Annotated in this window: 55 protein-coding genes (2 of these 55 cut by a window edge); 23 read left to right on the forward strand and 32 right to left on the reverse strand. The window is 70.9% G+C overall.

Translation table 11 applies throughout. From position 1 onward, the window contains the following. Positions 1-907 carry the 5' portion of a response regulator transcription factor gene (locus tag ACFYWS_RS06085; protein WP_389270058.1) on the reverse strand. Its footprint begins 191 nt before the window's first position, so the window shows 907 of its 1,098 coding nt (coding positions 1-907); its start codon is at positions 905-907; its stop codon lies off the left edge, out of view. Positions 908-957: 50 nt separating this feature from the next. Here ACFYWS_RS06085 and ACFYWS_RS06090 point away from each other — a divergent pair, with 50 nt between their 5' ends. Continuing rightward, complete coding sequence (locus ACFYWS_RS06090; protein WP_389270060.1) at positions 958-1,536, forward strand: TetR/AcrR family transcriptional regulator; 579 nt, start codon at positions 958-960, stop codon at positions 1,534-1,536. A 127-nt stretch (positions 1,537-1,663) separates the two neighbouring features. Here ACFYWS_RS06090 and ACFYWS_RS06095 read toward each other — a convergent pair whose 3' ends face one another. Then, a complete protein-coding gene (locus ACFYWS_RS06095; protein ID WP_389270062.1) occupies positions 1,664-2,623 on the reverse strand; it encodes a DeoR/GlpR family DNA-binding transcription regulator in 960 nt (319 codons plus the stop codon). 174 nt (positions 2,624-2,797) lie between these two features. Then, a complete protein-coding gene (locus ACFYWS_RS06100; RefSeq protein WP_389270064.1) occupies positions 2,798-4,246 on the reverse strand; it encodes an NAD(P)H-quinone dehydrogenase in 1,449 nt (482 codons plus the stop codon). A gap of 130 nt (positions 4,247-4,376) precedes the next feature. On the opposite strand from ACFYWS_RS06100, the gene ACFYWS_RS06105 reads away from it, so the two are divergent. From ACFYWS_RS06105 to ACFYWS_RS06115, 3 genes are all read left to right on the forward strand, one after another. Then, entirely contained in the window at positions 4,377-4,814 is a 438-nt protein-coding gene (locus tag ACFYWS_RS06105) for a gamma-glutamylcyclotransferase (protein ID WP_389270066.1), read from the forward strand. A gap of 115 nt (positions 4,815-4,929) precedes the next feature. Beyond that, a complete protein-coding gene (locus ACFYWS_RS06110) occupies positions 4,930-5,754 on the forward strand; it encodes a purine-nucleoside phosphorylase (RefSeq protein WP_389270068.1) in 825 nt (274 codons plus the stop codon). Between the two features lie 89 nt (positions 5,755-5,843). Then, complete coding sequence (locus ACFYWS_RS06115; protein ID WP_389270070.1) at positions 5,844-7,502, forward strand: phospho-sugar mutase; 1,659 nt, start codon at positions 5,844-5,846, stop codon at positions 7,500-7,502. Positions 7,503-7,576: 74 nt separating this feature from the next. Here ACFYWS_RS06115 and ACFYWS_RS06120 read toward each other — a convergent pair whose 3' ends face one another. Beyond that, on the reverse strand, positions 7,577-8,197 hold the full coding sequence (locus tag ACFYWS_RS06120; RefSeq protein ID WP_389270072.1) for a PH domain-containing protein: 621 nt from the start codon (positions 8,195-8,197) through the stop codon (positions 7,577-7,579). Between the two features lie 180 nt (positions 8,198-8,377). Between ACFYWS_RS06120 and deoC the strand changes: the two genes are divergently transcribed. The 3 genes from deoC to ACFYWS_RS06135 are packed head-to-tail and all read left to right on the forward strand — an operon-like array spanning position 8,378 to position 11,694. Then, entirely contained in the window at positions 8,378-9,334 is a 957-nt protein-coding gene (gene deoC / locus ACFYWS_RS06125; protein ID WP_389270074.1) for a deoxyribose-phosphate aldolase, read from the forward strand. Positions 9,335-9,341: 7 nt separating this feature from the next. Next, complete coding sequence (locus ACFYWS_RS06130) at positions 9,342-10,793, forward strand: aldehyde dehydrogenase family protein (RefSeq protein WP_389270076.1); 1,452 nt, start codon at positions 9,342-9,344, stop codon at positions 10,791-10,793. After that, complete coding sequence (locus ACFYWS_RS06135; protein WP_389270078.1) at positions 10,786-11,694, forward strand: aldehyde dehydrogenase family protein; 909 nt, start codon at positions 10,786-10,788, stop codon at positions 11,692-11,694. Before ACFYWS_RS06130 ends, ACFYWS_RS06135 begins: the two co-directional genes overlap by 8 nt. 122 nt (positions 11,695-11,816) lie before the next feature. Here ACFYWS_RS06135 and ACFYWS_RS06140 read toward each other — a convergent pair whose 3' ends face one another. Next, on the reverse strand, positions 11,817-12,230 hold the full coding sequence (locus ACFYWS_RS06140; RefSeq protein WP_389270080.1) for a hypothetical protein: 414 nt from the start codon (positions 12,228-12,230) through the stop codon (positions 11,817-11,819). Positions 12,231-12,355: 125 nt separating this feature from the next. Between ACFYWS_RS06140 and ACFYWS_RS06145 the strand changes: the two genes are divergently transcribed. Continuing rightward, positions 12,356-12,988, forward strand: a complete 633-nt coding sequence (locus ACFYWS_RS06145) for a uridine kinase (protein WP_389270082.1) — start codon at positions 12,356-12,358, stop codon at positions 12,986-12,988. 193 nt (positions 12,989-13,181) lie between these two features. Here ACFYWS_RS06145 and ACFYWS_RS06150 read toward each other — a convergent pair whose 3' ends face one another. Continuing rightward, positions 13,182-13,949 carry a SigE family RNA polymerase sigma factor gene (locus tag ACFYWS_RS06150; protein ID WP_389270084.1) on the reverse strand — a complete coding sequence of 256 codons (768 nt, stop codon included), beginning with the start codon at positions 13,947-13,949 and terminating at the stop codon, positions 13,182-13,184. Positions 13,950-14,224: 275 nt separating this feature from the next. On the opposite strand from ACFYWS_RS06150, the gene afsQ1 reads away from it, so the two are divergent. From afsQ1 to ACFYWS_RS06175, 5 genes are all read left to right on the forward strand, one after another. Beyond that, positions 14,225-14,902, forward strand: coding sequence for a two-component system response regulator AfsQ1 (gene afsQ1, locus ACFYWS_RS06155; protein ID WP_389270086.1), 678 nt, complete (start codon positions 14,225-14,227; stop codon positions 14,900-14,902). Next, the gene (locus tag ACFYWS_RS06160; RefSeq protein ID WP_389270088.1) at positions 14,899-16,488 is read left to right on the forward strand and encodes an ATP-binding protein; all 1,590 of its coding nucleotides are present in this window, start codon (positions 14,899-14,901) and stop codon (positions 16,486-16,488) included. Before afsQ1 ends, ACFYWS_RS06160 begins: the two co-directional genes overlap by 4 nt. After that, entirely contained in the window at positions 16,485-17,087 is a 603-nt protein-coding gene (locus ACFYWS_RS06165; RefSeq protein WP_389270090.1) for a hypothetical protein, read from the forward strand. The genes ACFYWS_RS06160 and ACFYWS_RS06165 overlap by 4 nt, the downstream gene beginning before the upstream one ends. Before the next feature lie 54 nt (positions 17,088-17,141). Next, on the forward strand, positions 17,142-17,684 hold the full coding sequence (locus ACFYWS_RS06170) for a VanZ family protein (protein ID WP_389270092.1): 543 nt from the start codon (positions 17,142-17,144) through the stop codon (positions 17,682-17,684). A gap of 87 nt (positions 17,685-17,771) precedes the next feature. Further along, on the forward strand, positions 17,772-17,972 hold the full coding sequence (locus ACFYWS_RS06175; protein ID WP_389270094.1) for a PspC domain-containing protein: 201 nt from the start codon (positions 17,772-17,774) through the stop codon (positions 17,970-17,972). Positions 17,973-18,049: 77 nt separating this feature from the next. Here ACFYWS_RS06175 and ACFYWS_RS06180 read toward each other — a convergent pair whose 3' ends face one another. Beyond that, positions 18,050-18,382: an ATP-binding protein gene (locus tag ACFYWS_RS06180; RefSeq protein ID WP_389270096.1), complete on the reverse strand. Its 333-nt coding sequence runs from the start codon at positions 18,380-18,382 to the stop codon at positions 18,050-18,052. A 148-nt stretch (positions 18,383-18,530) separates the two neighbouring features. Continuing rightward, complete coding sequence (locus ACFYWS_RS06185; protein WP_389270098.1) at positions 18,531-19,697, reverse strand: adenosine deaminase; 1,167 nt, start codon at positions 19,695-19,697, stop codon at positions 18,531-18,533. A gap of 152 nt (positions 19,698-19,849) precedes the next feature. Here ACFYWS_RS06185 and ACFYWS_RS06190 point away from each other — a divergent pair, with 152 nt between their 5' ends. After that, positions 19,850-20,602 carry an alpha/beta hydrolase gene (locus ACFYWS_RS06190; RefSeq protein ID WP_389270100.1) on the forward strand — a complete coding sequence of 251 codons (753 nt, stop codon included), beginning with the start codon at positions 19,850-19,852 and terminating at the stop codon, positions 20,600-20,602. A gap of 52 nt (positions 20,603-20,654) precedes the next feature. On the opposite strand, the gene ACFYWS_RS06195 is transcribed toward ACFYWS_RS06190, so the two are convergent. Beyond that, the gene (locus tag ACFYWS_RS06195) at positions 20,655-21,632 is read right to left on the reverse strand and encodes a LysR family transcriptional regulator (RefSeq protein ID WP_389270102.1); all 978 of its coding nucleotides are present in this window, start codon (positions 21,630-21,632) and stop codon (positions 20,655-20,657) included. A 63-nt stretch (positions 21,633-21,695) separates the two neighbouring features. On the opposite strand from ACFYWS_RS06195, the gene ACFYWS_RS06200 reads away from it, so the two are divergent. Continuing rightward, positions 21,696-22,955, forward strand: a complete 1,260-nt coding sequence (locus ACFYWS_RS06200) for an MFS transporter (protein WP_389270104.1) — start codon at positions 21,696-21,698, stop codon at positions 22,953-22,955. 92 nt (positions 22,956-23,047) lie between these two features. Beyond that, a complete protein-coding gene (locus tag ACFYWS_RS06205; RefSeq protein WP_389270106.1) occupies positions 23,048-24,025 on the forward strand; it encodes a sigma-70 family RNA polymerase sigma factor in 978 nt (325 codons plus the stop codon). On the opposite strand, the gene ACFYWS_RS06210 is transcribed toward ACFYWS_RS06205, so the two are convergent. Then, positions 23,936-24,367: an STAS domain-containing protein gene (locus ACFYWS_RS06210; protein WP_389270108.1), complete on the reverse strand. Its 432-nt coding sequence runs from the start codon at positions 24,365-24,367 to the stop codon at positions 23,936-23,938. The genes ACFYWS_RS06205 and ACFYWS_RS06210 overlap by 90 nt on opposite strands. Positions 24,368-24,464: 97 nt before the next feature. On the opposite strand from ACFYWS_RS06210, the gene ACFYWS_RS06215 reads away from it, so the two are divergent. Next, on the forward strand, positions 24,465-25,397 hold the full coding sequence (locus ACFYWS_RS06215) for an AEC family transporter (protein ID WP_389270110.1): 933 nt from the start codon (positions 24,465-24,467) through the stop codon (positions 25,395-25,397). A 39-nt stretch (positions 25,398-25,436) separates the two neighbouring features. Here ACFYWS_RS06215 and ACFYWS_RS06220 read toward each other — a convergent pair whose 3' ends face one another. Then, positions 25,437-26,714 carry a thymidine phosphorylase gene (locus ACFYWS_RS06220; RefSeq protein WP_389270112.1) on the reverse strand — a complete coding sequence of 426 codons (1,278 nt, stop codon included), beginning with the start codon at positions 26,712-26,714 and terminating at the stop codon, positions 25,437-25,439. A 152-nt stretch (positions 26,715-26,866) separates the two neighbouring features. On the opposite strand from ACFYWS_RS06220, the gene ACFYWS_RS06225 reads away from it, so the two are divergent. Beyond that, entirely contained in the window at positions 26,867-27,556 is a 690-nt protein-coding gene (locus ACFYWS_RS06225) for a DNA alkylation repair protein (RefSeq protein WP_389270114.1), read from the forward strand. 378 nt (positions 27,557-27,934) lie between these two features. Here ACFYWS_RS06225 and ACFYWS_RS06230 read toward each other — a convergent pair whose 3' ends face one another. From ACFYWS_RS06230 to ACFYWS_RS06290, 13 genes are all read right to left on the reverse strand, one after another. After that, on the reverse strand, positions 27,935-28,321 hold the full coding sequence (locus ACFYWS_RS06230) for a cytidine deaminase (RefSeq protein WP_389270116.1): 387 nt from the start codon (positions 28,319-28,321) through the stop codon (positions 27,935-27,937). After that, entirely contained in the window at positions 28,318-29,574 is a 1,257-nt protein-coding gene (locus ACFYWS_RS06235; RefSeq protein WP_389270117.1) for an ABC transporter permease, read from the reverse strand. The genes ACFYWS_RS06230 and ACFYWS_RS06235 overlap by 4 nt, the downstream gene beginning before the upstream one ends. Continuing rightward, positions 29,571-30,713 carry an ABC transporter permease gene (locus ACFYWS_RS06240; RefSeq protein WP_389270119.1) on the reverse strand — a complete coding sequence of 381 codons (1,143 nt, stop codon included), beginning with the start codon at positions 30,711-30,713 and terminating at the stop codon, positions 29,571-29,573. Before ACFYWS_RS06240 ends, ACFYWS_RS06235 begins: the two co-directional genes overlap by 4 nt. A gap of 3 nt (positions 30,714-30,716) precedes the next feature. Then, the gene (locus ACFYWS_RS06245; protein WP_389271725.1) at positions 30,717-32,285 is read right to left on the reverse strand and encodes an ABC transporter ATP-binding protein; all 1,569 of its coding nucleotides are present in this window, start codon (positions 32,283-32,285) and stop codon (positions 30,717-30,719) included. A 156-nt stretch (positions 32,286-32,441) separates the two neighbouring features. Next, positions 32,442-33,500, reverse strand: a complete 1,059-nt coding sequence (locus tag ACFYWS_RS06250) for a BMP family protein (protein WP_389270121.1) — start codon at positions 33,498-33,500, stop codon at positions 32,442-32,444. 204 nt (positions 33,501-33,704) lie between these two features. Continuing rightward, on the reverse strand, positions 33,705-34,766 hold the full coding sequence (locus ACFYWS_RS06255; RefSeq protein WP_389270123.1) for a BMP family protein: 1,062 nt from the start codon (positions 34,764-34,766) through the stop codon (positions 33,705-33,707). Between the two features lie 120 nt (positions 34,767-34,886). Then, positions 34,887-36,128, reverse strand: coding sequence for an amidohydrolase (locus ACFYWS_RS06260; RefSeq protein ID WP_389270125.1), 1,242 nt, complete (start codon positions 36,126-36,128; stop codon positions 34,887-34,889). 154 nt (positions 36,129-36,282) lie between these two features. Then, positions 36,283-36,897 carry a Uma2 family endonuclease gene (locus ACFYWS_RS06265; protein ID WP_389270127.1) on the reverse strand — a complete coding sequence of 205 codons (615 nt, stop codon included), beginning with the start codon at positions 36,895-36,897 and terminating at the stop codon, positions 36,283-36,285. A gap of 67 nt (positions 36,898-36,964) precedes the next feature. Continuing rightward, positions 36,965-38,137 carry a Cmx/CmrA family chloramphenicol efflux MFS transporter gene (locus ACFYWS_RS06270; RefSeq protein ID WP_389270130.1) on the reverse strand — a complete coding sequence of 391 codons (1,173 nt, stop codon included), beginning with the start codon at positions 38,135-38,137 and terminating at the stop codon, positions 36,965-36,967. 227 nt (positions 38,138-38,364) lie between these two features. After that, a complete protein-coding gene (locus tag ACFYWS_RS06275; RefSeq protein WP_389270133.1) occupies positions 38,365-39,393 on the reverse strand; it encodes a hypothetical protein in 1,029 nt (342 codons plus the stop codon). Positions 39,394-39,464: 71 nt separating this feature from the next. Further along, positions 39,465-40,409, reverse strand: coding sequence for an N-acetylneuraminate synthase family protein (locus tag ACFYWS_RS06280; protein WP_389270136.1), 945 nt, complete (start codon positions 40,407-40,409; stop codon positions 39,465-39,467). Positions 40,410-40,421: 12 nt separating this feature from the next. Next, entirely contained in the window at positions 40,422-41,711 is a 1,290-nt protein-coding gene (locus tag ACFYWS_RS06285) for a cytidylyltransferase domain-containing protein (RefSeq protein WP_389270139.1), read from the reverse strand. 37 nt (positions 41,712-41,748) lie between these two features. Next, the gene (locus ACFYWS_RS06290) at positions 41,749-43,050 is read right to left on the reverse strand and encodes a DUF6716 putative glycosyltransferase (protein WP_389270142.1); all 1,302 of its coding nucleotides are present in this window, start codon (positions 43,048-43,050) and stop codon (positions 41,749-41,751) included. Between the two features lie 198 nt (positions 43,051-43,248). On the opposite strand from ACFYWS_RS06290, the gene ACFYWS_RS06295 reads away from it, so the two are divergent. From ACFYWS_RS06295 to ACFYWS_RS06305, 3 genes are read left to right on the forward strand one after another with little or no spacing between them, the layout of a single operon-like run. Next, the gene (locus ACFYWS_RS06295) at positions 43,249-44,226 is read left to right on the forward strand and encodes a glycosyltransferase family 2 protein (protein ID WP_389270145.1); all 978 of its coding nucleotides are present in this window, start codon (positions 43,249-43,251) and stop codon (positions 44,224-44,226) included. Beyond that, complete coding sequence (locus tag ACFYWS_RS06300) at positions 44,223-45,560, forward strand: polysialyltransferase family glycosyltransferase (protein ID WP_389270148.1); 1,338 nt, start codon at positions 44,223-44,225, stop codon at positions 45,558-45,560. The genes ACFYWS_RS06295 and ACFYWS_RS06300 overlap by 4 nt, the downstream gene beginning before the upstream one ends. Further along, positions 45,557-46,714, forward strand: a complete 1,158-nt coding sequence (locus ACFYWS_RS06305; protein WP_389270151.1) for an acyltransferase family protein — start codon at positions 45,557-45,559, stop codon at positions 46,712-46,714. The genes ACFYWS_RS06300 and ACFYWS_RS06305 overlap by 4 nt, the downstream gene beginning before the upstream one ends. Here ACFYWS_RS06305 and leuE read toward each other — a convergent pair. Together leuE and ACFYWS_RS06315 are read right to left on the reverse strand one after the other, a co-directional pair. Further along, on the reverse strand, positions 46,689-47,342 hold the full coding sequence (leuE, locus tag ACFYWS_RS06310; protein ID WP_389270154.1) for a leucine efflux protein LeuE: 654 nt from the start codon (positions 47,340-47,342) through the stop codon (positions 46,689-46,691). The genes ACFYWS_RS06305 and leuE overlap by 26 nt on opposite strands. Positions 47,343-47,529: 187 nt before the next feature. Next, a complete protein-coding gene (locus ACFYWS_RS06315) occupies positions 47,530-49,110 on the reverse strand; it encodes a methylmalonyl-CoA mutase (RefSeq protein WP_389270157.1) in 1,581 nt (526 codons plus the stop codon). A 284-nt stretch (positions 49,111-49,394) separates the two neighbouring features. On the opposite strand from ACFYWS_RS06315, the gene ACFYWS_RS06320 reads away from it, so the two are divergent. Further along, positions 49,395-50,216: a L,D-transpeptidase family protein gene (locus ACFYWS_RS06320; protein WP_389271728.1), complete on the forward strand. Its 822-nt coding sequence runs from the start codon at positions 49,395-49,397 to the stop codon at positions 50,214-50,216. Between the two features lie 190 nt (positions 50,217-50,406). On the opposite strand, the gene ACFYWS_RS06325 is transcribed toward ACFYWS_RS06320, so the two are convergent. From ACFYWS_RS06325 to ACFYWS_RS06350, 6 genes are all read right to left on the reverse strand, one after another. Then, the gene (locus tag ACFYWS_RS06325; protein WP_389270160.1) at positions 50,407-51,480 is read right to left on the reverse strand and encodes a hypothetical protein; all 1,074 of its coding nucleotides are present in this window, start codon (positions 51,478-51,480) and stop codon (positions 50,407-50,409) included. Then, positions 51,480-52,157: an RNA polymerase sigma factor gene (locus tag ACFYWS_RS06330; RefSeq protein ID WP_389270163.1), complete on the reverse strand. Its 678-nt coding sequence runs from the start codon at positions 52,155-52,157 to the stop codon at positions 51,480-51,482. Before ACFYWS_RS06330 ends, ACFYWS_RS06325 begins: the two co-directional genes overlap by 1 nt. A 306-nt stretch (positions 52,158-52,463) precedes the next feature. Then, on the reverse strand, positions 52,464-53,048 hold the full coding sequence (locus tag ACFYWS_RS06335; RefSeq protein WP_389270166.1) for an RNA polymerase sigma factor: 585 nt from the start codon (positions 53,046-53,048) through the stop codon (positions 52,464-52,466). Positions 53,049-53,168: 120 nt separating this feature from the next. Next, a complete protein-coding gene (locus ACFYWS_RS06340) occupies positions 53,169-54,041 on the reverse strand; it encodes a hypothetical protein (RefSeq protein WP_389270169.1) in 873 nt (290 codons plus the stop codon). 194 nt (positions 54,042-54,235) lie between these two features. Further along, positions 54,236-55,066: a hypothetical protein gene (locus ACFYWS_RS06345; RefSeq protein WP_389270172.1), complete on the reverse strand. Its 831-nt coding sequence runs from the start codon at positions 55,064-55,066 to the stop codon at positions 54,236-54,238. Positions 55,067-55,188: 122 nt separating this feature from the next. Next, positions 55,189-55,416, reverse strand: a complete 228-nt coding sequence (locus ACFYWS_RS06350; protein WP_389270175.1) for a hypothetical protein — start codon at positions 55,414-55,416, stop codon at positions 55,189-55,191. Between the two features lie 114 nt (positions 55,417-55,530). Between ACFYWS_RS06350 and ACFYWS_RS06355 the strand changes: the two genes are divergently transcribed. Next, positions 55,531-55,816: the 5' end (the start) of a Scr1 family TA system antitoxin-like transcriptional regulator gene (locus ACFYWS_RS06355; RefSeq protein ID WP_389270178.1), read on the forward strand. The gene runs 542 nt beyond the window's last position; only the first 286 of its 828 coding nucleotides appear in the window; it begins with the start codon at positions 55,531-55,533; its stop codon lies beyond the right edge, outside the window.

Consider the following 55,816-nt stretch of genomic DNA (forward strand, 5'->3'; position numbering starts at 1 on the left):
GGCCTAGCCTGCGGGCGGCGGCGCGGCCAGGGGCGAGGTCGCGCAGCAGCAGGAGCCGCGGCACGTCGGGCACGGCGCACTCCACCGCCCGTACGTCGATGTCGCGTGCCCGCGAGGCGCGGCCGGTGCCGGGCGGCGCCCCGGGGCCGATCCGCGGGTCTCCGTCCAGGCGCGGCAGCAGCTCAGCCGCGACGGCGTCGAGCGCCCGCACCGTCCCGTCCCCGGCCACGGCGGCGACGCCCTGCCCCGGCCGCCCGGCGGAGGCGAGCGCGGCGGCGAGGAGCGCGGACATCCGCTGCCGCTCGGCCACCAGGCGTTCGGCGGCCGCGAGGTGGGGTTGCGCGTAGCCGAGCAGGTCCCGCTGCTCCTCGGTGAAGTCGGTGCCGCCGCGCAGCAGCGCGTAGCCCGCGACGCCCGTCTCGTCCCGGCGACTGGCGACGAGGTGGTGGTGCATCCCGAAGGGTCGGAAATCGAGGTTGTAGCAGTGGGTGCGCCGCCAGTCGCGGTCTGCGGCGACGTCGCTCACGCGCCACGCGCCGCCCGTCCCCGAGTCGATCATGGCCTCGGTCAGCGGATGGTCCACGGGGTGCTCGTAGATGACGGCGGGGTCGGCGTGGAAGGACCCGGCGGGCAGCGCGAGCGCTCGTACGGCGCCGTCGTGGGCGGCGAAGTGGTACCACTGGGCGCCGTCGGCCGGGACGAGCCGGGCGAGTCCGCGGACCGCGTGGGAGCGCAACTCGTCCACGTCCACGGCCTCTTCGAGTTCCCGGACGAGCTGCCGCACTCCTCGCCGGCCCGCGTCACTGATGTCCATGCCGCGCTCCAGGGCTCCTGCGTATGCGCCCTCGCGGTCGACGGTACTGCGGTAGCGCTCCCTCCGCTCCGCCCCGGTCCCGCGATCGGGCATCCTTGAAGTCCTGCGCACCAGGCCCGCGCACGCCCAGGGAGGCCAGCCCGATGACGACAGCCGAGCACGACCGCTCGCGCCGCATGCGCGCGGACGCGCGCCGCAATTACGAGCGGCTGCTCGCGCAGGCCCGGATCGCGTTCGCCGAGCACGGCACGGGTGCGTCCCTGGAAGAGGTGGCCCGCGGGGCCGGGGTGGGCATCGGCACGCTGTACCGGCACTTCCCCAACCGGCACGCGCTGATGAGCGCCGTCTTCGAGGAGGCGGTGAACGAGCTGCTCGCCCGCTCCCGGGCGCTGCTCGATGCTCCGCAGCCCTGTACGGCGCTCGTGACCTGGCTGCGCGAGATCATCACGCACGCGAGCGAGTACCGGGGCCTGTCCCGCGCCCTCATGTCGGCTTCACAGGACGCGAGTTCGGCGCTGGCCCGGTGCAGCGATCCGATGCGGGAGGCGGGCCAGGCGTTGCTCTCGCGAGCGCAGCGGGTGGGGGCGGTGCGCCAGGACGTCTCCATGGCGGACCTGTTGCAGCTCACGAACGCGATCGCCCTCGCGGCGGAGGAGACTCCGTCGGACCCGGCGCTGGCGGATCGCTTGTTGCGGTTGACGTTGCGCGGGATCGCCTGTTGACCGGCGACGGCGTTGCGCTCCTGGGGCGCTGCCCCAGACCCCGCTGCTCAATCGCCGCAGGGGCTTGATCGTTTAAGCCCCGCCGGCGATTGAGCCCCGAGGCCGCAACGCCGGACGGGCGAAACCTTTAGCGGCGCCGCAAATCAGCCACTCGCGCCGTCCGCTCCTGCGGAGCGTCCAAGGCGGCTGAGCGCAATGGGTGACTGCCACCCGGAAGCTGACCGCGCCGCTGCCCCGGCAAAGGCACATCCCGGCGCGACTGCCGCGCCGGGGCGGGGTCACCGCCCCCGGTAGGGCCCTCCGCCCCGGCCCCCGCGACAGCGACCTGCACGCCCTGGTCGGCCAGCGCCTGAAGCTCCGTGGCGGCCCGGTCGTCGTGCGCGGGCGGCTCGTCGGTCACGAGACGCGTGATCACATCGGTCGGCACGGTCTGGAACATGGTGTCCGCACCGAGCTTGGAGTGATCCGCGAGCACGACGACCTCGGACGCGGCCTGCACGAGCGCCCGGTCCACGGACGCCGACAGCATGTTGGACGTGGAGAGGCCGCGCTCTGCGGTCAGACCACTGCCGGACAGGAAGGCGCGCGACACTCTCAGGCCCTGCAGGGACTGCTCCGCCCCGCTGCCCACCAGCGCATAGTTGGAACCCCGCAGCGTGCCACCCGTCATGACGACCTCGACCCGGTTGGCGTGCGCGAGCGCCTGCGCCACGAGGAGCGAGTTGGTGACGACGGTCAGGCCCGGCACACGCGCGAGCCGGCGGGCCAGCTCCTGCGTGGTCGTCCCCGCGCCCACCACGATGGCTTCGCCCTCTTCGACGAGGCTCGCGGCGAGATCGGCGATGGCCGTCTTCTCTGCGGTTGCGAGATGTGATTTCTGCGGAAAGCCGGACTCCCGCGTGAATCCGCCCGGCAATACCGCACCGCCGTGCCGGCGGTCGAGGAGTCCTTCTGCCTCCAGTGCGCGCACGTCCCGCCGTACGGTCACTTCAGAGGTCTGGACGACGCGGGCGAGCTCACGGAGCGAAACCGCTCCGTTGGCTCGCACCATTTCGAGGATCAATTGGCGACGTTCTGCAGCGAACACGAAACTGACAGTAACCCCAACGACCGTCTGGTTTCAGCAGTTTGCGCCGATTTACAGATTCTGTTCGCACCGGAACCATGGAAGTGGTATAGGCGGGACGGTTCGCCTACCCAACGCGCCTATGCCCTCCGCATGGGCCGCAACTCACCGTGACCTGCGGCCCGTTGCCCCGCGTCAGCCCTCTTCGGCGATCTTCCGCGTGTGCAACTGGCGCGCCACTTCGGCGATCGATCCCGACAGCGAGGGGTACACGGTGAACGTGTTCGCGATCTGCTCGACCGTCAGATTGTTGTCGACCGCGATCGAGATGGGGTGGATCAGTTCCGAAGCGCGCGGCGCGACGACCACGCCGCCGACCACGATGCCCGTACCCGGACGACAGAAGATCTTGACGAAGCCGTCCCGGATGCCCTGCATCTTCGCGCGGGGGTTGCGCAGCAGCGGCAGCTTGACGGCGCGGGCGTCGATCTTGCCCGAGTCGACGTCGGCCTGCGTATAGCCGACGGTCGCGATCTCCGGGTCGGTGAAGACGTTCGACGAGACCGTCTTGAGGTTCAGCGGCGTGACCGCGTCACCCAGGAAGTGGTACATCGCGATGCGGCCCTGCATCGCGGCGACGGACGCGAGGGCGAAGACACCGGTCACGTCACCGGCCGCGTACACGCCGGGAGCGGTGGTGCGGCTGACCTTGTCGGTCCAGATGTGGCCCGACTCCTTGACCCTGACGCCCGCTTCCTCCAGGCCGAGGCCCTCGCTGTTGGGGACGGCGCCGACCGCCATCAGGCAGTGCGTGCCGGAGATCACCCGGCCGTCGGAGAGGGTGACCTCGACGCGGTCGCCGACGCGCTTGGCGGAGGCGGCGCGGGAGCGGGCCATGACGTTCATGCCGCGGCGCCGGAACACGTCCTCCAGGACGGCGGCGGCGTCCGGGTCCTCGCCGGGCAGCACGCGGTCGCGGGAGGAGACGAGGGTGACCTTGGAGCCGAGCGCCTTGTAGGCACCCGCGAACTCGGCACCGGTGACACCGGAGCCGACCACGATGAGCTCCTCGGGGAGCTCGTCCAGGTCGTACACCTGCGTCCAGTTGAGGATCCGCTCGCCGTCGGGCTGCGCGTCGACCAGCTCGCGCGGGTGGCCGCCGGTGCACAGGAGCACGGCGTCGGCGACGAGGGTCTCCTCGGTGCCGTCGGCCGCGGTGACGATCACCTTGCGGGAGCCGTCGAGCGCCTGCTGGCCGTCCAGACGGCCCCTGCCGCGCAGCACGCGCGCGCCCGCACGGGTGACGGAAGCGGTGATGTCGTGGGACTGGGCGAGCGCGAGGCGCTTCACACGGCGGTTGACCTTGCCGAGGTCCACGCCGACGACGCGGGCCGGGCTGTCCGGGTCGGGGGTGTCGTCCTCGACGATGATCCCGAGCTCTTCATAAGAAGAGTCGAAGGTGGTCATCACCTCGGCCGTGGCGATCAAGGTCTTCGACGGCACGCAGTCGGTCAGCACCGACGCCCCGCCGAGTCCGTCGCAGTCGACGACGGTCACCTCCGCGCCAAGGGACGCGGCCACCAACGCCGCCTCGTAGCCGCCAGGTCCGCCACCGATGATCACGATCCGAGTCACATGCCCCATTGTCCCGCACGGTTCAAGGCCGCACCGAGCCGGGGCCCCCGTCCGGCCCTGAAGAACGCGTATCCGCTCTTAAGAGGGGTGCTTCGGTTACTCACGAGACACGTGGTCCGTCTGACGTACTCTCGGTCCCATGTCGCTCTACGCCGCGTACGCCGGCAATCTCGACGCGCGGCTCATGACGCGCCGCGCCCCGCACTCGCCGCTGCGCGCGACCGGCTGGCTGACGGGCTGGCGGCTCACGTTCGGGGGCGAGCACATGGGCTGGGAGGGCGCACTCGCCACCATCGTCGAGGCGCCGCGTTCACAGGTCTTCGTCGCGCTGTACGACATCGCCCCGATGGACGAGGAGTCGATGGACCGCTGGGAGGGTGTCGGCCTCGACATCTACCGGCGGATGCGGGTCCGCGTGGACACCCTGGAGGGCGAGGAGCCCGCGTGGCTCTATGTACTGAACGGATACGAGGGCGGCCTCCCCTCGGCGCGGTACCTGGGCGAGATCGCCGACGCGGCCGAGTCCGCGGGCGCGCCGCACGACTACGCGATGGAGCTGCGCAAGCGGCCCTGCTGAGGCCTTCCCGCGTCCCCTGCTGTCGGAGAGTTGTCGGAAACGACGAAGCAACGATCACAAGGACGTGACCTCAGACATCTACGCGCGTAGGCAACGACAGGCTACCCTCGTCGGCGTGAACGCTTCCCTTACTCCGGACAACCTCAAGGGCGATCCCTACGCCGCCGCCGACGCCGCCGCCGCGCGCCTGCGCGAGCTGACGGGCGCCGAGACCCACGACGTAGCCCTCGTGATGGGCTCCGGCTGGGCGCCCGCCTCCGAGGCGCTGGGCGAGCCCGCCGCCGAGTTCCCCTTCACCGAGCTGCCTGGCTTCACCGGCGCCGCGGTGGCGGGCCACGGCGGCACGGTCCGCTCCTACCAGGTCGGCGAGAAGCGCGCCCTGGTCTACCTGGGCCGTACGCACTACTACGAGGGCCGCGGCGTCGCCGCCGTCGCGCACGGCGTGCGCACGGCCGCCGCCGCGGGCTGCAAGACCATCGTGCTCACCAACGGCTGCGGTGGTCTGCGTCAGGGCATGCGTCCCGGCCAGCCGGTGCTCATCTCCGACCACATCAACCTGACCGCGACCTCGCCGATCGTCGGAGCCAACTTCGTCGACCTCACCGACCTGTACTCGCCGCGGCTGCGCGCGCTGTGCCAGGAGATCGACCCGAGCCTGGAAGAGGGCGTGTACGCCCAGTTCCCCGGCCCGCACTACGAGACCCCCGCCGAGGTCCGGATGGCCGGCATCCTCGGCGCCGACCTGGTCGGCATGTCCACCACCCTGGAGGCCATCGCGGCCCGCGAGGCGGGCGCCGAGGTGCTCGGCATCTCCCTGGTGACGAACCTGGCGGCGGGCCTCTCCGGCGAGCCGCTCAACCACGAAGAGGTCCTCCAGGCGGGCCGCGACTCGGCCTCCGCCATGGGTGACCTGCTGACCAAGGTTCTCGCGAAGATCTGATCCTTCGCCCGGTCCCGCCGCCGGGACCGCCGCCGTATCCATACGTCTGAACCGTCTCTCTGAACCCTCCGTCTGAACCGTCTGAAGGAATGCGAACCGTGACCGTATCTGGCAGCGCACCGCTCGACCGGGCGAAGACCTGGCTGGCGGAGGACCCGGACCCGGAGACCCGCGAGGAACTGGCCAAGCTCATCGAGGCGGGCGACCTGGAGGCCATCGGCGAGCGCTTCGCGGGCACGCTCCAGTTCGGCACGGCCGGGCTCCGCGGCGAACTGGGCGCGGGCCCGATGCGGATGAACCGCGCGGTGGTCATCCGCGCGGCCGCGGGCCTGGCGGCGTATCTGAAGGCCAAGGGCCAGACGGACGGGCCGGTCGTCATCGGCTACGACGCGCGGCACAAGTCGGCGGACTTCGCACGCGACACGGCGGCGGTGATGGTGGGGGCCGGGCTGCGCGCCGCGGTCCTCCCCCGCCCGCTGCCCACCCCCGTGCTCGCCTTCGCCATACGGCACCTGGGCGCGGTCGCGGGCGTGGAGGTCACGGCCTCGCACAACCCGCCGCGCGACAACGGCTACAAGGTGTACCTCGGCGACGGCTCCCAGATCGTGCCGCCAGCCGACGCGGAGATCGCCGCCGAGATCGACGCGGTGGCGTCGCTGCACGACGTGCCGCGCGCGGAGTCGGGCTGGGAGACGCTCGGCGAGGACGTCCTGGAGGCCTACCTGGCGCGTACGGACGCGGTCCTGGCGCCGGGGTCGCCCCGCGGCGCCCGCGCCGTCTACACGGCGATGCACGGCGTCGGCAAGGACACGCTGCTCGCCGCCTTCGCCCGCGCGGGCTTCCCCGAGCCGGTGCTCGTACCGGAACAGGCCGAGCCCGACCCGGACTTCCCCACGGTCGCGTTCCCCAACCCGGAGGAGCCGGGGGCGATGGACCTGTCCTTCGCCACGGCCCGCGCGCAGAGCGAGACCCCGGACCTGATCATCGCCAACGACCCGGACGCGGACCGCTGCGCGGTGGCCGTGCCCGACGGCGGCGCGTGGCGGATGCTGCGCGGCGACGAGGTCGGCGCGCTCCTTGCCGCACACCTCGTCAAGCGGGGCGTGAGCGGCGTACTCGCCGAGTCGATCGTCTCGTCCTCCCTGCTCGGCCGGATCGCCGAGGCGGCGGGACTCCCGTACGAGGAGACGCTGACCGGCTTCAAGTGGATCGCCCGTGTCGAGGGCCTGCGCTACGGCTACGAGGAGGCGCTCGGCTACTGCGTCGACCCCGAGGGCGTGCGCGACAAGGACGGCATCACGGCCGCGCTGCTCGTGACCGAGCTGGCGAGCGTGCTGAAGGAGCAGGGCCGTACGCTCCTCGACGCGCTCGACGACCTGGCGCTCGCGCACGGGCTGCACGCCACGGACCAGCTGAGCGTGCGGGTCGAGGACCTGTCGGTCATCGCGGACGCGATGCGGCGCCTGCGGGAGGCTCCGCCGGTCGAGCTGGCGGGGCTCCCGGTCACCCGGGCGGACGACCTCGCCGAGGGCGCGGGTGGGCTGCCGCCCACGGACGGGCTGCGGTACGTCCTTGACGGGGCGCGGGTCGTGGTGCGGCCGTCGGGCACGGAGCCGAAGCTGAAGTGTTACCTGGAGGTCGTGGTCGCGGTCGCCGGGGGGCGGGACGGGTTGCCCGCGGCTCGGGCCACCGCGGTGGAGCGGCTTGCTGCCATCAAGCGGGATCTCGCGGTGGCGGCGGGTATCTAGTTCGGCGGTAGCCGGGGTTGCGCTCCCGGGGCTCCGCCCCGGACCCCGCTGCTCAAACGCCGCAGGGGCTTGGACTACAGCGCGATGAGGACGACCAGGAGCACCGCACCCACGAGCGCCGGGGCGATGATCTCGTACGCCCAGCGGACCTTGGGGGTGCCCTGGGCGGCCTCGGACGCGGCGTGCGTCTCGTGCAGTTCGCGCAGTTCGGCCATGGTCTGATCGCCGGTCGAACGCGGCACGGTCACCGGCAGGCCACTGGCCCCCATGGGTGTGCGGCCCCCCTTGGCGGTGCGCAGCTGCTGGCGCTGCGCCTTGCGCCGTCCGCGCAGCGACACCGGGATGGACCAGAGCTGGTACTTGGTGCCCGCCTCGTCGACGACCTCGTTCGAGTACCCGGACTTGAGGCCCGAGACCGCGGACCACGGCAGCGTGACGTCACGGAACGGGTTCCGCACGCGCAGCCGCTCCTCGTTCCCGAAGACGGCCGGCCGGATGGTGAACGCGACGACGAGCGGCACCACGAACAACAGCCCGGCGAGCACCGTCCACGGCGTCCGCCCGCCCCCGCTGACCACGGCGTCGCTCCCCAGCCACGCCCCGACCAGGATCAACACGACACCACCGGCGATACCGGCGGGAGACCGATAGATCCGGTCACGTGCCTGCGGAGGCGTGGTCTGGCTGCTCGTCATGCCTAGATTGTGCCCGACCGAGTCAAGCCCGATTAAGCCCGTCCGAGCCAAATCAAGCCCCTGCGGCGCTTGAGCAGCGGGGTCCGGGGCAGAGCCCCGAGACGTCAACCACGGCGCCGCGAACCGTCACCCCCGACCTGTACAAGCCGCTACGCGCGTAGATATGCTCCCCTCGTGACCATGCCCACTGCACCCGCCAAAGCCCACGCACTGGCCGACGCCACCACGTCCGAGTCCACCCTGCGCCGGTTCCTGCAGGGACTGCCCGGCGTCGACGCGGTCGGCCTCGAGGCGCGCGCCGCTTCGCTCGGGACCCGTTCCATCAAGAGCACGGCGAAGGCGTACGCCATCGACCTGGCCATCTCGATGATCGACCTGACGACCCTGGAAGGCGCCGACACCCCGGGCAAGGTCCGGGCCCTCGGCGCGAAGGCGGTCCACCCGGACCCCACCGACCGCACCGCGCCGCGCACGGCGGCGGTCTGCGTCTACCCCGACATGGTGGCCACCGCGAAGGCCGCCGTCGCCGGCTCGGACGTCAAGGTCGCCTCCGTCGCGACCGCCTTCCCGGCGGGCCGCGCCGCCCTTGAGGTGAAGCTCGGGGACGTACGGGAGGCCGTGGCCGCGGGGGCGGACGAGATCGACATGGTCATCGATCGTGGCGCCTTCCTCGCGGGCGACTACATGAAGGTCCACGACGAGATCCGCGCGGTGAAGGAGGCCTCCGGCGCCGCCCGGCTCAAGGTCATCTTCGAGACCGGTGAGCTCTCGACGTACGACAACATCCGCCGCGCGAGCTGGATCGGCATGCTGGCCGGGGCCGACTTCATCAAGACCTCCACGGGCAAGGTGGGGGTCAACGCGACACCGGCCAACACCCTCCTCATGCTCGAAGCCGTTCGCGACTTCCGCGCCGCCACCGGGGTACAGGTCGGTGTGAAGCCCGCGGGCGGCATCCGCACCTCCAAGGACGCCGTCAAGTTCCTGGTCATCGTGAACGAGACCGCGGGCGAGGACTGGCTCGACAACCACTGGTTCCGCTTCGGCGCCTCCAGCCTCCTGAACGACCTGTTGATGCAGCGTCAGAAGCTGGCCACAGGCCGCTACTCCGGTCCCGACTACGTGACGATGGACTGAGAACCCCATGACTATGGAAAAGCAGACATCTGTGTTCGAGTACGCACCGGCCCCCGAGTCGCGGTCCGTCGTCGACATCGCGCCCTCCTACGGGCTGTTCATCGACGGCGAGTTCACCGAGGCCGCCGACGGCAAGGTCTTCAAGACCGTCTCGCCGTCGACCGAAGAGGTCCTCTCCGAGGTCGCGCAGGCCGGTGAGGCGGACGTGGACCGCGCCGTGAAGGCGGCCCGCAAGGCCTTCGAGAAGTGGTCCGCGCTGCCGGGCGCCGAGCGCGGAAAGTACCTCTTCCGGATCGCGCGCATCATCCAGGAGCGCAGCCGCGAACTCGCGGTCCTGGAGACGCTCGACAACGGCAAGCCGATCAAGGAGACGAGGGACGCCGACCTCCCCCTCGTAGCCGCGCACTTCTTCTACTACGCGGGCTGGGCCGACAAGGTCGACCACGCCGGCTTCGGTCCCGCGCCGAAGCCGCTGGGCGTCGCGGGCCAGGTCATCCCGTGGAACTTCCCGCTCCTGATGCTGGCGTGGAAGATCGCCCCGGCGCTCGCGACCGGCAACACGGTGGTCCTCAAGCCCGCCGAGACGACCCCGCTGTCCGCCCTCTTCTTCGCGGACATCTGCCGCCAGGCGGGCCTGCCGAAGGGCGTCGTCAACATCCTTCCCGGGTACGGCGATTCGGGCGCGGCGCTCGTCGCCCACCCCGACGTGAACAAGGTCGCCTTCACCGGCTCCACGGCCGTCGGCAAGGAGATCGCCCGCACCGTCGCCGGTACGGACAAGAAGCTGACGCTCGAACTCGGCGGCAAGGGCGCGAACATCGTCTTCGACGACGCCCCCATCGACCAGGCCGTCGAGGGCATCGTCACGGGCATCTTCTTCAACCAGGGCCAGGTCTGCTGCGCGGGCAGCCGCCTCCTCGTCCAGGAGTCGATCCAGGACGAGCTGCTCGACGCGCTCAAGCGCCGCCTCGGCACCCTGCGCCTCGGCGACCCGCTGGACAAGAACACGGACATCGGCGCCATCAACTCGGCCGAGCAGTTGGCCCGGATCACCGCGCTCACCGAGCAGGGCGAGGCCGAGGGCGCCGAGCGCTGGTCGGCACCCTGCGAACTCCCCTCGTCCGGCTACTGGTTCGCGCCGACGCTCTTCACGAACGTCACGCAGGCGCACACCGTCGCCCGCGACGAGATCTTCGGCCCGGTCCTGTCCGTGCTCACCTTCCGCACGCCGGACGAGGCCGTCGCCAAGGCCAACAACTCGCAGTACGGCCTGTCGGCGGGCATCTGGACGGAGAAGGGCTCGCGCATCCTCGCGGTCGCGAACAAGCTCCGCGCCGGGGTCGTCTGGGCCAACACGTTCAACAAGTTCGACCCGACCTCGCCCTTCGGCGGCTACAAGGAGTCGGGCTTCGGCCGCGAGGGCGGTCGCCACGGCCTGGAGGCGTACCTCGATGTCTGACCGACTCACAGTTCTCAAGACCTACAAGCTGTACGTGGGCGGGAAGTTCCCGCGTTCCGAGAGCGGCCGGGTGTACGAAGTGACCGATGGCAAGAGCGGCGAGTGGCTGGCCAACGCGCCGCTGTCCTCCCGCAAGGACGGCCGCGACGCCGTCGTCGCCGCACGTAAGGCGTTCGGCGCCTGGTCGGGCGCGACCGCGTACAACCGCGGCCAGGTCCTGTACCGCGTCGCCGAGATGCTGGAGGGCCGCCGCGAGCAGTTCGTGCGCGAGGTCTCCGCGGCGGAGGGCCTGGGCACGTCTTCGAAATCAGGCACAGCGAAGGCCGCGGCCGTCGTGGACGCCGCCATCGACCGCTGGGTCTGGTACGCGGGCTGGACCGACAAGATCGGCCAGGTGGTCGGCGGGGCGAACCCCGTCGCCGGGCCGTTCCTCAACCTCTCCACACCCGAGCCGACCGGCGTCGTCGCGGTCCTGGCACCCCAGGACTCGTCCTTCCTCGGGCTGATCTCGGTGATCGCCCCGGTCATCGCGAGCGGCAACACGGTCGTGGTGATCACGTCCGAGAAGTCCCCGCTCCCCGCCCTCTCCCTCGGCGAGGTCCTCGCGACCTCGGACGTGCCCGGCGGCGTCGTGAACATCCTGTCCGGCAAGGCGTCGGAGATCGCGCCTTCGCTCGCCGCGCACCAGGACGTGAACGGCATCGATCTGACGGGCGCCGACGCCGAGTTGGCGAAGCAGCTGGAGATCGCGGCGGCCGACAACCTGAAGCGCGTACGCCGTCCACAGCCTGTGGACGACTTCACGGCGGACCCGGGTACGGACCGCCTGACGTACTTCCTGGAGACCAAGACGGTCTGGCACCCGACGGGTTCACTGGGCGCGTCCGGCTCGGCGTACTAATGGCAGACCCACCCGCCGATGCGGCGGGTGGGCAACAATCAAGCCCCCGCGGCGGGTGGGCAAATCAAGCCCCTGCGGCGCTTGAGCAGCGGGGTCCGGGGCGGAGCCCCGAGGCCTGGGACTCAGCCCGGCAGCACACTCGTCACGGGCCCCACCACGGGCAGTTCCTCCAGCGACGCCCCGGAAGCCACAGGCCCGGTAATGGACGCCGTGCTGACCGGCGCGAAGTCCGCGACCTGCGTACCGATCGAGTTGGCCAGCGGATCGACCCCGGTCCCGGCCAGCGGGTCCAGGGGCAGCGTCTTCAGCGTGCCGAGGCCGTTCGACGTGGCCGAGTTGAGCGCCGTCGAGACGCCCTCGGCCGCCCCGTCGATGTTGGAGTCGCCGGTCGACGTCTGCGGCAGCGGGATCGGCGCCGCGCTCGCGGAGGCGCCACCCGCGGCGACGACCGCACCGGCCGCGCTCACGGTGAGTCCGACGCGCATCAGGGTGCGCCGTACGGAGGATGAGGACTTGTGGGCTGCGTGTCGTGCCATGGTGTTCCGCCCGAAACCTTTCGCCAGTGTAATCATGTGGGTACACAGGGTAGTTGGCGTGGCGCGTGCCACAACGACACCACGCGGGGAGGCGGCAGGGTCGTCATGCCTCACACTGGTCTCTCGTGAGTTCGCATCCTCCGATACCTACGCGGGTCGTCCTGCTCTGCGGCCCCTCGGGCTCCGGCAAGTCGTCCTTCGCGGCCCGCTCCGGGCTGCCCGTCCTGTGCCTCGACGACTTCTACAAAGAGGCGGGGGACCCCACGCTCCCGCTGGTGCGGGGCACTTCGGACATCGACTGGGACTCGCCGCTGTCCTGGGACGCCGAGGCCGCGGTCGCCGCGATCGTGGCACTGTGCGCGAAGGGCCGGACGAGCGTTCCCGTCTACGACATCTCCTCCAGCTCGCGCGTGGGCGAGGAGACGCTGGACATCGAGCGCACGCCGCTGTTCATCGCCGAGGGCATCTTCGCGGCGGACATCGTGGAGCGCTGCCGGGACGTGGGGGTGCTCGCCGACGCGCTGTGCCTGCGCGGCCGCCCGTCGACGACGTTCCGCCGCCGGCTGCTGCGCGATCTCAAGGAGGGCCGCAAGTCGGTGCCGTTCCTGTTGCGCCGCGGTTGGCGCCTGATGCGTACGGAGCGGTCCATCGTGGCCCGCCAGGTGGCGCTCGGCGCGCACGCGTGCGGCAAGGAGGAGGCGCTGGGCAGGGTGGCGGCGGCCGCGGCGGGCCGGTGTGTGAAGGCGCGTGCCACGTAACCGGGACTCTTGGCCCGCACCGGGCTGACGCCTCGGGGCTCCGCCCCGGACCCCGCTGCCCAAGCGCCGCAGGGGCTTGATTTGCCCACCCGGCGCAGGGGTTCAAAAAAACGGAACGGGACCGGAAAGACCCCCCGGCCTTCCGGTCCCGCTCACTCCCCCCCTACTGCTCCCCCGTGCTTCCCCCCACCCTTCAGGCGACGAGCTCGCCGAAGGACTCCTCCTGGTCACGGCCGAAGCTGAGCACCTCGTCGTCGCGCAGTCGCCGCAGCGAGCGCCAGATGCTGGACTTCACCGTGCCGACACTGATGTCGAGGATCTCCGCGATCTCCGGGTCCGTACGGCCCTCGTAGTAGCGCAGGACCAGCATGGTGCGCTGGAGTTCGGGCAGCCGGGCCAGCGCCTGCCACAGGACCGCGCGCAGCTCGGTGCCGCGCATCGCGTCCGTGTCGCCGGCCGTCTCCGGCAGCTCCTCGGTCGGGTACTCGTTCAGCTTGCGGCGGCGCCACGCGCTGATGTGCAGGTTCGTCATGGTGCGGCGCAGGTAGCCGCCCACGGCCGCCTTGTCGCTGATCCGGTCCCAGGCGCGGTACGTCGAGAACAGTGCGCTCTGCAGCAGGTCCTCGGCCTCGAACCGGTCACCGGTCAGGTGGTAGGCGGTCGCGTACAGGGAGGAGCGGCGCTCCTGGACGTAAGCCGTGAACTCGGCCTCCGACAAGGACGTCCGGCGCTGCTTCTCCCCCGAGTCCTCCCTGTACGCGGCTCCCCCGTGACCCCCCTCGGTCACCGTTCCCCGCTGGTCAACCACCGTCATGAACCCGGTGTGCTGACGCCCGGCGCCTCGAACGCACCCCCGCCCGCTCAGGGCACCGGACTTCTCGTGACGCTCCGAAGCCACTCGGCCCATGTCGTGCAGACGCGTGACAACCGCGCTTGAGGTGGTGCTGTGCAGCGTGTTCATCTCGCGCCCCCCGTCGTGGAGTACCGAATAGTTCTGAGCCGTCGTCGCGGTCGTTCTTCGCGATGAACAGAAGCTTGCCGGTCCGAGTTCATGACGGTGTCCGTCGACTGTCACAGGCCTGTCACAGCGGCTCCCGCATTGCGGAGCAGGCGTGGAGGAATCGGGCCCGCAGGCATCCGCCCGGCCTCCCCCGGGGCCTTCCCCGGGCCTCTTCCCCGCACCTGAAGGGCACACTCGGTCGAACTGAAGGCCCCTGATGGGCCAGAATGGCGCTCGTGCCTTCCCTGTTGCTGATCGAGGACGACGACGCCATCCGTACGGCCCTGGAGCTGTCACTTACGCGCCAGGGCCATCGGGTCGCCACCGCTGCCACCGGAGAGGACGGTCTGAAGTCGCTGCGCGAGCAGCGGCCCGATCTGATCGTCCTCGATGTGATGCTGCCCGGCATCGACGGTTTCGAGGTGTGCCGGCGCATCCGGCGCACCGACCAACTGCCGATCATCCTGCTGACCGCACGCAGCGACGACATCGACGTCGTGGTGGGTCTCGAATCCGGTGCCGACGACTACGTAGTGAAGCCGGTGCAGGGGCGCGTGCTCGACGCGCGGATCCGCGCGGTGCTGCGGCGCGGCGAGCGGGAGGCCAACGACGCCGCCTCGTTCGGCTCGTTGGTGATCGACCGTGCCGCGATGACGGTGACGAAGAACGGCGAGGACCTGCAACTGACGCCCACCGAGCTGCGCTTGCTGCTCGAACTGAGCCGGCGGCCCGGACAGGCGCTGTCCCGGCAGCAGTTGCTGCGCCTTGTGTGGGAGCACGACTACCTCGGTGACTCGCGGCTCGTCGACGCCTGCGTACAGCGGCTGCGCGCGAAGATCGAGGACGTGCCGTCGTCGCCGACGCTGATCCGTACGGTGCGTGGTGTCGGCTACCGGCTGGACACGCCTCAGTGACGAAACCGCACGACAAGCTCCGGGGCACGGCCGCCGCGAAGAAGGCGCTGCTCGCCGGACTGCGCTTCACCAGCCTGCGGCTGCGCCTGGTCGTCGTGTTCGCGCTCGTGGCCCTGACGGCCGCGGTGTCCGCGTCGGGGATCGCGTACTGGCTCAACCGTGAGGCCGTGCTCACGCGCACGCAGGACTCCGCGCTCAGCGACTTCAAGCAGGAGATGCAGAACCGGGCGGCGGCGCTGCCCGAGGAGCCCACACAGGGCGAGTTGCAGCACGCGGCGAACCTGATGGCGGGCAGCAGCCAGCACTTCAGCGTGATGCTCATGGCGAAGGACGAGAACGGCCGACGGGTCGTGGGCAATTCCGACCTGGACGCCTTCACCGTCGCCGACGTGCCGAAGTCGTTGCGGGACGCGGTCACCGAGAAGCAGCCGATCAACGGCGGCAACAAGCACGCGTACCACCTGTACTGGCAGCGGATCACGCAGGACGACACCCCGTACCTGGTCGGCGGCGCCACCGTGGACGACGGGCCGACCGGCTACATGCTCAAGTCCCTTGAGCCGGAGGCCAAGGACCTCGGCTCGCTCGCCTGGTCGCTCGGCATCGCCACCGCGCTCGCGCTCATCGGCTCCGCGCTGCTCGCGCAGGCCGCCGCGACGACGGTCCTCAAGCCCGTGCACCGCCTGGGGGTCGCCGCGCGCCGCCTCGGCGAGGGCAAGCTCGACACACGTCTGCGCGTGTCCGGCACGGACGAACTCGCGGAGCTCTCCCGTACGTTCAACAAGACGGCGGAGAACCTGGAGAAGAAGGTCGCGGACATGAGTTCCCGCGACGAGTCCTCGCGCCGCTTCGTCGCCGACATGTCGCACGAGCTGCGCACGCCGCTGACCGCGATCACCGCGGTGACGGAGGTCCTGGAGGAGGAGCTCGACGCCGAGACCGGCTCGGTCGACCCCATGATCGAACCGGCCGTACGTCTCGTGGTCAGCGAGACCCGGCGCCTGAACGACCTCGTCGAGAACCTCATGGAGGTCACCCGCTTCGACGCGGGCAGCGCCAAGCTCGTCCTCGACGACGTCGACCTCGCCGACCAGATCACCGCCTGCATCGACGCCCGCGCCTGGCTCGACGCCGTCGAACTCGACGCCGAGCGCGGCATCACGGCCCGCCTCGACCCGCGCCGCCTGGACGTGATCCTCGCGAACCTGATCGGCAACGCGCTCAAGCACGGCGGATCCCCCGTGCGCGTCTCGGTGCGGGTGGAACCCGACGCAGGCCGTGGCGAGGGCTCCGAGGTCGTCATCTCGGTACGTGACCACGGTCCGGGCATCCCCGAGGACGTCCTGCCGCACGTCTTCGACCGCTTCTACAAGGCGAGCGCCTCGCGGCCCCGCTCGGAGGGCAGCGGCCTCGGCCTGTCCATCGCCATGGAGAACGCCCGGATCCACGGGGGCCGGATCGGCGCCGCCAACTCCCCCGAAGGGGGAGCCGTGTTCACGTTCCACCTGCCGCAGGGCGCGGGGACGCTCGCGTCCACCACGGAGGAGGACGCCGAGGAAGCGCGGGAAGGCGGTGCCGCGCGGTGACGCGACGGGTACGCCCATGGGTCCTCATCGGCCTCGCCTCGGCCCTGCTCACCGGATGCGGGATCCGTCCCACGGAGGTGCCGACCGACTTCGGCGCCGCGCCCACGCGCGTGGGCTGCTCCCTGTCGGGCTCGGACAAGGTGGGGGCGCAGGCGGGCGGCGAGTTCCCGGTGCAGGTCTATCTGGTCTGTACGTCGCAGCTGGTCACGGTCGACCGGACGATCACGCTGGAGCGCGGCCAGGCCTCCGACCGGGTCGTGGTGGCCCGGGAGCTCCTGGCGCAGCTGGAGGCGGCTCCCTCCGGTGAGGAGAAGCGGGCGGGCTACACGACGGATGTCCGCTCCGGCCTCAAGGTCTCGGGCCCGCGCGAGGGCGACCCCGCGGACACGCTGCGACTGAACGCGCCGCCGGGCGATCTGTCGCCGTACACCCTGTCCCAGGTGATCTGCACGTTCGCGAACAGCGAGGTCACGGCGGAGGACGACGAGCACGTCGTCCTCGGCGGCCCGGACGCCTCGGCGCCCCGCGAATACGCCTGCTCGGAGGCCCTGAAGGCCCGTCCGGGCCTGATCCCGGCCCCGACGAGAACGTTGAACTGACGAACGCCCGACCTCGGCGGAACCGATCCTCCCGCGTCCGGCGTCTAGGGGGGCGTGCAGCGCCATCGCTCGAGCGGCCACAGGTCCGCCGTCCGTCTCCGTGCGGCAGGGATCACCCTTCTCGCCGCGCATCTCCTCTTCGTTGCCTGGTTCACGCTGCGCCCCCTGGACGTGCCCTGGGTCAGCGCGGCGAACCTGCATCCCCTGGCCGGCATCCGCTCCGACCTCGCGCTCGGCTGGCGCGAGGCGGTGCTGAGCCTCGGTGAGGGCCTGGCGCTGCTCGCCCCGCTCGGCATACTGCTGCCCGTCGCGGGCGGCCGCCTGTACGTGTCGTTGTGGGGTTCGCTTGTGCGCACGGTCGCCATGGCCGCACTGATCTCGCTCGGCATCGAACTGCTCCAGACCGGTGTGCCGGGGCAGGTCGTGGATGTCGACTCGCTGCTCCTGAACACGGTGGGCGTCGCGCTCGCCCACCTCCTCGTGGTGCCCCTGCTGCGCGCCCGGCTCCGCCGTGGGGCCGAGCCCGGTCCCCTCCCCGCGCAGGAGCCGGCTCAGGGTCCGACCCCGACGATTCCCAGGGTCGGCGTCGCCCCGTGAGCTGACGTTTTGCCCGGTTGATCGCCGTACCGTCGAAGAGGTAAGCAGGACACACCGAAGACATACGGTTCGCGAAGGAGCCCCACCATGACCGCCCTTGCCCGCCCCACCAACGGACGGATGATCGGCGGAGTGTGCGCAGCGCTGGCACGGCGCTTCGGCACCTCCGCGACCACGATGCGCGTGATCTTCCTGGTCTCGTGCCTGCTGCCGGGCCCGCAGTTCCTGCTCTACATCGTGCTGTGGATCCTGTTCCCGAGTGAGAACAAGGTCCGCCAGGCCTGGTGACGTCCGTCCGTATCCACGCCGAAGGGGCGCATCCGCGTGATCGCGGGTGCGCCCCTTCGGCGTGTGCGTGGGTCGGGTCAGCCGCCGAGACCGCCGACCGGCAGGCCACCGAGCAGCCCGGAGACCGGGTCGGCGCCGTCGAGCGGCAGGGCGCCCTTCGCGGCCTGGCCGACGACGGGGGTGGCCGTGCTCAGGCCGTTGGCCACAGCGCCCTGACCGGCGGCGATGGTCTCGGCACCGGCGGGCAGCGTCGACGCCACGTCCTGGAGCGGGAGGGCGGAGGTCACGGATCCGACGGCGTCGGTCGCGTCGGGGGCGGCCGGGGCGGCGTTCGCGGCACCGGCACCGGCGGCGGCGAAAGCGGCTCCGAGAGCGGCGACACCGAGGGTCTTGGCAGCAGAGTGCTTCATGGTGAAATGCGTCCTCTTGAACGATGACGGGGGAATGAGCGGTCCAAGACCGTAAACATGCCTTCGCTGCGCCCGCAAACAGCGAACCGCCGGGAAGAATGGTCGGGAACAATCGTTCCCGACCGCGTCAACATCCCCTCAAGAGGCTCTACTCGACGACAGAACCGCTGGTGGAAGCGGTCTGACGGAACAGCCATTCGGATTTCAACTCGGCGTATCCGGGCTTGATGACGTCATTGATCATCGCCAGTCGTTCATCGAAAGGAATGAATGCTGACTTCATCGCATTGACAGAAAACCACTGCATGTCGTCGAGCGAGTAACCGAACGCGTCGACCAGGTGCTCGAATTCGCGGCTCATCGACGTACCGGACATAAGACGGTTGTCCGTGTTGACGGTCGCACGGAAATGCAGCTTCCGAAGCAGGCCGATGGGGTGCTCCCCGTAGGAACTCGCGGCGCCGGTCTGCAGGTTCGACGAGGGGCACAGCTCCAGCGGGATCCGCTTGTCGCGCACGTACGAGGCGAGGCGGCCCAGTTGCACGCTGCCGTCGTCCGCCACCTTGATGTCGTCGATGATGCGCACGCCGTGCCCGAGCCGGTCCGCGCCGCACCACTGGAGGGCCTGCCAGATGGACGGAAGGCCGAAGGCCTCGCCGGCGTGGATCGTGAAGTGGTTGTTCTCCCGCTTGAGGTACTCGAAGGCGTCGAGGTGGCGGGTGGGCGGGAAGCCGGCCTCCGCTCCCGCGATGTCGAAGCCGACGACACCGAGATCCCGGTACCTGTTGGCGAGTTCGGCGATCTCCAGGGCGCGGGCCGCGTGCCGCATGGCCGTGAGCAGCGCGCCCACGCGGATGCGGTGGCCATTGGCCTTCGCGCGCCGCTCGCCCTCCCTGAAGCCCTCGTTGACGGCCTCGACGACCTCTTCGAGGGTGAGCCCCTGTTCCAGGTGCTGCTCGGGCGCGTAGCGGATCTCGGCGTAGACGACGCCGTCCTCCGCGAGGTCCTCGGCGCACTCGGCGGCGACCCGGAACAGCGCCTCACGCGTCTGCATGACGGCGCAGGTGTGGCTGAACGTCTCCAAGTACCGCTCCAGCGAACCGGAGTCGGCCGCTTCGCGGAACCAGACGCCGAGCTTGTCGGGGTCGGCCTCCGGCAGGTTCTCGTATCCCTGCTCGCGTGCCAGGTCGACGATCGTGCCGGGCCGCAGCCCGCCGTCGAGGTGGTCGTGCAGGAGCACCTTGGGCGCGCGGCGGATCTGCTCGGCGGTCGGCACCCGGGGGCTGTTGGGGTTCGCGGTGATCGGGCTCGTCATTTCCGCACTCTAACTCCTACGCGCGTAGATCGCTGCGGTTCGTTGCCGGTTCGTTGCGATCGGTCACCAGGAACGTCCGGGCATGATCCGTCGATACGCAACGGTGACCCGTCCACCGGCGTCGTGCGCCGGGCTTCTGACACTGTGCTGTCATGCAGCAGCGAGCGACGCAGGGCCGCGAGGCGCGGCTTGCCAAGGCGGCCGGGCCGGTGCCGGGAGCGGTGGGCGGTGTCGTGCTGCTGCTCCCCGCGGGCGAGGAGACGTCGAACCGCAGACCCTCCCCGGTCGACCGGGCCGCGCTGCGCCCGCTCGCGCGCCGCCTCACGCGCGCGGGGCGGGAGGCGGGCCTGGTCTCGCATGTCGTGCAGTACCGGTGCCGCGGCTGGAACGAGACGCAGGCCGAACTCGCGCGCGACGCCCGGTGGGCCGCCGACGAGGTCGTGCGCCGCTACGGGGACGTACCGATCTGCCTCGCCGGCATCGACATGGGCGGCCGCGCGGCACTGCACGCGGGCGGCCACGAGGCCGTCAACTCCGTTCTGGCGCTTGCCCCTTGGCTGCCGGAGGACGATGTCGCGGCGCCGCTCGAACCGGTCAAGCAGCTCGCGGGCCGCCGGGTCCTCATCGTGCACGGCACCGACGACCGGCGTACGGACCCGGAGCTGTCCTTCCGGCTCGCGGGCCGGGCGAAGAAGGCGAACCGTGACGTGTGCCGGTTCGAGGTGCACTCGGACGGGCACGGGTTGGCGCAGCACCGGTTCGAAGTCGCCTCCCTGGCTGTGGACTTCGTGCTGGGCACGTTGTTCGGGGAGCCGTTCTCGCGCCCGCTCCGGGACGCGTTCGCGGCGCCGCCGCCGTTGGGGTTGCGGATGCCGTTGGCGGCGGGCTTCGGGCGCACGCTCTGAGTGTGGCTGGACCGTGGTTGCGGTCGCGGGGCTCTGCCCCGGGCCACGCGCCTCAATCGCCGGCGGGGCTTGATGCGTGCTCCGGCAGCAGCCTGCCCCTGCGGGACAGCAGGAATTTCTTGAAGGCCGCTACGGGGGGTGTGTCCGGGTGGCCGTCCAGCCACGCCACGCCGATCTCGCGCACCGCCCGCTGGCCCGTCACCGCCAGTTCCACGACTCCCGGGCGCGGCACCGTCGGGGGTGGCAGCAGGGCGACCCCGAGCCCTGCCGCGACGAAGCCGCGCAGCGTCTCCGCCTCCTCGCCCTCGAACGCGATCCGCGGCGTGAACCCGGCCTCGGCGCACAGGTCGTCGCAGATGCGGCGCAGCCCGTAGCCGGGTTCAAGGGTGACGAAGGTTTCCTCGGCGGCCTCCTCCAAGCGGATGCGCTTACGCGTGGCGAGGCGGTGGTGGTCCGGGACGACGAGGCGCAGGCGCTGCTCGTCGAGGCGGCGCGCGACCAGGCCCGGCGCGTCCGGGACGGGCGAGGTGAGGCACAGGTCGAGCTCGCCCGCGCGCAGCCGCTCCAGCATCGCCTCTCCGTAGTTCTGCACGAGGCTGAAGCGGATGCGGGGGTACTCGGCGCGGAAGGCGCGGATCAGGCCGGGCACCGTCTCCGTACCCATGGTGTGCAGGAAGCCGAAGGCGACCTTGCCGGACTCCGGGTCGGCGTCGGCGCGCACCGACTCCGCGGCCTTCTCGATCTCGCCGAGCGCGCGCTCCACCGAGGAGAGGAACGTACGGCCCGCGGGGGTCAGCGACACCGTGCGGCCGTGCCGGGCGAACAGGTCGACGCCCAGGTCGCGTTCGAGGCGGACGAGGGCGCGGGAGAGCGTGGACTGCGGCACGTTCATCTCCTGCGCCGCGCGCGTGACGTGCTCGGTGCGGGCGACCCCGGCGAAGTGGGCGAGGCGCGGGGCGAGGAGCGCGACGATGTCTTCCGCGTCACTGAGCGGTGACAAGCGCCGCGCCGACCTCTGCTCATGCTGCATGGGAACGATTATGGCCTCTTCATGCATTGGACGCATGAACGCAGGTGAGCCTACGTTCGGGACATGTCACCTGCCAGTAGCCAGGCGACCGCCTCCCTCGACGCGGTCGCCGACACCCAGCCCGCCGCCGACACCCGGTTGACGCCCGGCGGCCCCGGCTACCGCCGCATGAGCTTCGCCCTGTTCCTCGCCGGAGTCGCCACCTTCGCGCTCCTCTACTCGACACAGGCGCTGCTCCCCCTCATCTCCGACGGCTACGGCGCGAGCGCGAGCGCGGCGGCGTGGACGGTGTCCGCTTCGACCTTCGCGCTCGCGGTGTGCGTGCTGCCGCTGAGCGCGCTGTCCGAGCGGTTCGGGCGGCGCACCGTGATGACCGCCTCGCTGACGGTGGCGGTCGCGGTGGGGCTCCTGGTTCCCTTCGCTCCGGACCTCGGCTCGCTGATCACGCTGCGCGCGCTTCAGGGCGCCGCCCTCGCGGGGCTCCCCGCGTCCGCGATGGCGTATCTCGCGGAGGAGGTACGGCCGAAGGCGCTGGTCGCGGCCATCGGACTGTTCGTCGCAGGCAACTCCATCGGCGGCATGAGCGGCCGGATCATCGGCGGCTGGCTCGCGCAGGCCTGGGGCTGGCGGGTGGCCGTCGGGGTGATCGGTGTGATCGCGGTGGCGTGCGCCGTCGCGTTCCGGATGCTGCTGCCGGCGCCGCGCCACTTCACGCCGGGGTCACTGCGCCCGCGCGCTCTTGCCGCCACGGTCGGCAGTCACCTCGCGAACCCGCTGCTGCGTCGCCTGTACCTGATCGGCGCGCTGTTCATGATGGTGTTCGGCGGGGTCTACACGGTGATCGGCTACCGGCTGTCCGCGGCGCCCTTCTCCCTCCCGCAGGGCGTCGTCGGCTCGATCTTCGTCGTCTATCTGGTGGGGACGCTCTCCTCGGCCGCCGCGGGGCGCCTCGTCACGCGGCTCGGGCGGCGCGGCACGCTGTATCTGGCCGCCGGTACGACGATGGCGGGGCTGCTGCTGGCCCTCGTCCCGAACATCGTGTCCGTGCTGCTCGGGCTGGTGCTGATCACGGCGGGCTTCTTCGCGGGCCACGCGACGGCCTCGTCGTCGGTCAGCCACACCGCCACGCACGGGCGGGCGCAGGCCTCCGCGCTGTACCAGACCATGTACTACGTCGGGTCGAGCGTCGGCTCGGCCGTCGGCGCCGTCGCCTTCCACGCGGCGGGCTGGTCGGGAACGGTGGGCCTGGGCCTCGTCGCGGTGCTCGGCGTCGTGGCGATCACCGTGTGGGGCACGTACGCGGCCCGGACCGCCACCGTCTGACCTGCGCCTTTTCCCGGTCGGGGGGCCGTTGTCAGTGGGCTGCGGTAGCTTTCGTCGTGCTGGAACTCACAGCGGCGATGGGGGCGTTGAACATGAGTGACACCGCGACACAGGCCGGGCTCGACGACCTGGAAAAACACCGGGTGGAGCTGACCGGTTACTGCTATCGGATGCTGGGCTCGGCCTTCGAGGCCGAGGACGCCGTGCAGGACACGATGGTGCGGGCGTGGCGCAGCTTCGACAAGTTCGAGGGCCGCTCCAGCCTGCGCTCCTGGCTGTACCGCATCGCGACGAACGTGTGCCTGGACTCGCTGACCGCGGGGAACAAGCGGGCCCGCCCGATGGACCTGACGGCGGCGGCCCCGCTCGCCCAGGCCGCGCTGAACCCCCGGCCGGACAATGTGTGGCTGGAGCCCGTTCCGGACGCCCGCGTGCTGCCGACGGTGCACGATCCGGCGGAGGCGGCCGTGGCGAGGGAGTCGGTGCGGCTCGCGTTCGTCGCGGCGTTGCAGCAGCTGCCGCCGAAGCAGCGGGCGGTGCTGATCCTGCGCGAGGTCCTGGCGTGGAAGGCGCAGGAGGTCGCGGACCTGCTCGACACATCGGTGGCGTCGGTGAACAGCGCGCTTCAGCGGGCGCGGGCGACGCTGGCGGAGGCCCCGCCCGCGGACTCCGCGACGTCCGATCCGCTCGACGAGGAGCAGCAGAAGCTCCTGGAGCGCTACATCGCGGCGTTCGAGGGCTACGACATGAAGGCGCTCACCGCGCTGCTCGCCGAGGACGCCATCATGACGATGCCGCCGTTCGACCTGTGGCTGCGCGGCCCCGAGGACATCACGGGCTTCATGACCACGATCGGCGCGTCCTGCGCGGGTTCGCGACTGCTGCCGGTGGTGTCGAACGGGACGCCGGCGTTCGCCCACTACAAGCCGGATCCGGACAAGGGGGGCTTCACGCCCTGGGCGATCCAGGTCATCGAGTTCTCAGCGGGGCGGATCGCGGGGTACCACTGCTTCCTGGACACGCAGCGCTGGTTCCCGTTGTTCGGCGTCCCGGACCGTCTCGACGCCTGACCCCTCGCGGGCGGGCGCGCCCAACGCCTCGGTCATCCCGGCGAGTTCGAGGAGCACGGCGAGGCCCGGGGGCGGGTCGCGGAGCACCATCCGTGACCCGGCGCGGCGGGCGGCGAGCTGCATCCGGGCGAGCGCGTCGAGGGTGGTGAGGTCGGCGGTGCTCACGCGGGAGACGTCGCAGATCACGGTCGGCGCGCCCGGCAGGACGGCGCGGAGGCGCTCGCACAGCCGGGGTGCGTCGCCGGAGCGGATCGGCCCGGCGAGCACCACGGCGGGCGAGGACTCGGGAGAGAGCGAGGAAGCAGCCACGTACGAATGACCGCGCGGGGGTGCGGAATTCATCGGTCCCGTCCGCAGCCGGGCGCGTGGCCCCGGTCACGTTGATTCGGATAGTGGATCAACGTTGACCGGAGATCCGTATCCGACGGAGTCTTGACGGGTGCAGGGGGTACTCAACGGTTTCGCGGTCATCGCGATCGTCATCGCGGTCGGCTACGTCATCGGGCGGCGCGGCTATCTGGGCGCGGGCGGCCGGGAGGTCCTGAACAGGCTGGCGTTTCATGTGGCGTCCCCGGCGCTGCTGTTCACCATGCTGGCCAAGGCGGACCTGGCCGTGATCCTCTCGCCGAGCCTGCTGGTCACGGCGCTCTCCACGGCGGCGATGGCCGGGATCTTCATCACGGTGGGCGTCGTACGCGGTTGGGGGACGGGCCGGACCACGATCGGCGCGCTGTGCTCGTCGTTGGTGAACTCGGGGAACCTGGGGATCCCGATCGCGGTCTACGTCCTGGGTGACGCCTCGCTCGTCGCCCCGGTCCTCCTCTTCCAGCAGCTCGTCGTGACGCCGATCGCGCTGACGGTGCTCGACCTGTCGGAGGCGTCGTCCGGTGCGGAGCGGCTGACGTGGGCCCAGCGGCTGCTCACGCCGTTCCGGAACCCGGTCGCGATCGGTTCGCTCTCGGGCGTGCTGGTGTCGGCCACGGGGATCACGGTCCCCTCCCCGATCTTCGACCCGCTGGAACTCATCGCGAACATGTCGGTGCCGGGGATCCTCATCGCGTTCGGCATCTCGCTGTGCGGGAGTTCGTGGCCGGGCGGCCGGAGCGACGACCGGGTGCCGGTGCTGCTGTCGACGGCGCTGAAGGCGGTGGGCCAGCCGGTGGCGGCGTGGGCGCTGGCGTCCTTCGTGTTCGGCCTGCACGGGGCGCGGCTCCTCGACGTCGTGGTGACGTCGGCGCTTCCGGCGGCCCAGAACATCTTCACGTACTCGAGCCGTTACCGAGTGGGTGAGCGGCTGGCGCGGGAGTCGATCCTGCTGTCGACGATGGTGTCGGTGCCGGCGCTCGTGGTGGTGGCGGCGCTGCTGGGGTGACCGGCCCGGCGTCCGGGGCGGCCACCCCTGGGCGTGCGGTCAGCCGATCCGCTCCAGCACGATCGGCCGCGCCGTGAACCCGGTGCCCGCCGGGGCGATGTCGTACGCCCCTTCCAGCGCTTCGAGCGCGTACGCGAACCGCTCGGGGGTGTCCGTGTGCAGGGTCATGAGGATCTGTCCCGCGAAGACCGCGTCGCCGGGCTTGGCGTGCAGTTCGACGCCTGCCGCCGCCTGCACCGGGTCCTCCTTGCGGGAGCGGCCCGCGCCGAGGCGCCAGGCGGCGAGGCCCACGCCCATCGCGTCGAGACGGGTGAGGACGCCGGACTCCGCCGCCGTCACCACGTGCGTCTCGCGGGCCGTCGGCAGCGCCGCGTCGGGGTCGCCGCCCTGCGCCGCGATCATCCGCCGCCACGCGTCCATCGCGCGGCCGTCGGCGAGCGCCTTCGCCGGGTCGGCGTCCTTCAGTCCCGCCGCGTCGAGCATCTCGCGGGCGAGGGCGAGGGTCAGCTCGACGACGTCGTCGGGGCCGCCGCCCGCCAACACCTCGACGGATTCCCGGACTTCGAGGGCGTTGCCCGCGGTCAGGCCGAGCGGGGTGTTCATGTCGGTGACGAGGGCGACGGTCGGCAGGCCGTGGTCCGCGCCCAACCCGACCATCGTGCGGGCGAGTTCGCGGGCCGGGCCGATCTCCTTCATAAAGGCGCCGGAGCCGACCTTCACGTCGAGGACCAGTGAGCCCGTCCCCTCCGCGATCTTCTTCGACATGATCGAAGAGGCGATCAGCGGGATGCACTCCACGGTGGCCGTGACGTCGCGCAGCGCGTAGAGCTTCTTGTCGGCGGGGGCGAGGCCGCTGCCCGGCGCGCAGACGACCGCGCCGACGTCCTCCAGGGTGCGCATCATCTCGTCGTTGCTGATGTCCGCGCGCCAGCCGGGGATCGCCTCCAGCTTGTCGAGCGTGCCGCCGGTGTGGCCGAGGCCGCGCCCCGACAGCTGCGGCACGGCCGCTCCGCAGGCCGCGACGAGCGGCGCGAGCGGCAGCGTGATCTTGTCGCCGACGCCGCCTGTGGAGTGCTTGTCGGCGGCGGGGCGCGCGAGCACCGAAAAGTCCATCCGCTCACCGGAGTTGATCATCGCGGCGGTCCAGCGGGCGATCTCCGCGCGGTCCATCCCGTTCAGGAAGATCGCCATGGCGAGGGCCGACATCTGCTCGTCGGCCACGTCGCCCCGCGTATAAGCGTCGACGACCCAGTCGATCTGCGCGTCGGAGAGCCGCTCGCGGTCTCGCTTCGTACGGATGACGGAGATGACGTCCATGGCAAATCCTCCAACGGTTCGAACGCAGCGCGGCGCACCCGGCCACGCTCCCACGGCACGGCGACTCTACGCGCATAGATGCTCTGCGTGAAGTGTGCCGTCGGCCTCGGTCCGCCGTACCGTGAGAGCTCCGTGACGAACAGGAGATCGCAGTGCCCGAGACCGAGACGCCGGCCACGACGGTGCGCGAGCTGCTCGACGAGCTGGCCGGTCTTGAGGACCCGAAGGCGCGCGCCGTCAACGAGCGGCACGGCGACGACCACGGCGTGAATCTGAGCAAGCTGCGGGCCATCGCCAAGCGCCTCAAGACGCGGCAGGACCTCGCGGTCGAGCTGTGGGCCACCGATGACACGGCGGCGCGGCTCCTCGCCCTCCTCGTCTGCCGGCCGAAGGCGTTCGGGGAGGGCGAGTTGGACGCCATGCTGCGCGAGGCGCGCGCCCCGAAGGTGCAGGACTGGCTCATCAACTACGTGGTGAAGAAGGGCCCGCACGCGGAGGCGCTGCGCGTCGCCTGGCTCGACGACAAGGATCCGGTGGTCGCGAGTGCCGGGTGGGCGCTGACGGCGGACCGCGTGACGAAGAGGCCGGAGGGGCTGGACCTCGCGGGGTTGCTCGATGTGATCGAGGCGGAGATGCGGGGTGCGCCGGAGCGGCTCCAGTGGGCCATGAATACGTGCCTCGCGCAGATCGGGATCGCCCATCCCGGGCGCCGGGGCCGTGCGGTCGGTATTGGGGAGCGGCTCGGTGTGCTCAAGGATTATCCGACGTCGGCGGGGTGTACGTCGCCGTATGCGCCGGCGTGGATTGCGGAGATGGTTCGGCGGCAGGAGCGGGATTCCTGACACGCCGCACCGTTCCCCGGTCACGGGGCTCCGCCCCGGACCCCGCTGCTCAATCGCCGCAGGGGCTTGATTTTGCCCACCCGGCGCAGGGGCTTGATTTTGCCTGCCCGCCGCCGGGCTTGAATTGCCCGCCCGGCGCAGGGGGATGATTTTGCCCGCCCGCCGCCGGGCTTGAATTGCCCACCCGGCGCAGGGGCCTGATTTTGCCCGCCCGCCGCCGGGCTTGAATTGCCCACCCGGCGCAGGGGCCTGATTTTGCCCACCCGGCGCAGGGGGATGATTTTGCCCACCCGGCGCAGGGGGATGATTTTGCCCGCCCGCCGCCGGGCTTGAATTGCCAGCCCGGGGCTGGGGCTTGATCTGCCCCGGGCTGGCAGTTCAGTTCAGGTCGTCGGGGCCGAAGGCCTCCGGCAGCATCTCCCCCAGTGTCCGCACCCCCGCCCCCGTCTCCATCAGCAGGTCCGCGCCCCCGAACTCGTACAGGAGCTGGCGGCAGCGGCCGCACGGCATCAGCAGCTCGCCCTTGCCGTCCACGCACGTGAAGTGGGTGAGGCGGCCGCCGCCCGTGGCGACCAGGTGCGAGACGAGGCCGCATTCCGCGCACAGGCCGAGGCCGTACGACGCGTTCTCGACGTTGCAGCCGGTGACCGTGCGGCCGTCGTCCACCAGGGCCGCCGCACCGACCGGGAACCCCGAGTACGGGGCGTACGCACGGGACATCGCCTCGCGCGCCGCCGCTCTCAGGTGCTCCCAGTCGACCGTCACGTGCCCTGCCCCTTCCGGTACGGCTTGCCGTTCGCCTTCGGCATCCGCAGGCGCTGTGCCGAGAGTGCCAGGACGAGCATGGTCAGGACGTACGGCATGGCCGTGGCGACCTGGCTCGGTACCGAATCGGTGGAGGAGTACCAGAAGAAGAGGAGGATCGAGACCGCGAGGGTGACGGCGCCTCCTACGTACTTCTTCTTCCAGATCAGCCAGGCCACCGCGAGGAGCGCGAGGATGGCGATGAGGAGGAGCAGCGCGTGGGTGTTCTCCGTGCCGCCGCGCACCTTGAGCGTGTCGCTGTAGCCGAACAGGCCCGCGCCCAGGGCGAGTCCGCCCGGCATCCAGTTGCCGAAGATCATCGCGGCGAGGCCGATGTAGCCGCGGCCGCCGGTCTGGCCCTCCAGGTAGTAGTTGGAGGAGACCATGGAGAGGAACGCGCCGCCGAGGCCCGCGAGGGCGCCGGAGACGATCACGGCGAGGTACTTGTACTTGATGACGTTGACGCCGAGGGACTCGGCCGCGACCGGGTTCTCGCCGCAGGACCGCAGCCGCAGGCCGAACGACGTGCGCCACAGGATCCACCAGGAGGCGGGGACCAGCAGCACCGCGATCAGCGTCAGCCACGACACGCCCGTCATGACGCCGCCGAGCAGGCCCGCGACGTCCGAGATCAGGAACCAGCCGTGCTTGTTGAGGTCGGCGAGGGCGTCCGCGAGGCCCGGGACCGTGAACTCGCCGAGCGAGGGCACCGCGGGCGACTGGCGGGAGGTCGCGCCCTCCATCCCGTCGTACATCAGGACGGAGAGATAGCGGGTGGCGCCGAGGGCGAGGATGTTGATGGCCACACCGGAGACGATGTGGTTGACGTTGAAGGTGACCGTAGCGAGGGCGTGCACCAGACCGCCGAGCGCCCCGCCGATGAGGGCGGCGAGCACGCCGACCCAGGGGCCCCACTGGTAGCCGGCCCAGGCGCCGAACCAGGTGCCGAGGATCAGCATGCCTTCGAGGCCGATGTTGACGACGCCCGCGCGCTCGGCCCACAGGCCGCCGAGGCCCGCCATGCCGATGGGGACGGCGAGTTGGAGGGCCGTGGACATCTGGCTGACCGAGGTCAGGCCGTTCGCGTCGGTGATCAGGCGGACCGCGGAGACCAGACAGAGCAGGCCCGCGATGATCAGGAGCAGGACGGGGAGGCTGAGCTTGCGCCGGACCGCGGGCGCGGCGGGCTTGTCGAGAACGGGAGCCGTACTCATCGGGCGGCCACCTCCGGCTTCTGGTCGTTGGTGGCGGAGGCGGTGAGGACGTGGCCCGCTGCGAGTTCGGCGCCGACGCGCTGCTGCTGGCGGCGGGTGCCCCAGACGCGGACGGCCTCGTAGGAGACGACGACGGCGATCACGATGAGGCCCTGCATGATCGTGGCGATCTCGGAGCTGTAGCCCTGGAGGTCCAGCGGGTCGGCCGCGTTGAACAGCCAGGACAGCAGCAGCGAGGCGAGCGCCATGCCGACCGGGCTGTTGCGGCCGAGCAGCGCCACGGTGATCGCGTTGAAGCCGAGCGCGGCCGGGAACGAGTCGGAGAAGGTGTGCGTCGAGCCGAGCAGCGTCGGCAGCCCGGCGAGTCCCGCGACGGCGCCCGACAGGAGCATGGCCGTGAGGACCATCCGCTTCGCCGAGACGCCGGATGCGGCGGCCGCGGTGTCGGAGGCTCCGGAGGCGCGCAGGTCGAAGCCGAACCGGGTGCGGTTCAGCATGACCCAGTAGACGACGCCGAGGGCGATCGCGACGAAGACGAAGCCGTAGACGGTGCCGACCGCGTCGCCCATGTTGATGCCGGGGAACCAGCCGGCCTTGTCCATCTCGCCGGTGGTCCGGTTGTTGCCGACGGCGACCCCGAAGACGTCCTCCAGGGTCAGATAGGCGATGACCGAGGCGGCGATCGAGTTGAGCATGATCGTGGAGACGACCTCGCTGACACCGCGGGTCACCTTGAGGATGCCCGCGATGCCGGACCAGATCGCGCCGGTCAGGGCCGCCGACAGGATGAGCAGCGGGATCTGGAGGAAGGCCGGGAACGCGATGTGCGCGCCGACGATGGCGGCGACGCAGGCGGCGAGCCGGTACTGGCCCTCGACGCCGATGTTGAAGAGGTTCATCCGGAAGCCGATGGCCACGGCGAGCGCGCCGACGTAGAGGCCGGCGGCGTCATTGATGATGAGCACCTGGACGTCGGAGAACGTCGCCTGCTCGAACATGATGGAGAACGGTTCGACGGGGTTCTCGCCGGAGGCCACGAGCACGATCGCGGTCAGGGCGAACGCCACGACCAGGGCGATGACCGGTCCTGCCACCGCGAGAAGGATCCGTTCGGAATCCCAGCGCTTGCTGATGTTCATGGGTCAGGCACCGTCTTCCGTGTGCTCCAGGTGGCCCGAGGCCGCACCGGTCATGGCGGATCCCAGCTCTTCCGGGGTGATGGCGGCCGGGTCGGCGTCGGCCACGAGGCGGCCGTCGTAGATGACCCGGAGGGTGTCGGAGAGGCCGATCAGCTCGTCGAGGTCGGCCGAGATGAGCAGCACGGCCAGCCCTTCATGGCGGGCCGCGCGGATCTGGTCCCAGATCTGTGCCTGCGCGCCGACGTCCACACCGCGGGTGGGGTGGGCGGCGATCAGGAACTTGGGCGTGTGGCTCATCTCCCGGCCGACGATCAGCTTCTGCTGGTTGCCGCCCGACAGGGAGGCCGCGGTGACGTCGATGCCGGGGGTGCGGACGTCGTACTCCTTGACGATCCGCTCGGTGTCGGCCTGCGCGGCCTTCGGGTCGAGCCAGAAGCCCTTGCTGTTGGGCCGCTCGGTGACGTGTCCGAGCATCCGGTTCTCCCAGAGCGGGGCGCTCAGGACGAGGCCGTGGCGGTGCCGGTCCTCGGGGATGTAGCCGATGCCGGACTCGCGGCGCCTGCGGGTGGCCCAGGAGGTGATCTCCTCGCCGAGCAGCTTGATGGTGCCGCTGTCCGCGTGCTCCAGGCCGATCAGCGCCTCGATCAGCTCCGTCTGTCCGTTGCCCTCGACGCCCGCGAGACCGAGGACTTCACCGGCGTGGATGGTGAAGGTGATGCCGTCGAGGAGCGGCTTGCCGCCGTGGGGTGCCGCCAGGCGCAGCTCCTCGACCTCGACGACGGGGCGGTCGGTGACGGTGGACTCCGCCGTCTCCGGGGTGGGCAGTTCGCTGCCGACCATCAGCTCGGCGAGCTGCTTCGGCGTGGTCTCGGCGGGGACGGCCGTGCCGACCGTCGTGCCGCGCCGGATGACGGTGATCTCGTCGGCCACGGAGAGGACTTCGCCGAGCTTGTGCGAGATGAAGATGACGGACAGGCCCTCGGCCTTGAGCTCGCGCAGGTTGTCGAAGAGCGCGTCGACCTCCTGCGGGACGAGCACGGCGGTCGGCTCGTCGAGGATCAGGGTGGTCGCGCCCCGGTACAGCACCTTCAGGATCTCCACGCGCTGCCGGTCGGCGACACCGAGGTCCTCCACGAGGACATCGGGGCGCACCCCGAGCCCGTAACGCTCGGATATCTCAAGGATCTTGCGGCGGGCCCTGCCGCCGATCCCGTACAGCTTCTCGCTGCCGAGGACGACGTTCTCCAGGACGGTGAGGTTGTCCGCGAGCATGAAGTGCTGGTGGACCATGCCGATGCCGCGGGTGATGGCGTCGGCGGGCGAGGAGTAGGAGACCTGCTCCCCGGCGATGGTGATGGTGCCCTCGTCCGGCTTCTGCATGCCGTAGAGGATCTTCATCAGGGTGGACTTGCCCGCCCCGTTCTCCCCTACGAGGGCGTGCACGGTGCCCTTGTGGACGGTGAGGCGGATGTCGTGGTTGGCGACCACACCGGGGAACCGCTTGGTGATGCCCTTGAGTTCCACGGCGACGGGGGCGACCGTGTCGGCCGGCGGGGAGCTTGACGTGGCGATGGCGCACTCTCCTGGGGAAGGGGGTCGCCTACACGCGTAGCGCCCCAACAGCGGTGTGCGAGAAGTGAGTTCGAGCAGGATCGCATGAACAGGGCGCGGGGATGAAGGCTCCTCCCGAAGGATGGAGCGACCTCCCCGCGCCCGGCTTCCCTCGTGTTACTTCTGGGGCTTGACCGGCACCTTCACCGAGCCGCCGACGATGCCCTGCTCGGCCTTCTTCAGGGCCGCCTGGAGCTTGGAGTCGCTCTTGAACTCCGGGTTGGAGTCGGCGAGGGAGACCTCGCCGGACTTCAGGTCGCCGGTGACGACGCCGGTCTCCGGCTTGCCGTCCTCGACCGACTGCGCCAGGTTGAGGATCGCCTTGGCGACGTCCTTGGTGGCGGAGGTGATGATGTACTTCTTGTACTTCTTCAGCGGGGCCTGCGCGTACTGGTCGGAGTCGACGCCGATCGCGTACGCCTTCTCGGCGGCGGCCGCCTCGATGACGCCCTGACCCGACAGACCGGCCGCGTGGTAGACGACGTCGGCGCCGTCCTCCAGCTGCTTCTCGGCGGCGGCCTTGCCGAGGTCCGGCGAGGCGAAGCCCTTGGCCGGGTCCTCGTCGAGGTACTGGACCTCGACCTTGACGCCCTTCTTGGTGTCCTTGACGCCCTGCTCGAAGCCCGCCTGGAACTTGTTGATCAGCGCGTTGTCGACGCCGCCGACGAAGCCGACGGTGTCGGACTTGGTCTTCAGGGCCGCGGTGACACCGGCGAGGTAGGAGACCTCGTTCTCCTGGAAGACCAGGTCGGCGATGTTGTCGCCCTTGGCGGTGGCGTCGTCGACGATGCCGAAGGTGGTCTTCGGGTACTTCGCCGCGGCCTCCTTGACGGCGGGGGCGTACGCGTAGCCGATGCCGACGACCGGGTTGTAGCCCATCTTCGCCAGCTGCACGAGGCGCTGGGTCTTGTCGTCGTCGGACTCGCCGTCCTTCGGCTCCTGGTCGGCGACCTCGTAGCCGAACTTCTTCTTGGCCTGGCGAAGGCCGTCGTAGGCGGCGTCGTTGAACGACTGGTCGCCCTTGCCGCCGACGTCGTAGGCGATGGCGAGGCCCTTGTCCTTACCGCCGTCGGAGGACGACTGGGCGTCCGACGACGTGCCTCCGCAGGCGGAGAGGGCGAGGGCGAGCGAGGCGGTGGCGGTGCCTGCGACCGCTATACGGGAAACCCGGCGCATGAGAAGTGCTCCTTCGTACAAGCGCCGGAACGGCAGGGGGCCGACGCTGAGTTCGCCGCAGAGTAACGCGCGTAGACCCGAAGGAGAACCCTGGTTGTCCAGACTGTTATCGACGGGGGTACGAGGACGTATACGACCGGGTTTGCGGTGCCGCCGGCGAGACGCACCGGCGGCACCGTCGAGCACGGGCTCAGATCGCCCGGGTCACTTCTTCTCCGGCTTCGTCTGCACCTTGATGGTGCCGTCGACGATGCCCTTCTTGGCCTTGGCGACCGCGTCGGAGAGACCGGCGATCTCCTTGAACTTCGGGTTGGCCTCCGAGGCTCCTACGCCGTCGACCTTGAGGTCGAAGGTCTGCACGCCGGTCAGCGGCTTGTCGTCCTCGACGGACTTGGCCAGCGAGTAGACGGACTCCCCGACCTCCTTGAGCGCCGAAGTGAGGATGTACTCCTTGTACTTGGCGAGGGTCTTCTGCTTGTACTGGTCGGAGTCGACGCCGATGACCCACGTCTTCTGCTCGGCGGCCGCCTTGATGACGCCCTGACCCGACAGGCCGGCCGCGTGGTAGATCACGTCGGCGCCGTCCTCCAGCTGTTTCTCGGCGGCGGCCTTGCCGAGGTCCGGCGAGGCGAAGCCCTTGGCCGGGTCCTCGTCGAGGTACTGGACCTCGATGTCGACGCCCTTCTTGGTGTCGTTGACGCCCTGCTCGAACCCGGCCTCGAACTTGTTGATCAGTTCGTTGTCGACGCCGCCGACGAAGCCGACGTGGTCGGACTTGGTGGCCTTGGCCGCGGCGACACCGGCCAGGTAGGAGGACTCGTTCTCGGCGAAGACGAGGGAGGCCACGTTCTTGCCCTCGACGACCGAGTCGACGATGCCGAAGGTCGTCTTCGGGTACTTCTTCGAGGCTTCCTTCATCGCCGGGCCGTAGGCGTAACCGATGCCGACGACCGGGTTGTAGCCGGCCTTCGCGAGGTTCGCGAGCCGCTGCACCTTGTCGTCGTCGGACTCGCCGTCCTTCGGCTCCTGGTCCGCGGTCTTGTAGCCGAACTCGTTCTTCGCCTTGATCATGCCCTCGTAGGCGGAGTCGTTGAACGACTGGTCGCCCTTGCCGCCGACGTCGTACGCGATGGCGAGCCCGAGCTTCCCGCCGCTCTCGTCGCCGCCTGTGCCCTTCTCGCTGCTGGTGCCGCCACAGGCGGTGGCGGCGAGCGCCAGGCCGGTGATGCCTACGGCTATCGTCGTGAGCCGCGGTATTCGACGCATCTGGAGTCCCCATTCGTCCAACACGCCTTGTATGGCGCCCAGTTCGGCGCACCATAACGCGCGTAGAAAGTCCGAGGAATGGCCTTGACGGCGGCGTTACCGATTCGTGCCGGTACCCCGCTACGTGTCCAGCAGTGCCGCCGCCGTGAAGAGCTCCACGCCCACCGTGATCGCCGACTCGTCCACGTCGAAGTCCCCCTGGTGGAGGTCACGTGACCCCCGCTCCCCCGGCGGCTTCACGCCGAGGCGGGCCATCGCACCCGGCACATGCTCCAGATACCAGGAGAAGTCCTCGCCCCCGAGGCTCTGCTGCGTGTCCTCCACGGAGTCGGATCCCCGGCGGGCCGTCATCGCGTCCCTCAACAGCTCAGTGACGACCGGGTCGTTGACCACCGGCGGGACGCCACGGATGTAGTTCACCACCGGCTTCGCGCGGTACAGGTCCGCGATCTCCTGGATGGCGCCGTGGACGAGGTCGGGCGCCTGGCGCCACGCGTCCAGGTCCAGGCAGCGCACCGTGCCGGACAGCTCGGCGTGCTGCGGGATCACGTTGCACGCGTGCCCGGTCTCCAGCCGCCCCCACGTCACGGCGAGCCCGGAGCGCGCGTCGACGCGGCGGGCGACCAGCGCCGGGACCTCCGTGGCGACCTTGGCGGCGGCCGTGACCAGGTCCGTGGTGAGATGCGGGCGCGCCGTGTGCCCACCGGGGCCGTCGAGGGTGACCTCAAGGCGGTCGCACGCCGATGTGATGGGGCCCGGCCTGATCCCGATCTTCCCCGCGTCGACCTTCGGGTCGCAGTGCACGCCGATGACGCTCCGTACGCCGTCCAGGACCCCGCACTCGATCGCGTCGGGCGCGCCACCGGGCAGCACCTCCTCCGCCGGCTGGAACAGCAGCCGTACGGGGTGCGGCAGTTGCCCCTCGCGGTGCAGCTCCGCGAGGACGAGCCCGGCGCCGAGCACGACCGTGGTGTGCACGTCGTGACCGCAGGCGTGCGCCCGGTCCGGCACCGTCGACCGGTACACGCAGTCCGTCTTGGTGTCCGGGATGGGCAGCGCGTCGATGTCCGCGCGCAGCGCGAGCATGCCGCGGCCCTCGCCGCCCTCGGCGCCGATGTCACAGATGAGGCCGGTCCCCATGCCGAGCAGGCGCGGCGCGAGCCCCGCCTTCTCAAGGCGGGTCTTGAGCGCCGCGGTGGTGCGGAACTCCTGATTGCCCAGCTCGGGGTGCATGTGCATATCGCGCCGGAAGGCGACGAGTTCGGCGCGCAGCGCCTCGGGCAGCGCACCCGGAAGTGCGGTGCCCGGCACGGATTCCCCGGGCTTGTCGGCCTCTGACTCACGGGACGTCAACTGGTTCACCCTCTGAAGGGTAGGGCGATGCAGGGGCCAACTAACCCGCGATCAACAAAAGTTCAGCCGTATTGGGGTAAGAAATATGGTCGCGATGCGCATGTGGATCGCGCAGGAGGGGTATGACATGTCGTTCGGTCGCGTGCGGTGAACGCCGCACCACTCACAGCATGCGCAACGCTTCAAGGCTGACGTCGATGTCGATGTCGTACGGGACGCCGATCTTCAGGTGGTCGTGATGGATCCCGGTCACGGCGTACGCCTTCGACACCGGGTCGAGTTCGTAGACCCGCACCACGGGATGCCTGCCGGAGCCCGCCGACTCCACCAGCCAGAAGTGCGGGATACCCGCGGCCGCGTACTTGTGTGGCTTGGTGTCGTGGTCCCGCGCCTCGGAGTCCGGTGACACGACCTCGACGGCCAGCAGGACGTCGGCGGCGGCGAAGCGGGTCTGCTCCAGACCGGTGACCGACTCGGCGCGGACCACACTGATGTCGGGCTCGGGCCCGTTGCGAGGGTCGAGTACAACGGTCATCTCGCGTCTGACCTTGAGGTGCTCTGGAACCGTGCGACGCAGCCCGGTCACCAGGAGGTCGATCATGGTGCTGTGAAAGTCTCGCTGCGGACTCACGAAGACAAGGCTCCCGTCGATCAGCTCGGTATGCGGCGGGAGGTCGGGCAAGGTGAACAGATCGTCCACGGTGTACCCGTCCTGCGGCGGCACCGGCCAGCGACAGCCTCGCTCGGACTCGTGCCCGGCGATCGGCTCTGCGGTCATGGTTCCTCCCATGGACGGGATCATCTACCTGGGCATCCACGGTAGTCGCAGCAATCGAATCCCGTCATCACAAAGGGTGACCGGATGACACGCGAGCGGGGCGCGGGGACCGGACCGCGCTCAGTGCCGCCACAACGAACGCCACCGCCACCAGCCCCGCGCTCACCCCCAGCACGCCCCGGTACCCCAGCCCGCCCCCGATCGCGAGCCCGCCGGCCCATGGGCCGAGGGCCGCGCCCGTGTTGAGGGCCGCTGTCGCGAGGCCGCCCGCGAGGGTGGGCGCGGCGGATGCCGCGTAGAGGGCCTGGGCGATCAAGGTGGAGCCGACCGCGAAGGACAGGGCGCCCTGGACGAAGGCGAGGGCGAGGGTCGCCGGGGCGTTTCCCGCGAGGAGGGCGAAGAGGACCCAGCCGAGCAGGAGCGCCGCCCCGCCGAGCACCAGGACCCGCGTCGGATGCGTGTCCGAGAGGCGGCCCGCCGCGCCGACCCCTGCGAACGAGCCGAGGCCGAAGAGGGCGAGCAGCGCCGGGATCCAGGCCTCGCCGATCCCGGTGACCTCCGTGGCGACGGGAGACAGGTACGTGAACGTGCAGAACGTGGCGGCGTTGACCAGCGCGCCGAGCAGCAGCACCGTGAGCAGACGGGGGCTGCGCAGGGCTCGCAGCTCCGTGCGGACGTCGCCGCGTGCGCCGGGTCCCGACGCCGGCACCGACCGCAGTACGGCGATCAGCGCGGGTACGCAGATCAGCGCGACGGCCCAGAACGCGGCCCGCCAGCCCAGGAGTTGGCCGAGCAGTGCCCCGCCGGGCACGCCCGCGACGCAGGCCAGGGTGGTGCCGCCGAGCAGGATCGCCGTGGCGCGGCCCTTGGCGTCGGGGGCGACCATGCTCACCGCCGTGGCGAGCGCGACCGCGAGGAACCCGGCGTTGGCGAGCGCCGCGACGACGCGGGTGGCGAGCAGTACCGGGAAGCTGGTCGTCAGCGCGCCCGCGACATGGACGAGGGCGAAGACCAGGAGGAAGCCGAAGAGGGCCGGGCGGCGTGGCCATCGCACGGCGAGGACGGCCGTGAGCGGCGCCCCGACGATCATGCCGATCGCGAAGGCGGACGTGAGCGCACCGGCGGCGGGGATGGAGACGCCCAGGTCATGGGCGATGTGGGGGCCGAGACCCGCGAGCATGAACTCGGATGTTCCCTGCGCGAAGACGGCGAGGGCGAGCAGGTGGAGAGCGAAAGGCACGACGGACTCCGGGACCGTGGAGAAGGGTGTGTGGTCGCGGTTCCGGCTGCGCGTGCGGCGGTGGCGGCGGCGCGCGTCAGCGGAGGCCCGTAGGGACGGGCCTCAGCGGTGCGCGGAAGAAGGCCACCGGACGGCTGCCGGTGGCCGGAGTCTGTCGGACTCGGGGCTGGTCACGGGGCGAGCGTACGGCCTGTGCCGGTACGGGGGCCACCGGGTTTCACACCGCCCTACACCGTCCGCACCGCGCCCCGCGCCGATCCGGAGATCCCCGCCAGGAAACCCTGCGCGTGGTCGGAGACGCCCTGGCGCAGCCATGCCGGGTCGATCTCGCACACCGCGACCTTCACACCGGTTCCCGCGAGGGCGATCGGCAGGGTGTGCACGACGGTCGACGGGAAGCTGAGGATCGTCCGGCCTATGGGGCCTCGCCGGGCGATGAGCTCCAGCGGGAGGTCGGGGCGGACGATCTCCAGGCCGGTCTCGGTGGCGAGGCGGTGCAGCTTGTCGGAGCTCTCGCGGCGGTGCGCGAAGTAGCGGGTGGCGCCGTGCGCGCGGGCCAGTTCGCGGACCGCGCCGAGGTACTGCTCCAGGTCGACGACTCCCGTTTCCACCAGGGAGGTTCCGACCATGTCGGCGCCGCGCGTGATCCGCGGCGGGCCGAACCGTGCGCGGGTCCAGGCGTAGTCGTTGGAGCTCACCGTGACGCCTTCGGGGGCCTCGGCCACCGGCATCGACGTGAACACGGACACCGAGTCCCGGCGCGCGTGCGCGGTGAGCCTGCGGCGTGCGGCGGCGGCGACGGGGCCGAAGACGAGGTCGCGCGGTCCCGCCCTGCCGCCGCGCCGGTGCCAGCGCACGAGCCGTTCGCCGCGCACCAGTTGGGCGACGAACTCCATGGTGGCGGTGCCGTCGTCGACGACGACGAGCTCATCGGCGCGAGTGATCGTGAGCAGCAGCTGTACGTAGCGGGAGAACGGGTCGCCGAGGACGATCCGGTCGGCCCTGCGCAGCGAAGGGGCGAGCCCGCCGATCGTCTGGAACGGCGCGGCCGCGCCGCCGCGGGCCTCCTCCCAGCGCACCGTGTGTCCTTCGGTGCGGGCGAGTTGGGCCATGCGGCGCAGCTGTCCGCGGGTCATCGGGTCGGTGGGCGAGAGCACCACGACGGTCGCGGTGACCTCCTGGTGGTGTGCCCACTCCAGGACGTTGAGGAGCTGTACCGGGCTCTCGACGAAGCACAACGTACTGCTGCCGGACATGCGGCCCTCCCGAGGGCACCGTGGGCGGCCCGGTGCGGGGTCGACCGCACCGGACCGCCCAGGAGTTGAGGTCACACACCCACCGGCTCACCGGCGGCGACGGCGATCTCCGCCTCGGCGACGACGCCCGGCACGCGGCGCAGCTTCTTCATCGGGCCGAGCTCGGACTCGTAGACCTTCTTGACGCCGTCACCGAGGGACTCCTCGATGGTGCGGATGTCGCGGACGAGGCGCGTGAGGCCCTGCGGCTCCACGGAGGCGGCCTGGTCGGAGCCCCACATGGCGCGGTCGAGGGTGATGTGGCGCTCGACGAAGGTGGCGCCGAGGGCGACGGCCGCGAGGGTCGTCTGGAGGCCGGTCTCGTGGCCGGAGTAGCCGATCGGGACGTTCGGGTACTCGCCCTGGAGGGTGTTGATGACGCGGAGGTTGAGTTCCTCGGCCTGCGCCGGGTACGTCGACGTGGCGTGGCACATCAGGATGTTGTCCGAGCCGAGGACCTCGACGGCGTGGCGGATCTGCTTCGGCGTCGACATGCCGGTGGAGAGGATGACCGTGCGGCCGGTGGCGCGCAGGGCGCGGAGCAGCTCGTCGTCCGTGAGGGAGGCGGAGGCCACCTTGTGGGCGGGGACGTCGAACTTCTCCAGGAAGGCGACGGCCTCGGTGTCCCACGGGGAGGCGAACCAGTCGATGCCGCGCTTCTTGCAGTACTCGTCGATGGCGCGGTACTCGTCCTCGCCGAACTCGACGCGGTGCCGGTAGTCGATGTACGTCATCCGGCCCCAGGGGGTGTCCCGCTCGATGTCCCACTGGTCGCGCGGCGTGCAGATCTCGGGGGTGCGCTTCTGGAACTTGACGGCGTCGCAGCCGGCGTCGGCGGCGGCGTCGATGAGCCGGAACGCGTTCTCCAGGTCACCGTTGTGGTTGATGCCGATCTCGCCGGTGATGTAGACGGGGCGGCCGGGGCCGGCCTCGCGGGAGCCGAACTTGCGGATGCGGGAGGTGGAAGCGTTGGACATGACGTGCGTTCCTTACTTGTTGAGGGAGTCGAGAGAAGGGCCGAGGATCCAGCTGGCGATCTCTCGGATCGCGCCTTCGCCTCCGGGGACGGTGGTGACGGCGCGTGCGGCGCCGCGCACGACGTCATGGGCACTGGCGACCGCCACGGGCCAGCCCGCGAGGGCGAAGCACGGGAGGTCGTTGACGTCGTTGCCGACGTAGAGCACGCGCTCGGGCGCGATGCCCTGCTCCTCGCACCACTGCTTCAGTGCGAGGTCCTTGCGGTCGATGCCGTGCAGGACCGGGATCTTGAGTTTCCGGGCCCGTGCGGCGACGACCGGGTTCACTTCCGTGGACAGGATCAGCAGTTCGAGGCCGCTCTTGCGGAGGGCCGCGATGCCGAGACCGTCACCGCGGTGCACGGTGACGAACTCCTGTCCTTCGGAGTCGATCAGCACCTTGTCGTCGGTCTGGGTGCCGTCGAAGTCGAGGACGACCGCGTCGATGTCCTCCCTGGCCGGGAGGGTGGACGGCTGGTCGAAGAGGGGGGCGAGCGCGCGGGCGCGGGCCAGGTCGTGCGGGTCGTCGATCTCCAGGACCCGCGCGGGGTCGGTGCGGACGAGTTCCGTGCGGCCGAAGAAGCGGTGCTCGTGGCGGCGGAACCCGCCGGTCTCCATGGCGTAGACGGCGCCGGTCTCCAGGAGGTCCTGGGGCCGGTCCTGGCGCATCTGGCGCTGCGACTTGTCGTGGTTGACGCCGTAGCCGCCGCCGGTGGTGGTCTTCCGGTCGGCGAGGACGGCGACGCCGCCTTCGGCTGCCGTCTGCTGTACGGGTGCCGGGCGCGCCTCGTCCGCGATGTCGCCGGCGTCCCGCCATACGAACCCGTGGAAGGGCGCCACCGTCAGCGCGCTGTCGGCGCCGCCGTCGAGGATCGCGCCGACCACCGCGTCGATGTCCTCCCGTACGAGGAAGGGGCTGGTGCACTGGACGAGCAGCACCACGTCGACGGCCGCGCCGTGCAGCGCCTCGTGCGCGTCCATGGCGTGCAGCACGGCCGCCTCGGAGCTGGACTTGTCGCCCGCGATGGCGGTGGGCCGGGTCACGACCTCGGCGCCCGCGTCCCGCGCGGCGGCGGCGATCGCGGCGTCGTCGGTGGAGACCACGACGTCGGTGACCTGCCGGGTGGCGAGGCACTCGCGCACGGCGCGGGCCACCAGGGGCACGCCGCCGACCGGGGCCAGGTTCTTCGCCGGTACGCCCTTGGAGCCGCCGCGGGCGGGGATCACGGCGAGGACGCGTCGTACGGGCACGGGCTCGGTCATGTGCGCTTCTCCTTCAGGGAGTCGGGGTTACGGGGGCTCACAGCTCCCCCATCCGCCGGATCACGGGGGCGACGCGCTGCACCCCGTGCCGGTAGGCGCCGCGGGCGGCCCGGCGCACGACCTGCCGCACGGGACCCGGGTCCCGGTCGGCGGCGGGCGCTCCGGGCAGCGGGCTGCCGTCGGGTGCGAGGTGGTGGCGGGCGAGGACGCGCGGCAGATAGCCGGGGGCGGTGGTGCGGCTGTAGTAGGGCTTCAGCGGGGCCCGGTCCTCGCGGAGCAGTGCGGCGACCCTGGCCCGCGCCCCGTCGAAGGCGCGCTCGTACGTGCCGTCGGCCGCGACGCCCTGCCGGGCGAGCCACCCGGGGTCGGGCTCGGGCCGCAGACCCGCGTCCAGCTGGTCCCAGGACGCGAGGCAGCCGGACCCGGTGAAGTGGTGGTTGCCGAGTGCCTCGCGCACGCCGAGGTCGGTGAGCAGCGCGGTCGGGATGCGCCGGTGCAGGGATTCGAGGGCGGCGGTGGAGCTGACCGTGACGAGCAGGTCCGTCACGTCGAGGACCTCGCCCATGTTCCCGTACACGAGCCGGAAGTTGGCCGGCGTGCCGCGGCGCTGCGCGAGCTTCTGGTAGGGGATCTCCTCGATGTGCGTGGTGTGCTCGCCGGGCTTGCTGCGCAGCTTGAGCAGCACCTCGCGGTCGGGGTGCGCCTCGGCGTGCCGCACGAGCCGGTCGAGGAGGTAGGCGCGGTCGGCCGCCGTGTCCGGCACGGACGGCTGGGCGGCGAAGGTCACGGTGTACGGCTCGCGTTCGCCGGTGTACGGCTCGCCGCCGAGGAACGGCAGCGCGCACTCGGTCACCGCGGCGGCGTCCGCGCCCACCCCCTCGTACACGGCGCGGAACCGGTCCGCGTCGTAGGCCGAGTTGGCGAGCACCACGTCGGCGCCGTGCCGCAGGAGGAGTCCGTCGGCGAGCTTCTCGTAGACGACGCCGACGTAGCCGGTGACGACGACGGGGCGCCGCGCCGCTCCCCGCCAGGCGTGGGCGAGGCCGTGCAAGGCGGCCTGGACTCCCCCGCCGACGAGGGCGAGCACGACCACGTCGTACGCTTCGGGCTTGATCTCGCGGAGGAATTCGACGGCGGTGACCTCGCGCAGACTGTCGGCGCGGACGCCGATCTCGCGGAGCTGGCGCGGGGTCGGGGTGGCCCGGCCGCGCAGCAGATAGCCGTCGAGTGCGACACCGTCGGGGGCGATGCGGGAGGCGGTGAGCGACCCCCATTTCCACCGGGTGTCGGAGTCCGCGAGCACGGCGACCCTGAGCGAATTTCCGTTCCTTACTGGCACGATGGAAAACTTAGGAAGCAATTCCGAGCCGCGGCCCAACCAGAAAGCAACAAAGGGTTAACAGCAAACCGACGAATGGCGAATCGGCCCGGGAAATGGTCTGCGCCAGGGCCGGTTCACGGTCCCGCCACGCTTCGTTCACCTGACATCAAGCTACCGGTCAAGACGAATGCCGGGCCGCGCCCTAACGTCACCGTCGTGGTCAAGCTCTCCGTCATCGTGCCGTTCTACAACGTGCAGCAATACGCGCCCGACACCCTCAGAAGTCTGCGAGCGAACGCACGCGACGACTTCGAATTCATTCTCGTCGACGACTGCTCCAAGGACGAGACACCGGACATTCTCGCGCGCGCCGAGCGCGAGCTGCCCGGCGCGGTCGTCGTGCGACACGAACGGAACGGAGGACTCGCGACCGCCCGCAACACAGGACTCGACCGGGCCCGCGGCGAATACCTCGCCTTCCTGGACGGCGACGACTGGCTCGCGCCCGGCTACTACGCCCGCCTCCTCGCCGCCATAGAGGGCCTGGGCTGCGACTTCGTGCGCACGGACCACGTCCAGTGCACGGCGCGGGCCCGCTCGGTGCACCGCTTCCCGCACGGCCTGCGCGACGTCGTCATGGACCCGCGCGCGGCGATCCTGCCCGCCGACCGCTCGACGGCCGTCGACTACGCGTACGCGTGGGCCGGCATGTACCACCGGCGGCTCGCCGACGAGGGCCTTCTGCACTTCACCGACGGACTTCGCACGGCGGAGGACAGGCCGTGGATCTGGCGGCTGCACCGCGAGGCGAAATCCTTCGCCGCGGTGAGCACTTTGGGCGTTTTCTATCGACGCGGCGTCTCGTCCTCGCTCACGCAGATCGGCGACGTACGGCAGCTCGATTTCATCCGGGCATTCGACCAGGTCGTACGGGAAACGGCAGAGGACCGGGACGCGGATCAGCTTCTCCCGAAGGCCGTGCGTACGTACTGCGCCATCATTTCCCACCACTTGGGATCCATCGAAAGGTTCGAACCGCCCGTGGCCCGCACATTGAAGTCGCTCAGCGCGTCCGCGCTCAAGCGCATGCCGCAGCGGGTGCTCGACGACGCGCTCGACTCGATGGACACCCAGCGGGCCACGCGGCTGCGCCGGCTGCGCCGCCGACCGGTCGGCGCGGAGGTCACGGCATGACGACCCGCATCCTGCTGGCCTCGACCCTGTACGGCGCCGCGACCCTCGCCGCGGCCCTCGACGCGGACCGGTTCGCCCCGGCGGACCGCACGCTGCTGCTGATCGCCAACAACGCGGCGACGCCCGAGACCACCCCCGCCGTCGACGAGATGCCCGGCTTCGAGCAACTGCGGGGCCGCTTCGACGGCGTCCTGTCGTGGAACGAGGCCATCTCCCCCTTCCACCCCGGCAGTTGGTCGCCGCGCGCCGACGACATCCCGCTGTGGGAGCGCTACTTGCGGCTCACGTGGGGCCTCGGCGACGACAACGTCGAGCTGGCCGTGGAGTCCATCCAGGTCAGCCCGGCGATGGCCGTCGCGCAGATCTTCGCGGGCACCCCCGTCGACGTGTACGCGGACGGCCTGATGAGCTACGGCCCGACCCGCAACAAGATCGACCCGCTGATCGGCACCCGCGTGCGCCGCCTGCTCCACCTGGACCTGGTGCCGGGCCTGAAGCCGCTGCTGCTCACGGAGTTCGGCGTCGAGCCCGAGGTCGTACCGACCGAGGTCTTCCTCAAGGTCCTCGCCGACCTGTGCGACGCGACGGGCGACCTGCCCCGCCTCCCCGGCGAACCGGCCCTCCTCCTGGGCCAGTACCTCTCCGCCCTCGGCATTCTCAGCGCCGAGGAGGAGGAGGACCTGCACGTACGGATGATGCGCGGCGCCGCCCAACTCGGGCACAAGCACGTCGTGTTCAAGCCGCACCCCACCGCCCCGGCCCGCTGGTCGCGGATCCTGGAGAAGGAGGCGGAACGTCTCGGCGTCGAGCTGACAGTCCTGGAGACACCCGTCCTCGCCGAGGTCCTCTACCAGCGGATGCGCCCGGTCCTCGTCGTCGGCTGCTTCTCCACGGCGCTGCTCACCGCGAGCGCCCTGTACGGCATCCCGGTGGCGCGCATCGGCACGTCGACGCTCCTGGACCGCCTCACGCCGTACCAGAACAGCAACCGGGTGCCGGTCACCATCGTCGACGCGCTGCTGCCCGACCTGGCCGACCGTACGGCGGTGGAGGCGCAGGAACAGCCGCTGCCGGTGGGCGAGTTGGACGAGCTGCTGCGCGCGGTCGGCTACGCCATGCAGGCCAAGATCTACCCGGACCTGCGCCGCCCCGCCGAGCGCTACCTCGCCACGCGCCTCAACGACCGCACCTGGCGCTACTTCAAGCGGCGCCGCCTGACGTCGCTCGCCCTGCCCGGCGCGCTCCCGTCCCAGTTCGCCTTCATCCCGCGCAACGCGACGGTGCGCAGGGTCGCGAAGCGGGCCCGCTCCCTGAAGCGGGCGGCCCTCGGATGACGGCTCCCGGCACGACGCTGCCGCCGCTCCCCGCACCCCAGACGGAGCCGCAGCCGAAGAAGGCGGTTCCCGCCCGCCCCTCGTCCCGCCTGTACGCCCTGGACGGGCTGCGGCTGATAGCCGCGCTGATGGTGGCGGCGTACCACTACGGAGGCAGGGACGGCGAGATCTCCGACGCCTGGGGGTCGTCCCCGCAGGCCCAGTTCCCCTCCCTCCACGGCTGGTTCGCGTACGGCTGCCTGGGCGTGCAGATCTTCTTCGTGATCAGCGGCTTCGTGATCTGCATGAGCGGCTGGGGCAGACCCCTGCGCTCCTTCTTCGCCTCGCGCGCCGCCCGCCTGCTGCCCTCGTACTGGGTGGCGATCGTCCTGGTCACGGCGGTCTTCGCGCTGCCGGTCGTGGCGTACAAGGCGGTGTCGCCGAGCGACGCGCTGGTGAACCTGACCATGCTGCAACAGCCCCTGGGCGTGGACCGGGTGCTGGGCGTCTGCTGGACGCTCTGGGCGGAGCTGCGCTTCTACGCCCTGTTCGCGCTCTGCGTCGTGCTGCCGGGCGCGACCCGGCACCGGGTGGTGCTGTTCTGCGCGGTGTGGACGCTGGCGGCGGTCTTCGCGGAGGGCTCCGGCGAGCCGCTCGCGACGCTCGTCCTGATGCCGGAGTACGCGCCGTTCTTCATCGGCGGCATCGGCCTGTACCTGGTCCACCGCAACCGCCATGACGTCACGGCGTGGGGCATCGTCGCGGTGAGCTGGCTGGTCGGTCAGCACTTCGCGGTCGACCGGACGTGGCACGCGCCGAACCCGGACTTCTTCTCGTACCGCTCGTCGTTCGGGATCGTCGTGGTGATCACGCTCGGTTTCGCGGCGGTGGCGGCGATCGCCCTCGGCTGGACGCACTGGGCGAACTGGCGCTGGCTGACGGTCGCCGGCGCGCTCACGTACCCGTTCTACCTGGTCCACGAGCACCTGGGCTGGGTGGCCATCGCGGCCCTGCATCGTCACGTGGGACTGCCGTCCTGGGCCACCTTCGGAGCGACGATCGCCGCGATGCTGGCCCTGGCCTGGCTGCTGAACCGCTACGTCGAGAAATGGGCGACGCCACTGCTCCGCAGGTCGCTGAACCAGCGTCCTACACGCTGGCCAGCGAAAGCTTGACCGCGAAGCCGAGGAACAGGACTCCGGCCGCCGAGGTCGCGCCCGCGGAGAGGCGCCTGCGGCGGCGGAAGGCGGCGGACAGCTTCATGCCGCTGAAGATCAGGGCCGACAGGTACAGCACGCTGGCCGCCTGCGCGAAGGCGCCGAGCACCACGAACGACAGGGCGGGATACGCGTACGACGGATCGACGAACTGCACAAAGAAGGCGATGAAGAACAGGATCGCCTTGGGGTTCAGCAGGCTGATCACGAAGGCGCGGCGGAAGGGCCGCTCCTGCGCGGGCGCCTCGTCGGCGCCGGTCTCGGCCGCGAGGCGCTCCTTGCGGGTGCGCCACATGCTCCACGCGGCGCGCATCATGCCGATGGCGAGCCAGGTCAGGTACCCGGCGCCGACGTACTTCACGATCCCGAAGATCAGGGAGTTGGCCTGCAACAGGGAGGCGACCCCGGCGGCCGAGAGCGTCATCAGCACGGTGTCCCCGCACCACACACCCGCGGCCGCCTTGTAACCGGTGCGTATGCCGCGGCGGGCGCCGACGGAGAGCACATACAGCGAGTTCGGCCCCGGCAGCAGAATGATGAGGGCGAGGCCCGCGAGATAGGTCGGAAGATCGATGACACCCAGCATGCGGGGAGTGTCCCACGGTCCTCCGGCAGGCCGTCCGCGGGGCCCGGATACCGGACACTCGGCGTCGAGCGTCCCCCGGCCACGGGGCTCCGCCCCGGACCCCGCGCCTCAATCGCCGGCGGGGCTTGAGGCGCGGGGTCCGGGGCGGAGCCCCGTGAGCCCGGCGCCGGCGCGGCAGGCGGGACCGTCAGAACACGTCCGACGGCACGTACGCCCCCCACACCCCACGAAGCGCGTCACACACCTCACCCACCGTCGCGCGGGCGCGCAACGCGTCCTTCATCGGGTAGAGGACATTGTCCTCCCCCTCCGCCGCCTTCTTCAGCTCCGCGAGCGCCGCGTCCACCGCCCCCTGATCCCGCTCGGCCCGCAGCTTCGCGAGCCGCTCCACCTGCTGCGCCTCGATGGCCGGGTCGACGCGGTGCGGCTCGTAGGGCTCCTCCCCGTCGAGCCGGTAGCGGTTGACGCCGACCACGACGCGCTCACCGGAGTCGGTCTCCTGCGCGATGCTGTAGGCGGAACGCTCGATCTCGCTCTTCTGGAAGCCGCGCTCGATCGCGTTGACCGCGCCGCCCATCTCCTCGACCTTGTCCATGAGTTCGAGGGCCGCGGCCTCCACGTCGTCGGTCATCTTCTCGACGACGTACGAGCCCGCGAACGGGTCCACCGTCGCCGTCACGTCCGTCTCGTACGCGAGGACCTGCTGCGTACGCAGAGCGAGCCGCGCGGACTTGTCGGTGGGGAGCGCGATCGCCTCGTCGAAGGAGTTCGTGTGCAGCGACTGCGTGCCGCCGAGGACCGCGCCGAGGCCCTGGACCGCGACGCGCACGAGGTTCACCTCGGGCTGCTGGGCGGTGAGCTGCACACCGGCCGTCTGCGTGTGGAAGCGGAGCATCAGCGACTTGGGGTTCTTCGCGCCGAACTCCTCCTTCATCACCTTCGCCCAAATCCTGCGCGCCGCGCGGAACTTGGCGACCTCCTCCAGGATCGTCGTACGGGCGACGAAGAAGAACGACAGGCGCGGCGCGAAGTCGTCGACGTCCATGCCGGCCGCGACGGCCGTGCGGACGTACTCGATGCCGTCGGCGAGCGTGAAGGCGATCTCCTGCGCGGGAGAGGCGCCCGCCTCGGCCATGTGGTAGCCGGAGATCGAGATGGTGTTCCACTTCGGGATCTCGGCCTTGCAGTACTTGAAGATGTCCGCGATCAGCCGCAGCGAGGGCTTGGGCGGGAAGATGTACGTGCCGCGGGCGATGTACTCCTTGAGCACGTCGTTCTGGATGGTGCCGGTCAGCTTGTCGGCCGCCACCCCCTGCTCCTCGCCCACGAGTTGGTACATCAGAAGCAGCAGCGCGGCCGGGGCGTTGATCGTCATCGACGTGGAGACCTTCTCCAGCGGGATGCCGCCGAGCAGGACGCGCATGTCGTCGATGGAGTCGATCGCGACACCCACCTTGCCGACCTCGCCGGACGCGATCGGGGCGTCGCTGTCGTGGCCCATCTGGGTCGGCAGGTCGAAGGCGACGGACAGGCCCATCGTGCCGTTCTCGATGAGCTGCTTGTAGCGGGCGTTGGACTCGGTGGCCGTGCCGAACCCGGCGTACTGCCGCATCGTCCACGGGCGGCCCGTGTACATCGTCGGGTACACGCCCCGCGTGAAGGGATACGCGCCCGGTTCACCGAGCTTCCGGTCCGGATCCCAGCCCTCCAGGGCCGACGGGCCGTAGACCGGCTCGATGGGCAGTCCGGACTCGGATTCGCGCGCCATGGTTGTGCCTCCAGCGATGACTTGCCGATGCTTGCCGATGAGTTGCTGATGAGCTGCTGCTGCGTTGCTGATTACTTGCCAGTAGTGAACGTCCCTCGCGACGGACTGTAGCGGCGGGCGTGCGGCCAGTGGAGAGCCGCGCGCTGGGACCTTGCTCACAGACTTTCCCGCGTTTGCCCCTCGTCATCACGTGGGCCGCGAGCCGAGTTCGAAGCCGTTCGGACGCGGGCAGCATCTGTCGTGACACGAGAGAGCGGCGCGGCAGGCGGGGGGACGTCATGCGGATGCGGGTGCGGACAGCTGTCCTACGTTCATCGATCGCGGTCACCGGGGTGCTGACCCTGGTCGGCGGCTGCACGGCCCAGGCGGTGGAGAAGGGCGCCCCCGCACAGAAGCCGACATCGTCCCCGTCCCCGTCCCAGCCCGACGACGGCAAGCCCTCCGCCTCCGCCTCCGCCACGCCGAAACCCCCGCCCAAGGTCCTCCTCGCCCCCGGCGACAGCTCCAAGGACGTACGGGAACTCCAGGCGCGGCTGCGCCAGGTGGCCTGGCTCTACAACGGACCCACGGGCACGTACGACGACGTGACCGCCGACGCGGTCAAGGGGTTCCAGGGCAAGCGCGGCCTTCCGCGCACGGGCGAGACGGACACCGTGACCTGGCGGCGCCTGCTGAACATGACGCACGAGCCGGGCAAGTGGGAGCTGTACCAGTTCGGCGGGCAGCCTCCGGCGAAGCCGGACCCGCGCTGTATGACGGGCCGGGTGCTGTGCATCAGCAAGACCAGCCGCACGCTGGCGTGGATGGTGGACGGCAGGCGCGTGCTGACGACGGACGTGCGGTTCGGGTCCCAGTACACGCCGACCCGCGAGGGCGTCTTCCACGTCGACTTCAAGTCCCGGCACCACGTCTCGACGCTCTACGACACCCCCATGCCGTACGCGATGTTCTTCAGCGGCGGCCAGGCGGTGCACTACTCGACGGACTTCGCGGCGCGCGGGTACGCGGGGGCCTCGCACGGCTGCGTGAACGTCAAGGACGAGCGGACGATCGCGAGGCTGTTCGCGCAGGTCAAGAACGGCGACAAGGTCGTCGTCTACTGGTGAGGTGTTGAGAGGCGCGGGTGGGACCGGGGGAACGTGTCCCACCCGCGCCAGTGGCACTGAGCCTCAGGTACGGGGGGAACCCGGGCTCGTGCTCGGCCGATGACCAGTCGGCTCACTCATTACTGCGCCGTACCGGCCAGAAACGTCACACCGGGAGCGCAACCTTTTTGACCCGTTACGTTTCCGCAGGTCACGGAGTCGGGCTCGCGCTGGAGGACGCGCTGGGGCTGGAGGTCGCACTGGCGCTAGGACTCGGGCTCGGGCTCGCGGCAGCGCCCGGGTCGCCGTCCTCGTCCTCGTTGCCGCGATCGCTGTCGCTGTCGCCGCCACCCTTGCCGTCCGAGCCGTTGCGGTCGTCCGAGTCGCTCTTGCCGTCCGTGTGCTGCGAGGCGGTCCTGTCGGCCGACGCGTCGGGGGCTCCTCCACGGGCCAGGACGCGGCCGCAGAAGCGGTCGAGGCTCCGCGTGTCCTGTCCGAGGGCCTTCGCGGACGCCTCCAGGCGCTGCACGTCCGCGGCGCCCGAGTCCCCGCCCCGGTACTTGCGACAGGTCTCGACGAGCCTGCGCGCCTGGGCGTTCGCCCCACCGGTGGCGGTCACGTGCGGCGGCTTGGGGCCCTGCTTCTTGGACGTGTGACCGTCGCGCGGGTCGCCCGCGCCCTGGTCGCGGGACGGGGAGCCGGAGGCGGTCCCGGTGTCGGAGGACGCGCCGGACGGCTTCGTCGGACTCGGCACCGCGTGGCCGTCCTCCGTGACCCCCGCGGAGGCCGAGGCGAGGGGCCGCTCGGGTGTCGCGGCGGCGGACACGGACGTGGCCGGCGCCGGATCGTCCGACCCGCGGAACGGCGAGGGCAGCACTCCGGTCCCCGCGGCGACCGCGACCCCGCCGACCATGCACGCGGCGAGCGCGGCGACGGCCCCGAGCCGCGCGGGACGCCCCCAGCGCAGCCGCTGCACGGACGCCTTCGCCCCCTTCACATCACCGACGACACCACCGACCACGGAACCACTGACAGAACGGCCCTCAGAACGATTCACAGCACCGTTCACAGCCGCGACGGCGCGCGTCTCGCGGAAGGCCTTCAACGCGGCTTCCTCGCCCGGAAGTTCACCTTCGGGCCCGGCCGGCACCTCGGCCAGCGCGTGCAGCGCGGCGGTCAGCCGGTCGGCCCGCCGGGCGTCGTCTCCGGATACGGCCGGGGCCTCTCCGCGCAGCAGGCGGTCCGCCGCGTCGCGGTTAAGCCACTTGTCGTGCTCGTCGGCCATCACATGTCCTTCTGCGTCCGCGAACGCGAATGCGTCACACCTGCGGACGTCGCCGTACGGGTGCGGTCGCGCCGTGGAGTCGGTACCGCTTCGAGGGAGTCGGCGGCGTTCCCGGCCTCCGTGGGCCCGTCGGCGCCGAGCAGTTCGGCGAGTCGCTTCAGGCCGCGGTGTGCGGCGGTGCGGACGGCGCCGGGGCGTTTGCCGAGGGTCTGCGCGGCGCTCTTCGCGTCGAGTCCGACGACGACGCGCAGCACGACGGCCTCGGCCTGGTCCTGCGGGAGCTTGGATATGAGCGCCATGGTGTCGCCGGTGGCGAGGGCTTCCATGGCCTCGTCGGCGGTGTCGGAGTCGGCGGCCTTGCCGGTGAGCTCGGTCTCGTCGCCGCCGGTCGCCGGGCGTCGGCCCCGCATGCGTATGTGGTCGAGCGCGCGGTTGCGGGCGATCCGGGCGGCCCAGCCGCGGAACCGGTCGGCGTCGCCCTCGAACCGGTCGAGGTCGCGGGATATCTGGAGCCAGGCCTCCGACGCGACGTCCTCGGCGTCCGGGTCGCCGACGAGCGTGCGTATGTATCCGAGCAGCCGTGGGTGCACGGTGCGGTACACGGTCCGGAAGGCGGTCTCGCTCCCGTCCCGCGCCTCAAGCACCGCGGCGGTCAGCTCCGCGTCGTCCCCCAGCACTCCCTGCCCCTGCCCTGCTCTGGCCGTGAAGCCGTGTGCGCCGTTTCCGAACGGGTGCGCGCGCCCGGCGCGAACCAGAACGCTACGGCCTGAAACGTCCTCACGTCCATGTTCGTACAACAAGCAACCAACGGTGTCTCAGGGTGGTGTGACAGAAAACGCACGGGCGGCGCTGAGAGAAGTACGGGCCGCTCGCGACCCGTAACGCGCGGCGGCCGGGGTCTCTCCTGTGGGGGGTGGCGACCTCGGCCGTCCCGCTTTTCCGGCCCGGTTCGCCGCGTTCGACCGGCGACGCGGAATGCGCGGTCATCCCGCCTCGCCGCCTCCGAACTGCCCGGCGAGCCGCTTCAGGCCCCGGTACGCCGCCGTGCGTACGGCACCGGGGCGCTTGCCGAGCACCCGCCCGGCGGCGGGTGCGTCGAGTCCGACGACGACCCGCAGCAGCACCGCCTCCCGCTGATCGCGCGGCAGCACATCGAGCAGTGCGAGCGCGCGCTCGGTGGAGAGCGTCTCCAGGGCCTGCTCTGCCGTGTCGTGCCCACCGGGCAGGTCGAGCACGTCCTGTTCGAGCACCGACTGCCTCGGCCGCACCTTCTGACGCCGCATCAGGTCGAGCGCGCGGTGCCGGGCTATCGTCGCGGTCCACCCGCGGAACCCGGCCCCGTCGCCGCGGAACCGCCCCAGGTCCCGGGCGATCTCCAGCCACGCGTCGGCGGCGACGTCCTCCGCCTCCTCGCCGACGATCCCGCGCAGATAGCCGAGCAGCCCCGGTTGTACGAGCCGGTAGGCGACGGCGAAGGCGGCCTCGTCACCGGCCTGTGCCCGCGTGACGGCTGCGCCCAGCTCCCCGTCGTACGGCCGAGTACGACGGGGTTCCCCTCCCTGGCCCAACCGCTTTCCTCTTCGCACGGCATCGATGACGCGGACACGACTGTGGCCTCGCTCATGCTGATCTGCGCCCGCCTCCACAGAAACGTCACAGACACCTCATCGGCTCGGGAGCACGGGGCCTCAGGCCGAGAACATCGACCCGTCGTCGGCGAACTCGACGATCTCCGCCGCCGCGGGCCGCCGGACCGTCACCGGCTTCCCGTATTCGGAGAAACCCAGGTCGACCGCCATGTCCTTGTCGTCCCCCTTGAGGGCCCGCAGATACGGCTTCCCTTCGGCGTCCACGTACGCGACGCCCTGGTCGCCGTCGGCCGCGGAAGGCGCGAGCGGAATCACCCGCCGCCCCTCACGCCGCACCGGCGCGAGCTGCCGCGTCCCCTTCCAGTCGTCCTCGCCGGACCCGATCAGACGCGTGATGCTGCACCCCTTGGCCAGGCCATCGGCCCCCTTCGACGGCGCCTTCACGTACTTCCCCCGCATCTGCTCGATCCGGGCCCGTATCCGGGCGGAGACGGTGCTGCCCCGGCTGTCCGCCATGCGCTGGAGTTCGGCGAGCGCGACGGAGCTGAACCTCATGTACGCCTCGGGTTCCTTGCCCGCGACGACGACGAGGGTGCCCCGGTTGCCGAGTCCGCCGTCGAAGCTGCCCGCGCAGCTCCCCGCGCGGTCGATCCGCACGTCCATGCGCACACGCCGCTGCCCTTGGCGGATGTCGGCGGCCATCCGCACGGACCTGGTCTCGTGCATCAGGTCGGTCGCGGTCGCGAGCAGCCGCTCCGCACGCGTCATCCGCACGACCTCCGGCGCCTCGATCCCCTGGAAGTCGCCCGCGAGCCACTGCGCCCGGGGGGCCTCCCGCGGCACCGGCCCGTCCCACGAAACGGCATCGTGCACGGCCCCCACCCCGAGCAGCCCGGCGGCGACGACCGCTGTCAGCACGCGCCGTACGGTCACGCGCCGCATGTCCGGCGTCGGCTTCTCGTCCTCGGTCACGGTTCGCACCCCTAGCTCCGCTGATGGGCGGCCGCGACTCCGGCACACCCCGCACAGCTCCAGCGGACCGATCCACCCGACCGTCACAGGTTTCGCACATGCCGCTTCTCACACGACGAACTCGGGTGCCCCGTACAACCTTTGCCGGGACTCATCGGTCGGGGCGGGCCGACCGATGAGTCCGATACGGGTCGTCACTCCCGGCAGCTCCCGCACAGCAGCTCGTCCCCGACCGGCAGGAACAACCGCGCCTGCACATGCTGCCCCTCGCACTCCCGCATCCGCCCGACCCGCGGCACGACAGGCTCCGCCCGCTGTACGGGGATGTGGGCCCCCGCGAGGGCAGGCGCGGGCTCGATCTTGTCGAGCACGTACCGCAGCAGTCCGCCCGGCTTGTCGATCCAGCCGAGCCGTCCGGGCAGATTCCAGCGGATGTGCTGCCACACGCTCGCGGCGGTGTGCCCGCACGCGAACCAGGCCCGCACTCTGGCCGCGAGCTCGGCGACCATGCCGCGCGGAATGCGGAGCCGGGAGTCCAACTCGGCGATTCCGGCGATGAATCGGTCGGCGGCGTCCGGCTCGGGGGCGTCGCCGCCCGCAGGAGGGTTGGACGTCTTTACCCCAAGGTCTTTATCTCTTGGATGACGGCCGACGGCCCGGTGGGTCGGCCGACCGGCGGCCGGAATGTCGCCCGCCGGTGAACCGTCCCGGACGGCGACGGCCTCGGCGTCCGTGAGCGGCACGCCGGAGACCAGCTGCACGGTCTGCCACCGCCCCCGCTCCCCCTGCACACGCCACTCGTGCACGAAGCCCTCGGTCTTCAACTGCCGCTTGGCGCGCAGGAAGGCGCACTTTCCGAGTCCCGCCCTGTCGGCGGTCCTGGAGAGGGAGTCGCGGGCGTCGGCGGGGAGGGAGAGCTGCCAGACGAGCAGCCGCAGGGCGTCGGAGCCGAGCCCGGGATGTCGGATGAGGGAGTTCGGAACCTGGCTGAAGGAGCCGGTGGGGGAGATAACATGACGGAGCATTCCGGTGGACTCACTTCCACTGCGGGTGAAGGCCCTCGCTGCTGGTTCCAGCCAGCACGGGGGCCGCTTAACTTTCGGGAACCGTACCGCAACTTCCGTAGCCAAACGGCAACTTACGGTAATCACCATCGTCCGCCGTACCGCTGGCGCCGCTCGGCGACCCAGGCCCGCACCCAGGCCTCTTCACTTTCGCTCGCCGGGCGCAGCACGCCCGCCCCCACGGTGGCGACGAAGTACACGAACCGCACCCGCCTCAACTCCCCTTCCACGCCCAGCACTTTGCCTGGCCCGTACACATCGGTCTCGGCGTGGGCGACGTAGGCCCCTTCGCCGTACAGCACACCGTCCATGGCTCCACTCCTCGCTACGTTCCGCCTGGAAACAGTCACAGAGTGGAGTCACCGCAGGTAGGCTCGCCAGAGGTCAGAGCGTGACAAATGCTTTGTCACATACGGGAGTCGCGTATGGCGATCGAGGACAACCCCGGATCCCGCACCAGTTACGGAGACGAACTCAGACGCCGCCGCGAGGCCGCGGGCCTTACGCAGGAAGAGCTGAGCATGCGTGCGGTCATGTCGCGCACGCACATCGCGCACATCGAGGGTGGCCGCCGCCGCCCGTCCCTGGAGGACGCGCGGCGCCTCGACAAGGTGCTGGCCACGGGAGGCGTCTTCGAAAGGTTCCTGCCGACGCAGGGCGAGGGCGCGGTGGCGGAACACTTTGCGGAGGCGCTCCGCTTGGAGGAGCAGG

The sequence above is a fragment of the Streptomyces sp. NPDC002795 genome, assembly GCF_042888725.1.
Lineage (GTDB): Bacteria > Actinomycetota > Actinomycetes > Streptomycetales > Streptomycetaceae > Streptomyces.

What these genes read in the sequence shown, in the direction of transcription:
- ACFYWS_RS06090 (WP_389270060.1), top strand. Translation starts at nt 958, where the DNA reads ATGACGACAGCCGAGCACGACCGCTCGCGCCGCATGCGCGCGGACGCG.
- ACFYWS_RS06100 (WP_389270064.1), bottom strand. Translation starts at nt 4,246, where the DNA reads ATGGGGCATGTGACTCGGATCGTGATCATCGGTGGCGGACCTGGCGGC.
- ACFYWS_RS06105 (WP_389270066.1), top strand. Translation starts at nt 4,377, where the DNA reads ATGTCGCTCTACGCCGCGTACGCCGGCAATCTCGACGCGCGGCTCATG.
- ACFYWS_RS06115 (WP_389270070.1), top strand. Translation starts at nt 5,844, where the DNA reads ATGCGAACCGTGACCGTATCTGGCAGCGCACCGCTCGACCGGGCGAAG.
- ACFYWS_RS06120 (WP_389270072.1), bottom strand. Translation starts at nt 8,197, where the DNA reads ATGACGAGCAGCCAGACCACGCCTCCGCAGGCACGTGACCGGATCTAT.
- deoC (WP_389270074.1), top strand. Translation starts at nt 8,378, where the DNA reads ATGCCCACTGCACCCGCCAAAGCCCACGCACTGGCCGACGCCACCACG.
- ACFYWS_RS06130 (WP_389270076.1), top strand. Translation starts at nt 9,342, where the DNA reads ATGACTATGGAAAAGCAGACATCTGTGTTCGAGTACGCACCGGCCCCC.
- ACFYWS_RS06135 (WP_389270078.1), top strand. Translation starts at nt 10,786, where the DNA reads ATGTCTGACCGACTCACAGTTCTCAAGACCTACAAGCTGTACGTGGGC.
- ACFYWS_RS06140 (WP_389270080.1), bottom strand. Translation starts at nt 12,230, where the DNA reads ATGGCACGACACGCAGCCCACAAGTCCTCATCCTCCGTACGGCGCACC.
- ACFYWS_RS06150 (WP_389270084.1), bottom strand. Translation starts at nt 13,949, where the DNA reads ATGAACACGCTGCACAGCACCACCTCAAGCGCGGTTGTCACGCGTCTG.
- ACFYWS_RS06175 (WP_389270094.1), top strand. Translation starts at nt 17,772, where the DNA reads ATGACCGCCCTTGCCCGCCCCACCAACGGACGGATGATCGGCGGAGTG.
- ACFYWS_RS06180 (WP_389270096.1), bottom strand. Translation starts at nt 18,382, where the DNA reads ATGAAGCACTCTGCTGCCAAGACCCTCGGTGTCGCCGCTCTCGGAGCC.
- ACFYWS_RS06185 (WP_389270098.1), bottom strand. Translation starts at nt 19,697, where the DNA reads ATGACGAGCCCGATCACCGCGAACCCCAACAGCCCCCGGGTGCCGACC.
- ACFYWS_RS06190 (WP_389270100.1), top strand. Translation starts at nt 19,850, where the DNA reads ATGCAGCAGCGAGCGACGCAGGGCCGCGAGGCGCGGCTTGCCAAGGCG.
- ACFYWS_RS06195 (WP_389270102.1), bottom strand. Translation starts at nt 21,632, where the DNA reads ATGCAGCATGAGCAGAGGTCGGCGCGGCGCTTGTCACCGCTCAGTGAC.
- ACFYWS_RS06200 (WP_389270104.1), top strand. Translation starts at nt 21,696, where the DNA reads ATGTCACCTGCCAGTAGCCAGGCGACCGCCTCCCTCGACGCGGTCGCC.
- ACFYWS_RS06205 (WP_389270106.1), top strand. Translation starts at nt 23,048, where the DNA reads ATGAGTGACACCGCGACACAGGCCGGGCTCGACGACCTGGAAAAACAC.
- ACFYWS_RS06210 (WP_389270108.1), bottom strand. Translation starts at nt 24,367, where the DNA reads ATGAATTCCGCACCCCCGCGCGGTCATTCGTACGTGGCTGCTTCCTCG.
- ACFYWS_RS06220 (WP_389270112.1), bottom strand. Translation starts at nt 26,714, where the DNA reads ATGGACGTCATCTCCGTCATCCGTACGAAGCGAGACCGCGAGCGGCTC.
- ACFYWS_RS06235 (WP_389270117.1), bottom strand. Translation starts at nt 29,574, where the DNA reads ATGAGTACGGCTCCCGTTCTCGACAAGCCCGCCGCGCCCGCGGTCCGG.
- ACFYWS_RS06240 (WP_389270119.1), bottom strand. Translation starts at nt 30,713, where the DNA reads ATGAACATCAGCAAGCGCTGGGATTCCGAACGGATCCTTCTCGCGGTG.
- ACFYWS_RS06250 (WP_389270121.1), bottom strand. Translation starts at nt 33,500, where the DNA reads ATGCGCCGGGTTTCCCGTATAGCGGTCGCAGGCACCGCCACCGCCTCG.
- ACFYWS_RS06255 (WP_389270123.1), bottom strand. Translation starts at nt 34,766, where the DNA reads ATGCGTCGAATACCGCGGCTCACGACGATAGCCGTAGGCATCACCGGC.
- ACFYWS_RS06265 (WP_389270127.1), bottom strand. Translation starts at nt 36,897, where the DNA reads ATGACCGCAGAGCCGATCGCCGGGCACGAGTCCGAGCGAGGCTGTCGC.
- ACFYWS_RS06275 (WP_389270133.1), bottom strand. Translation starts at nt 39,393, where the DNA reads ATGTCCGGCAGCAGTACGTTGTGCTTCGTCGAGAGCCCGGTACAGCTC.
- ACFYWS_RS06280 (WP_389270136.1), bottom strand. Translation starts at nt 40,409, where the DNA reads ATGTCCAACGCTTCCACCTCCCGCATCCGCAAGTTCGGCTCCCGCGAG.
- ACFYWS_RS06285 (WP_389270139.1), bottom strand. Translation starts at nt 41,711, where the DNA reads ATGACCGAGCCCGTGCCCGTACGACGCGTCCTCGCCGTGATCCCCGCC.
- ACFYWS_RS06300 (WP_389270148.1), top strand. Translation starts at nt 44,223, where the DNA reads ATGACGACCCGCATCCTGCTGGCCTCGACCCTGTACGGCGCCGCGACC.
- ACFYWS_RS06305 (WP_389270151.1), top strand. Translation starts at nt 45,557, where the DNA reads ATGACGGCTCCCGGCACGACGCTGCCGCCGCTCCCCGCACCCCAGACG.
- leuE (WP_389270154.1), bottom strand. Translation starts at nt 47,342, where the DNA reads ATGCTGGGTGTCATCGATCTTCCGACCTATCTCGCGGGCCTCGCCCTC.
- ACFYWS_RS06315 (WP_389270157.1), bottom strand. Translation starts at nt 49,110, where the DNA reads ATGGCGCGCGAATCCGAGTCCGGACTGCCCATCGAGCCGGTCTACGGC.
- ACFYWS_RS06320 (WP_389271728.1), top strand. Translation starts at nt 49,395, where the DNA reads ATGCGGGTGCGGACAGCTGTCCTACGTTCATCGATCGCGGTCACCGGG.
- ACFYWS_RS06325 (WP_389270160.1), bottom strand. Translation starts at nt 51,480, where the DNA reads ATGGCCGACGAGCACGACAAGTGGCTTAACCGCGACGCGGCGGACCGC.
- ACFYWS_RS06345 (WP_389270172.1), bottom strand. Translation starts at nt 55,066, where the DNA reads ATGCTCCGTCATGTTATCTCCCCCACCGGCTCCTTCAGCCAGGTTCCG.
- ACFYWS_RS06350 (WP_389270175.1), bottom strand. Translation starts at nt 55,416, where the DNA reads ATGGACGGTGTGCTGTACGGCGAAGGGGCCTACGTCGCCCACGCCGAG.